54 protein-coding genes and 1 pseudogene (1 of these 55 cut by a window edge) are annotated in these 56626 nt (G+C 72.5%); 13 read left to right on the top strand and 42 right to left on the bottom strand.

Features of this window, described 5'->3' with window-relative positions; translation table 11 throughout:
- The 3 genes from ACLQ24_RS06285 to ACLQ24_RS06275 all read left to right on the top strand — a co-directional run.
- Positions 1–723, top strand: the 3' portion of a protein-coding gene (locus ACLQ24_RS06285) for an ABC transporter ATP-binding protein (RefSeq protein ID WP_425889542.1). Its footprint begins 18 nt before the window's first position; the window shows 723 of its 741 coding nt (coding positions 19–741); the start codon falls outside the window, past its left edge; the stop codon is at positions 721–723.
- A gap of 58 nt (positions 724–781) precedes the next feature.
- Positions 782–1537: an ABC transporter permease gene (locus ACLQ24_RS06280; RefSeq protein ID WP_425889540.1), complete on the top strand. Its 756-nt coding sequence runs from the start codon at positions 782–784 to the stop codon at positions 1535–1537.
- Between the two features lie 81 nt (positions 1538–1618).
- Positions 1619–2215 (top strand): TetR family transcriptional regulator, encoded by a 597-nt coding sequence (locus ACLQ24_RS06275; RefSeq protein ID WP_425889539.1) that lies wholly within the window; start codon positions 1619–1621, stop codon positions 2213–2215.
- A 63-nt stretch (positions 2216–2278) separates the two neighbouring features.
- Here ACLQ24_RS06275 and ACLQ24_RS06270 read toward each other — a convergent pair whose 3' ends face one another.
- From ACLQ24_RS06270 to ACLQ24_RS06255, 4 genes and pseudogenes are all read right to left on the bottom strand, one after another.
- On the bottom strand, positions 2279–2434 hold the full coding sequence (locus tag ACLQ24_RS06270; protein WP_425889576.1) for a hypothetical protein: 156 nt from the start codon (positions 2432–2434) through the stop codon (positions 2279–2281).
- Positions 2407–2675 (bottom strand): annotated as a pseudogene (locus tag ACLQ24_RS06265) (DUF2470 domain-containing protein); the annotation flags it as partial. The gene ACLQ24_RS06270 and the pseudogene ACLQ24_RS06265, both read right to left, overlap by 28 nt.
- 95 nt (positions 2676–2770) lie before the next feature.
- Complete coding sequence (locus tag ACLQ24_RS06260) at positions 2771–4561, bottom strand: ABC transporter ATP-binding protein (protein WP_425889537.1); 1791 nt, start codon at positions 4559–4561, stop codon at positions 2771–2773.
- Between the two features lie 169 nt (positions 4562–4730).
- Positions 4731–6614 (bottom strand): ABC transporter ATP-binding protein, encoded by a 1884-nt coding sequence (locus ACLQ24_RS06255; protein ID WP_425889535.1) that lies wholly within the window; start codon positions 6612–6614, stop codon positions 4731–4733.
- Between the two features lie 171 nt (positions 6615–6785).
- On the opposite strand from ACLQ24_RS06255, the gene ACLQ24_RS06250 reads away from it, so the two are divergent.
- The 3 genes from ACLQ24_RS06250 (at position 6786) to ACLQ24_RS06240 (ending at position 10456) form a co-directional block, all read left to right on the top strand.
- Positions 6786–7415: a TIGR03085 family metal-binding protein gene (locus tag ACLQ24_RS06250; protein ID WP_425889533.1), complete on the top strand. Its 630-nt coding sequence runs from the start codon at positions 6786–6788 to the stop codon at positions 7413–7415.
- 129 nt (positions 7416–7544) lie between these two features.
- The gene (locus tag ACLQ24_RS06245) at positions 7545–8492 is read left to right on the top strand and encodes a terpene synthase family protein (RefSeq protein WP_425889531.1); all 948 of its coding nucleotides are present in this window, start codon (positions 7545–7547) and stop codon (positions 8490–8492) included.
- Between the two features lie 137 nt (positions 8493–8629).
- Entirely contained in the window at positions 8630–10456 is a 1827-nt protein-coding gene (locus ACLQ24_RS06240; RefSeq protein ID WP_425889529.1) for an AMP-dependent synthetase/ligase, read from the top strand.
- Positions 10457–10530: 74 nt separating this feature from the next.
- Here the strand turns inward: ACLQ24_RS06240 and ACLQ24_RS06235 are convergent, their stop codons facing one another.
- Entirely contained in the window at positions 10531–11988 is a 1458-nt protein-coding gene (locus ACLQ24_RS06235; RefSeq protein ID WP_425889528.1) for a PLP-dependent aminotransferase family protein, read from the bottom strand.
- A 59-nt stretch (positions 11989–12047) separates the two neighbouring features.
- Here ACLQ24_RS06235 and ACLQ24_RS06230 point away from each other — a divergent pair, with 59 nt between their 5' ends.
- Both ACLQ24_RS06230 and ACLQ24_RS06225 read left to right on the top strand, forming a co-directional pair.
- On the top strand, positions 12048–12755 hold the full coding sequence (locus tag ACLQ24_RS06230; protein ID WP_425889526.1) for a YczE/YyaS/YitT family protein: 708 nt from the start codon (positions 12048–12050) through the stop codon (positions 12753–12755).
- Positions 12756–12857: 102 nt separating this feature from the next.
- Positions 12858–13319 carry a hypothetical protein gene (locus ACLQ24_RS06225; RefSeq protein WP_425889524.1) on the top strand — a complete coding sequence of 154 codons (462 nt, stop codon included), beginning with the start codon at positions 12858–12860 and terminating at the stop codon, positions 13317–13319.
- A 366-nt stretch (positions 13320–13685) separates the two neighbouring features.
- On the opposite strand, the gene ACLQ24_RS06220 is transcribed toward ACLQ24_RS06225, so the two are convergent.
- The 12 genes from ACLQ24_RS06220 to hisD all read right to left on the bottom strand — a co-directional run bounded on the left by ACLQ24_RS06220 (position 13686) and on the right by hisD (position 25420).
- Entirely contained in the window at positions 13686–17390 is a 3705-nt protein-coding gene (locus tag ACLQ24_RS06220; protein ID WP_425889523.1) for a hypothetical protein, read from the bottom strand.
- A gap of 105 nt (positions 17391–17495) precedes the next feature.
- Positions 17496–18263, bottom strand: coding sequence for an imidazole glycerol phosphate synthase subunit HisF (gene hisF / locus ACLQ24_RS06215; RefSeq protein ID WP_425889521.1), 768 nt, complete (start codon positions 18261–18263; stop codon positions 17496–17498).
- A gap of 72 nt (positions 18264–18335) precedes the next feature.
- Positions 18336–19334: an NADP-dependent oxidoreductase gene (locus ACLQ24_RS06210; protein WP_425889519.1), complete on the bottom strand. Its 999-nt coding sequence runs from the start codon at positions 19332–19334 to the stop codon at positions 18336–18338.
- 46 nt (positions 19335–19380) lie between these two features.
- A complete protein-coding gene (locus tag ACLQ24_RS06205; protein WP_425889517.1) occupies positions 19381–19812 on the bottom strand; it encodes an organic hydroperoxide resistance protein in 432 nt (143 codons plus the stop codon).
- A gap of 5 nt (positions 19813–19817) precedes the next feature.
- Complete coding sequence (locus ACLQ24_RS06200) at positions 19818–20264, bottom strand: MarR family winged helix-turn-helix transcriptional regulator (protein WP_425889516.1); 447 nt, start codon at positions 20262–20264, stop codon at positions 19818–19820.
- A 188-nt stretch (positions 20265–20452) separates the two neighbouring features.
- Positions 20453–21178, bottom strand: a complete 726-nt coding sequence (gene priA / locus ACLQ24_RS06195; RefSeq protein ID WP_425889514.1) for a bifunctional 1-(5-phosphoribosyl)-5-((5-phosphoribosylamino)methylideneamino)imidazole-4-carboxamide isomerase/phosphoribosylanthranilate isomerase PriA — start codon at positions 21176–21178, stop codon at positions 20453–20455.
- A gap of 14 nt (positions 21179–21192) precedes the next feature.
- Complete coding sequence (locus ACLQ24_RS06190) at positions 21193–21516, bottom strand: hypothetical protein (RefSeq protein WP_425889573.1); 324 nt, start codon at positions 21514–21516, stop codon at positions 21193–21195.
- 39 nt (positions 21517–21555) lie between these two features.
- Entirely contained in the window at positions 21556–22191 is a 636-nt protein-coding gene (hisH, locus tag ACLQ24_RS06185) for an imidazole glycerol phosphate synthase subunit HisH (RefSeq protein ID WP_425889512.1), read from the bottom strand.
- A complete protein-coding gene (locus ACLQ24_RS06180; protein ID WP_425889510.1) occupies positions 22188–22361 on the bottom strand; it encodes a hypothetical protein in 174 nt (57 codons plus the stop codon). The genes hisH and ACLQ24_RS06180 overlap by 4 nt, the downstream gene beginning before the upstream one ends.
- 58 nt (positions 22362–22419) lie before the next feature.
- Positions 22420–23031: an imidazoleglycerol-phosphate dehydratase HisB gene (hisB, locus tag ACLQ24_RS06175; RefSeq protein ID WP_425889508.1), complete on the bottom strand. Its 612-nt coding sequence runs from the start codon at positions 23029–23031 to the stop codon at positions 22420–22422.
- The gene (locus ACLQ24_RS06170) at positions 23028–24101 is read right to left on the bottom strand and encodes a histidinol-phosphate transaminase (protein WP_425889506.1); all 1074 of its coding nucleotides are present in this window, start codon (positions 24099–24101) and stop codon (positions 23028–23030) included. Before ACLQ24_RS06170 ends, hisB begins: the two co-directional genes overlap by 4 nt.
- Positions 24098–25420, bottom strand: coding sequence for a histidinol dehydrogenase (hisD, locus tag ACLQ24_RS06165; protein WP_425889503.1), 1323 nt, complete (start codon positions 25418–25420; stop codon positions 24098–24100). The genes ACLQ24_RS06170 and hisD overlap by 4 nt, the downstream gene beginning before the upstream one ends.
- A gap of 106 nt (positions 25421–25526) precedes the next feature.
- Here hisD and ACLQ24_RS06160 point away from each other — a divergent pair, with 106 nt between their 5' ends.
- Positions 25527–26231 (top strand): LON peptidase substrate-binding domain-containing protein, encoded by a 705-nt coding sequence (locus tag ACLQ24_RS06160; protein ID WP_425889502.1) that lies wholly within the window; start codon positions 25527–25529, stop codon positions 26229–26231.
- On the opposite strand, the gene ACLQ24_RS06155 is transcribed toward ACLQ24_RS06160, so the two are convergent.
- Entirely contained in the window at positions 26146–26940 is a 795-nt protein-coding gene (locus ACLQ24_RS06155; RefSeq protein ID WP_425889501.1) for a DUF2567 domain-containing protein, read from the bottom strand. The two genes, ACLQ24_RS06160 and ACLQ24_RS06155, sit on opposite strands and share 86 nt — an antisense overlap.
- On the opposite strand from ACLQ24_RS06155, the gene ACLQ24_RS06150 reads away from it, so the two are divergent.
- Positions 26930–27295 (top strand): hypothetical protein, encoded by a 366-nt coding sequence (locus tag ACLQ24_RS06150; protein WP_425889500.1) that lies wholly within the window; start codon positions 26930–26932, stop codon positions 27293–27295. The two genes, ACLQ24_RS06155 and ACLQ24_RS06150, sit on opposite strands and share 11 nt — an antisense overlap.
- A 49-nt stretch (positions 27296–27344) precedes the next feature.
- Here ACLQ24_RS06150 and ACLQ24_RS06145 read toward each other — a convergent pair whose 3' ends face one another.
- The 24 genes from ACLQ24_RS06145 to mraZ form a co-directional block, all read right to left on the bottom strand.
- Positions 27345–29141, bottom strand: a complete 1797-nt coding sequence (locus ACLQ24_RS06145) for an AAA family ATPase (RefSeq protein WP_425889499.1) — start codon at positions 29139–29141, stop codon at positions 27345–27347.
- Between the two features lie 74 nt (positions 29142–29215).
- Positions 29216–30244, bottom strand: coding sequence for a hypothetical protein (locus tag ACLQ24_RS06140; RefSeq protein ID WP_425889498.1), 1029 nt, complete (start codon positions 30242–30244; stop codon positions 29216–29218).
- 42 nt (positions 30245–30286) lie between these two features.
- Positions 30287–31231, bottom strand: a complete 945-nt coding sequence (locus tag ACLQ24_RS06135; RefSeq protein WP_425889496.1) for an RluA family pseudouridine synthase — start codon at positions 31229–31231, stop codon at positions 30287–30289.
- Entirely contained in the window at positions 31228–31842 is a 615-nt protein-coding gene (gene lspA / locus ACLQ24_RS06130; RefSeq protein WP_425889494.1) for a signal peptidase II, read from the bottom strand. The genes ACLQ24_RS06135 and lspA overlap by 4 nt, the downstream gene beginning before the upstream one ends.
- Positions 31843–31907: 65 nt before the next feature.
- The gene (locus ACLQ24_RS06125; protein WP_007463005.1) at positions 31908–32327 is read right to left on the bottom strand and encodes a TraR/DksA family transcriptional regulator; all 420 of its coding nucleotides are present in this window, start codon (positions 32325–32327) and stop codon (positions 31908–31910) included.
- A gap of 224 nt (positions 32328–32551) precedes the next feature.
- The gene (locus tag ACLQ24_RS06120) at positions 32552–34051 is read right to left on the bottom strand and encodes a potassium/proton antiporter (RefSeq protein ID WP_425889492.1); all 1500 of its coding nucleotides are present in this window, start codon (positions 34049–34051) and stop codon (positions 32552–32554) included.
- A 22-nt stretch (positions 34052–34073) separates the two neighbouring features.
- Positions 34074–34385 (bottom strand): DUF167 domain-containing protein, encoded by a 312-nt coding sequence (locus ACLQ24_RS06115; RefSeq protein WP_425889571.1) that lies wholly within the window; start codon positions 34383–34385, stop codon positions 34074–34076.
- A gap of 1 nt (position 34386) precedes the next feature.
- A complete protein-coding gene (locus ACLQ24_RS06110; protein ID WP_425889490.1) occupies positions 34387–35154 on the bottom strand; it encodes a hypothetical protein in 768 nt (255 codons plus the stop codon).
- Positions 35155–35234: 80 nt separating this feature from the next.
- Positions 35235–36038 (bottom strand): DivIVA domain-containing protein, encoded by an 804-nt coding sequence (locus ACLQ24_RS06105; protein WP_425889488.1) that lies wholly within the window; start codon positions 36036–36038, stop codon positions 35235–35237.
- A 44-nt stretch (positions 36039–36082) separates the two neighbouring features.
- Positions 36083–36388 (bottom strand): YggT family protein, encoded by a 306-nt coding sequence (locus tag ACLQ24_RS06100; protein ID WP_425889486.1) that lies wholly within the window; start codon positions 36386–36388, stop codon positions 36083–36085.
- 30 nt (positions 36389–36418) lie between these two features.
- A complete protein-coding gene (locus tag ACLQ24_RS06095; RefSeq protein WP_425889485.1) occupies positions 36419–37114 on the bottom strand; it encodes a cell division protein SepF in 696 nt (231 codons plus the stop codon).
- Positions 37115–37302: 188 nt separating this feature from the next.
- Positions 37303–38046, bottom strand: a complete 744-nt coding sequence (locus ACLQ24_RS06090; protein WP_425889484.1) for a YggS family pyridoxal phosphate-dependent enzyme — start codon at positions 38044–38046, stop codon at positions 37303–37305.
- A 9-nt stretch (positions 38047–38055) separates the two neighbouring features.
- Complete coding sequence (gene ftsZ / locus ACLQ24_RS06085; RefSeq protein ID WP_425889483.1) at positions 38056–39171, bottom strand: cell division protein FtsZ; 1116 nt, start codon at positions 39169–39171, stop codon at positions 38056–38058.
- 247 nt (positions 39172–39418) lie between these two features.
- Positions 39419–40237 (bottom strand): cell division protein FtsQ/DivIB, encoded by an 819-nt coding sequence (locus tag ACLQ24_RS06080; RefSeq protein WP_425889482.1) that lies wholly within the window; start codon positions 40235–40237, stop codon positions 39419–39421.
- Positions 40234–41799 carry a UDP-N-acetylmuramate--L-alanine ligase gene (gene murC / locus ACLQ24_RS06075; protein WP_425889481.1) on the bottom strand — a complete coding sequence of 522 codons (1566 nt, stop codon included), beginning with the start codon at positions 41797–41799 and terminating at the stop codon, positions 40234–40236. The genes ACLQ24_RS06080 and murC overlap by 4 nt, the downstream gene beginning before the upstream one ends.
- On the bottom strand, positions 41796–42902 hold the full coding sequence (gene murG, locus ACLQ24_RS06070) for an undecaprenyldiphospho-muramoylpentapeptide beta-N-acetylglucosaminyltransferase (RefSeq protein WP_425889480.1): 1107 nt from the start codon (positions 42900–42902) through the stop codon (positions 41796–41798). The genes murC and murG overlap by 4 nt, the downstream gene beginning before the upstream one ends.
- Positions 42902–44314: an FtsW/RodA/SpoVE family cell cycle protein gene (locus ACLQ24_RS06065; protein ID WP_425889569.1), complete on the bottom strand. Its 1413-nt coding sequence runs from the start codon at positions 44312–44314 to the stop codon at positions 42902–42904. The genes murG and ACLQ24_RS06065 overlap by 1 nt, the downstream gene beginning before the upstream one ends.
- Positions 44315–44781: 467 nt before the next feature.
- On the bottom strand, positions 44782–45906 hold the full coding sequence (gene mraY / locus ACLQ24_RS06060; protein ID WP_425889478.1) for a phospho-N-acetylmuramoyl-pentapeptide-transferase: 1125 nt from the start codon (positions 45904–45906) through the stop codon (positions 44782–44784).
- A complete protein-coding gene (locus tag ACLQ24_RS06055; protein WP_425889477.1) occupies positions 45903–47300 on the bottom strand; it encodes a UDP-N-acetylmuramoyl-tripeptide--D-alanyl-D-alanine ligase in 1398 nt (465 codons plus the stop codon). Before ACLQ24_RS06055 ends, mraY begins: the two co-directional genes overlap by 4 nt.
- Complete coding sequence (locus ACLQ24_RS06050; protein WP_425889475.1) at positions 47297–48859, bottom strand: UDP-N-acetylmuramoyl-L-alanyl-D-glutamate--2,6-diaminopimelate ligase; 1563 nt, start codon at positions 48857–48859, stop codon at positions 47297–47299. Before ACLQ24_RS06050 ends, ACLQ24_RS06055 begins: the two co-directional genes overlap by 4 nt.
- A gap of 52 nt (positions 48860–48911) precedes the next feature.
- Positions 48912–51107 (bottom strand): peptidoglycan D,D-transpeptidase FtsI family protein, encoded by a 2196-nt coding sequence (locus ACLQ24_RS06045; RefSeq protein ID WP_425889473.1) that lies wholly within the window; start codon positions 51105–51107, stop codon positions 48912–48914.
- A gap of 3 nt (positions 51108–51110) precedes the next feature.
- Positions 51111–51716, bottom strand: a complete 606-nt coding sequence (locus ACLQ24_RS06040; RefSeq protein ID WP_425889471.1) for a hypothetical protein — start codon at positions 51714–51716, stop codon at positions 51111–51113.
- Positions 51713–52819, bottom strand: coding sequence for a 16S rRNA (cytosine(1402)-N(4))-methyltransferase RsmH (gene rsmH, locus ACLQ24_RS06035; RefSeq protein WP_425889567.1), 1107 nt, complete (start codon positions 52817–52819; stop codon positions 51713–51715). Before rsmH ends, ACLQ24_RS06040 begins: the two co-directional genes overlap by 4 nt.
- 205 nt (positions 52820–53024) lie before the next feature.
- Positions 53025–53456 carry a division/cell wall cluster transcriptional repressor MraZ gene (gene mraZ, locus ACLQ24_RS06030; RefSeq protein ID WP_425889469.1) on the bottom strand — a complete coding sequence of 144 codons (432 nt, stop codon included), beginning with the start codon at positions 53454–53456 and terminating at the stop codon, positions 53025–53027.
- Positions 53457–53811: 355 nt separating this feature from the next.
- Between mraZ and ACLQ24_RS06025 the strand changes: the two genes are divergently transcribed.
- Genes ACLQ24_RS06025 through ACLQ24_RS06015 form a run of 3 tightly spaced genes read left to right on the top strand, consistent with a single transcriptional unit; the run spans position 53812 to position 56448 of the window.
- Complete coding sequence (locus tag ACLQ24_RS06025) at positions 53812–55059, top strand: MurT ligase domain-containing protein (protein WP_425889566.1); 1248 nt, start codon at positions 53812–53814, stop codon at positions 55057–55059.
- Positions 55049–55768: a type 1 glutamine amidotransferase gene (locus tag ACLQ24_RS06020; RefSeq protein WP_425889467.1), complete on the top strand. Its 720-nt coding sequence runs from the start codon at positions 55049–55051 to the stop codon at positions 55766–55768. Before ACLQ24_RS06025 ends, ACLQ24_RS06020 begins: the two co-directional genes overlap by 11 nt.
- The gene (locus tag ACLQ24_RS06015) at positions 55765–56448 is read left to right on the top strand and encodes a TVP38/TMEM64 family protein (protein ID WP_425889465.1); all 684 of its coding nucleotides are present in this window, start codon (positions 55765–55767) and stop codon (positions 56446–56448) included. The genes ACLQ24_RS06020 and ACLQ24_RS06015 overlap by 4 nt, the downstream gene beginning before the upstream one ends.
- The last annotated feature ends 178 nt before the right edge of the window (positions 56449–56626 follow it).

Below are 56626 nucleotides of genomic sequence, written 5' to 3'. Positions count from 1 at the left end.
GTCCGCGACCTGGTGGTCGATCGGGGCGGACGGCGGGTGCTGGACGGCATCAGCTGCGCCGTTCCGCGCGGCGCCGTCACCGGTCTGCTGGGGCCCAGCGGCAGCGGCAAGACCACGTTCATGCGCGCGGTGGTGGGCGTGCAGGTGGTGACCTCGGGGACGGTCACGGTGCTGGGCCAGCCGGCGGGCAGCCCGGCGCTGCGGCACCGGCTGGGCTACCTCACCCAGGCGCCGAGCGTCTACGCCGACCTGACCGTACGGGAGAACGCCCGCTACTTCGCGGCCCTGTACGGGCGGGGTCGGGCCGAGGCCGACGAGGCGGTCGCCGCCGTCGGGCTGGCCCAGGCGGCCGGTCAGCTGGTCGCCACCCTCTCCGGTGGCCAGCGCAGTCGGGCCTCGCTGGCCTGCGCCCTGGTCGGCGACCCGGAGCTGGTCATCCTCGACGAGCCGACCGTCGGTCAGGACCCGGTGCTGCGGGCCGACCTGTGGGCCCGGTTCCACGCCATGGCCGCGGCCGGCACCACCCTGCTGGTGTCCAGCCACGTGATGGACGAGGCGGCCCGCTGCGACCGGCTGCTGCTGATCCGGGAGGGTCGCCTGATCGCCGACGACAGCCCGGCCGCGATCCGCGCCGCCGCCGGCGTGGACGACCTCGACGAGGCGTTCCTGCGGCTGATCCGGGCGGGCGAAGCGGAAGCGTCGACGGGACGGGAGGCACCGTGAGCGCGAGGAGTGAGCCGGGCCTGCGAGCCCCGCAGTCGCGAACCAAGGAGGCGATGGCATGAACATGCGGATCCTGGCGGCCACCATCGGCCGCGTCCTGCGCCAGCTCCGGCACGACCGGCGGACGATCGCGCTGCTCGTGGTGGTGCCGACCGTCCTGCTCACCCTGGTCTACTACATGTACGCCGACCAGCCGACACCACCGGGCCAGCCGTCCGTGTTCGACCGGGTCGCGCTGGTGATGCTGGGAACCTTCCCCTTCGTGATCATGTTCCTCGTCACCAGCATCGCGATGCTGCGGGAACGCACGTCCGGCACCCTGGAACGGCTGCTCACCACCCCGCTGGGCAAGCTCGACCTGCTCTTCGGGTACGGCATCGCGTTCGGGTTGGCCGCCGCCGTGCAGGCCACGTTGGCAGCCGGCCTGGCGTACTGGGCCTTCGACCTACGGACCCTCGGGAGCAGCGGTCTGGTGATCGGCATCGCGGTGCTCGACGCGGTGCTCGGGGTCGCCCTCGGCCTGCTGTGCAGCGCCTTCGCCCGCACCGAGTTCCAGGCAGTACAGTTCCTCCCGGTCGTGGTGATCCCCCAGCTCCTGCTCTGTGGGCTGTTCGTGGCCCGTGACGAGATGGCCGGCTGGCTCCAGGGGCTCAGTGACGCGCTCCCCCTGACGTACGCCATCGAGGCGTTGCAGGAGGTCGGCGCCCACGCCGAGCCGACCGCGACCATGTGGCGGGATGTGGGCGTGGTGTTCGGCGCGGTGGTGCTGGCGCTGGTGCTCGCGGCGGCGACCCTGCGCCGGCGCACCGGCTGACCGGTCGGCGGCCCGCACGGCGCGGGCCGCCACCCACCGCCGGGGCGACCGACGGTGTCAGCGGACGAACGAGGGGCGGCGATGGTGCGGCGTACGGGCCGGCGACCTGGCAACCCGGACACCCGGGAGGCGATCCTCGACGCGGCGCGGGCAGCGTTCGCCGAGCGGGGCTTTGACGCCGCCCCGATCCGTGCCATCGCCGCGACCGCCGGGGTGGATCCGGCGCTGGTACACCACTACTTCGGCACCAAGGACCAGCTCTTCCGCGCCGCGATGAACTTCCCCGTGGACCCGGCCGAGCTGCTCCCGGCCGTGCTGGCCGGTGACCAGGACGGGGTCGGCGAACGACTGGTTCGCACCTTCATCGGCATCTGGGACTCCCCGGCCGGCAGCGCCGGCGTGGCGCTGTTGCGCTCGGTGGTGAGCAGCGAGTGGACCGCGCGCCTGTTGCGGGAGTTCGTCACCACGCAGGTGCTCCGTCGGGTGCTCGACCAACTCGACGTCGAGGAGGCCCAGCTTCCGCTGCGCGGCTCGTTGGTCGCCACCCAGCTGATCGGCCTGGCCATGATCCGGCACGTGGTGCGGCTGGAGCCGGTGGCGTCGGCCGATCCGGAGACCCTGGTCGCCGCCATCGGTCCCACCGTCCAGCGGTACCTGACCGGGCCGCTGCCGGCCTAGCCGACCGGCGCGACGACGATCGCTGTCGCGCCGGTCCGCGCGGCACGGCCGTGCGGGGCGCGGTCAGCGGGGCGGCTGGGTGTCGGCGGGGCGGCGTAGCGGCGGGAGCAGCCGGCCCACCTCGTCCGGGCCGGTCAGCGGGCACGGGAACGCCAGCCGGACGCGCCGTCGTGCGCCGGGGCGACCGAGGGCGACCACCACCCCCTTGGCGGTCGACACGCGCCGGCCGCGGGCGGCACAGGTCGAGGACGTCCAGGACCACCGCGACGTCGGCGCCCCCGGCGACGGGCTGCAGCGCGGCGCCCAGGTGGCTGGCCATCGGCACCAGCAGCAGCACGCGGCCGTCGGGGTCGGTCACGTGCCGGGCGTGGTGCGGGCCCGGGCGGCGAGCCAGGTGGACGAGGCCGGGCAGGCGACCGGCGACGAGGGTACGGACGATCTCGGCGGGGCTGGGCCGAATGGCGCAACCTCCTTAAAAGGTTAGCCTTACCTAACCGGAGGGTAGAGCACCAGGACCACAGCGTCCACCAGCCGACGCCCGCGGACACCGACCCGTTACCGGGTCTGCTCCAGCCAGGAGGCGTACAGCAGTCCGTAGACCGAGTCGGCGTCCCGGACCAACTCGTCGTGCGGGCCGCGCTGCACGATGCGCCCGCGGTCCACCACGATGACCTCGTCGGCGGCCTGGGCGGTGGAGAGCCGGTGCGCGATGGCGAGCGTCGTACGCCCGCGCGTGACGGCGTCCAGCGTGCGCTGCAACCGCACCTCGGTCGCCGGATCCACCGCGCTGGTCGCCTCGTCCAGCACGAGCAGGTCCGGATCGGCCACGTACGCCCGGGCCAGTGCGAGGAGCTGGCGCTCCCCGACGCTCAGCGCCTCGCCACGCTCCCCGACCGGGGTGTCCAGGCCGGCGGGCAGACCGTCCAACCAGTCCGCCAGGCCCAACTCCGTGAAGGCGGCCCCCAACTCTTGGTCGGTCAACTCCGGCCGGGCGAACCGCACGTTGTCCCCCACCGTCGCGTCGAAGAGGAACCCGTCCTGCGGCACCATCACCACCCGCGAGCGCAGCGAGTCGAAGCGCACCTGCGCCAGCGGCACGCCGGACAGCAGCACCGCCCCCGCCGACGGGTCCATCAGTCGGGTGAGCAGCTTCGCGAAGGTCGTCTTGCCGCTGCCCGTCTCGCCGACCACCGCCACCCGGCTCTTCGCCGGGATCTCCAGGTCGATGTCGTGCAGCACCGGCGGCCCACCCGGGTAGGCGAACCGCACACCCGAGAACCGGATGTCCAACGGACCGACCGGCAGGTCCCGCCCCTGCTCCCCGGGGTCCGCGACGTCCGGAGCGACGTCCAGCACGTCCAGCACCCGCCGCCAGCCCGCGATCGCGTTCTGCGCCTCGTTGAGCACCTCGGTGGCGATCTGCACCGGCTGGATGAACAGCGTCACCAGGAAGAGGAACGCGGTCAGCTGGCCGATCGACAGCGTGCCGTCCACGCCCAGCGTCACACCGAGCACCACCACGCCGGCCAGCGCCAACCCGGCGGCCAACTCACCGACCGAGCTGCCCACGATGCTGATCCGGATGGCCCGCTGCTGCGCGACGCGCTGCGCGTCGATGGCCTCGTCCAGCCGCCGCTCGGTACGACCGGCGATGCCGTACGCCCGGATCACCGGCGCGCCCACCACGCTCTCGCCGATCGCGCCCAGCAACGCGCCGGTGCGCTGGCGCACCGTCGCGTAGGCCGCGCCGAGGCGGCGCTGCAACTGGCGGATGACGAGCACCGCCGGCAGGAACGCCGCGAGCACCACCAGGGTCAACTGCCAGGAGTACGCCAGCATGACGGCCGTCGTCACCACCAACTGACCCAGGTTGACCAGCAGGATCACTCCGCCCCACTGGAGGAACTGGGTGATCTGGTCGACATCGCTGGTCACCCGCGAGACCAGCGAGCCGCGCCGCTCCGACTGCTGGTGCAGTATCGACAGGTCGTGCACGTGCCGGAACGCCCGCGTCCGCACGTTCGCCAACGCCGTCTCGCTGACCGTGAACAGCCGGCGCATCATCAGGTAGCCGCAGGCCGTGGTGACCACGAGGATCGCCGCGGTGACCACCACCACCGACCAGACGACGTCCAGCTTCAGACCGTCGACGATGCCCCGGTCGATGCCCTGCTGCACCGCCACCGGGACGGCCACCCGACCCACCATGTAGACCAGGGCCAGGGCCACGGTCGCGGCCAGGCCGGTCCGCAGCTCAGGTGAGAGGGCCAGTCCCCGCCGCAGCGTCTGCCAGGTCGTCTCCGTCCGCGCGTCGCGCTCATCGGTCGTCACCGTCGTGCTCACCATGCTCGCCTTTCGTTCGCGACTGCGGGGCTCCGCTGCGCTGCACTCCTCGCGCTCACCGTGCTCGCCTGTCGTTCGCGACTGCGGGGCTCCGCTGCGCTGCACTCCTCGCGCTCACCGGGCTAACCTTTCGTTCGCGACTGCGGGCTCCGCTGCGCTGCACTCCTCGCGCTCACCGGTCCACCTCGATCTTTAGGCCCGACGGCAGCGGCGCCACCTCGTCGTCGTACGCGCGTTCCTGCGCGCGGTCGACCTCCGCCTGCTCGTAGGCGGTGACCAGGTCCACGTACCCGGGCACGGTGGCCAGTAGCTCGGTGTGCGTGCCCCGCGCGACCACCCGCCCCTGCTCCACGTAGATGACCTCGTCGGCGAGGGCGATGGTGGCCCGGCGGTACGCCACGACGAGGATCGACGCGGCGGGCACCCCCGGCTCACCGGCCGACGCGCGCAGACCGGCGAGGATGGCCGCCTCCACGCGGGGGTCCACGGCACTCGTCGCGTCGTCGAGCACCAGCAGGCGTGGCCGCCCGGCTAGCGCGCGGGCCAGCGTGAGCCGCTGCCGCTGCCCGCCGGAGAGCGAGGTGCCCCGCTCACCGACCATCGTGTCCAGCCCGTCGGGCAGCGCCGCGACGAACCCGTCCGCCTCGGCCAGGCGCAGCGCCGCCCACACGTCCTCGTCGTCGATACCCGCCCGGTCCAGGGCGATGTTGGCCCGCACGGTGTCGTCGAAGACGAACGGCACCTGCGCCACGAGCGCGACCGTGCCGGCCAGCGACGCGGCGGTCAGGTCGCGCGTGTCCACGCCGTCCAGCGCGACGGTGCCCGAATCCGGGTCGACCAGGCGTACGGCCAGCGAGGCGATCGTGGACTTCCCGGCGCCGGTCGGCCCGACCAGAGCGACCGTGCGGCCAGCCGGGACGGTGAAGCCGACCTCGCCGAGCACCTGCGCGCCGGGCTGGTGTGCCTCGGCCGGCGGGTAGGAGAAGTGCACGTCGGTGAGCGTGAGGGTGGCCGGGCCGGGGGTGGCCGGGTCGAGCACCCGCTGCCCGTACGGCATCTCGCCGGTGGCGTCGAGGACCCGGCGCACCCGGTCCCAGCCGGCGACGCTGCGCGGCAGTTCGGCCAGCACCCAGCCGATGGCCCGCACCGGGAAGGCCAGCACGGTGAAGAGGAAGGCGACGCTGACCAGTTCGGTGACGCTGATCGCGCCCTGGCGCAGCCGGAACGCCCCGACCACGAGCACGGCCAGGGTGCCGAGGCTGGGCAGCGTCTCCAGCAGCGGGTCGAAGACGCCCCGCAGCCGGCCGACCGCGATCAGGGCGTCGCGCAGCTCACCGGCGCGGCCGGCGAACCGGGCGGTCTCCTGCGCCTCGCGGCCCATCGTCTTGACCACCAGCGCGCCGTCGAAGCTCTCGTGGGCGATACCGCTGACCTCGGCGCGTAACCGCTGCGCGCGGGCCTGGCGGGGCGCCATCCGGCGGGAGTAAACCACGTTGAGCGCGAACAGCGCGGGGAACACCGCGAGACCGACCAGGGCGAGGGCCCAGTCGGTGGCGAACAGCGAGACCATCGCGCCGACCAGCATCACCAGCGTGCCCACCGCGAAGGGCAGCGGCGCGATGGGGTACCAGGCCGCCTCCACGTCGGAGTTGGCGTTGGACAGCAGCGTGCCGGTGGCGTTGCGGTGGTGCCAGGACAGCGGCAGGTCCAGGTAGCGGCGGGTGACCCGGCGACGGTAGGCGGCCTGGAGCCGGTACTGCATGTAACCGGCCCCGAGGCGGCGGCCGAAGATGCCGACCACCCGCAGCACGCTGATCCCGAACAGGGCGACCGCCGCCAGCACGAGGGCGCCGACACCCACCTCGCCGCGCGCGATCGCCGGCACGACCACGTCGCCGACCACCGCGCCCACCACGTACGCGCTGACGATCACCATCGAGCCGAACAGCACGCTGCCGACCACGGCAACCGTGAAGATCCGTGGCTGCTCCCGGATCGCCTGCCGCAGAACCCCCAGCCCTCTACCGAGCACGTCCCGGCTTGTCCTGCTCGCCACGCTCTCCCCCGCCGTAAGCCACAATTATCTACCTCATCCTTACCGTTGCGGGCCGGCACCGCCGACCCGGACGGGATATGTCGACCATCACGTACCGGACGCCCGGGCGCCACGGAACGACCCGGCCGCGCTCGGCGCGCGGCCCCAAAGGTCCAGGCCTACGATCGGCGCATGTCGCGGTACGCCCGAGCCGAGCGCGAGGCGCTGGCCGATCTCCTCCTGGCCCTCGGGCCCGACGCACCGACGATCAACGAGGGCTGGGCGACCCGCGACCTCGCCGCGCACCTGGTGCTGCGCGAGCGCCGTCTGGACGCGGCCGGCGGGATCCTGCTGGCGCCGCTGCGGGGGTACGCCGAGCGGGTCCGCCGCCGGCTCGCCGCCGGTCCCTACGCGGAGCTGGTGGCGCAGGTACGCCGGCCGCCGCTGTGGAGCCCGATCAGCAACCCGTTGACCGACGAGCTGGTCAACACGATGGAGTTCTTCATCCACCACGAGGACGTGCGGCGGGCCGTGCCGGGGTGGCAGCCGCGCGAGCTGCCCCGCGGCCTGCAGGCCACGCTGTGGAAGCGGGCCGCCCCGATGGCCCGGCTGACGCTGCGACGATTCCCGGCGGACCTCTACGTCCAGGCGCCCGGGTACGGCGAGGTCTCCGTCGGCCGTGGCGGCGAACGGCTGCGGATGGTGGGCGCCCCGGCCGAGTTGACCCTGTTCCTCTCCGGACGCCAGCGGGTGGCCCGGGTCCAGTTGGACGGCTCGGCAACGTCAGCGCGACAGTTGCGCAACGCCAGCCTGGGCATGTGACTTTCTGCGCTTAATCGGTCACAGCGACGGCGGACGAGCGCCCCAGGCCCAGCGATGCGCGCCGATACCTCCTCCCGTACGCTTCAGCGCGCCGTTCCGCGCCGGGGCGGCACAATGTGGGGGCACACAATGCGAAGTTTCGCAATCTCGGCGCTACGGGAACCCTCCTTCACGGCGGGGCGCCACAAGTCCACGGATCGGGTAGCCAGCGAGAGCGTCGAGTGGGCGTGCGCTTTCGGGCTGGTCAACTCCGGTCAAATCCATCGACTGCAGCGGGCGGACGCCGCCGGTCTGGCGGGCCGAGCCTGCCCGGACGGGCCGGTGCGGGGCCTTCGGCTCCTCACCGACCTGATCTCCTGGCTCTTCGTCATGGACGACGCCTGCGACGAGGACGGTCTCGGGGCCGACCCGAGCCGGCTCGCGCCGGTCATCGCCGCCCTGCTCGACGTGCTGGACCGCGCGGGCGACCCGGGCATCCCGCTGCCGCCGGGAGCCGGCCCGCTGGGCGCCGCGCTGCACGACCTGTGCCGCCGGACCCGGGCCGAGGGCCAAGCGCCGATGCTGCTGCGGTTCGTCAGCCAGGTACGCCAGTACCTGCTCGCGCTGCTCTGGGAGGCCACCAACCGGGAGCGCCGCCGGGTGCCGGGGATGACGGAGTACGTCCAACTGCGTCGACACATCGGCGGCGTACACCCCTGTCTCACCCTGACCGACCTCGCGTCGGAGCAGCCGCTCGGGCCGTCCCGGCGGACCGATCCGGCGCTGACCGCCCTGGACCTGCTGGCCGTGGACCTGGTCTGCTGGTGCAACGACCTCTTCTCGTACGGCAAGGAGAGCCGGTCCGACCCGGACGCGCACAACCTGGTGACGGTCATCGCCCAGGAGGGCGGCCTCGACGAGGCGGACGCGCTGCGGGCGGCGGCGGACCGTTTCAACCGGGGGTTGGCGGCGTACCAGGCGGCGGAGGAGGACCTGCTGGCCAGCGGTGTCGAGGCGTTGCGCTCGCCGTTGGCCGCGCGGCGCAACTGGGTCCGGGCCACCTACGACTGGTCGGTCGTGGCCGCCCGCTATGCCTGATCCGTCGCGCCGGTCGGCGCGGCGGGGCCGCCGGACGATCACCGGCCCTAGCCGATGCCCGGTATCAGGCAATACTCTTCGGTAACCACCATGACGTGACGACCGTCACGCCACCACCCCCGAAGGCGGCTACAGCGATGACTCTCGATGTACCGTACCGTTCCATCCCGGACATGTTCCTCAAGCGCGTGGCGGCCACCCCGGACCGGCACGCGTTCGCGTCCCCTATCCGTGACGACTCGGGGCCTGACTGGCTGACCTGGGAGCAGGTCGGCCAGCGCGCCAAGACCGTCGCCGCCGGCCTGCACGCGCTCGGCGTCGGCCAGGAGAACCCGGTCGCGATCCTCGCCAACACCCGGCTGGACTGGGTTGTCGCCGACCTCGGCATCATGTGCGCCGGCGGGGCGACCACCACCGTCTACCCGACCACCGAGCCGGCGGACGCGACGTACATCATCGCTGATTCCGCCTCGCGGGTCCTCTTCGCGGAGAACCCGGCGCAGGCGGCCAAGATCGCCGGTGCGGACCTGCCGGCGCTGACCCACGTGGTGCTCTTCGACGGCGCCCCCGACCCGAACGCCGCGATCCCCCAGCTCACCCTCACCGAGCTGGAAGAGCGGGGCACCCGGGCGCTGGCCGCCGAGCCCGACCTGATCGACATGCTCGTCGCGGGCATCGGCCCCGACCACCTGGCAACCCTGATCTACACCTCCGGCACCACGGGCCAGCCCAAGGGTGTCGAGCTGCTGCACGGTGGCTGGTGCTGGGAGGCGGTGGCGCAGGCCGAGGTCGGGTTGCTGCGCGACGACGACCTGCAGTACCTGTGGTTACCGCTGGCGCACTCGTTCGGCAAGACGCTGCTCTGCGGCGCGATCCACGTCGGCCTGCCGACCTACGTCGACGGACGGGTGGAGAAGCTGGTCGACCTGCTCGCGGTGATCCGACCGACGCTGATGTGCGGCGCTCCCCGGGTCTTCGAGAAGGTCTACAACCGGGCGGTGACCACCGCGCAGGGCGCTGGCGGCGCGAAGGCGAAGATCTTCGCCTGGAGTGTCCAGGTCGGCAAGGAGAAGGTCGCGCTGGAGCAGGCCGGCAAGCCGGTGCCGGCCGGACTGAAGCTGCGCTACGGGCTGGCCGAGAAGCTGGTGTTCAGCAAGCTCCAGGCCCGCCTGGGTGGCCGGATACGGGTGCTGGTCTCCGGTGCCGCGCCGCTCAGCCCGGAGATCGCCACCTTCTTCGCCGCCGCCAACCTGCCCATCTCGGAGGGCTACGGCCTCACCGAGACCAGCGCCGGCAACTTCGTCAACCCGCCCGCCGGTCTGCGGATCGGCACCGTCGGGCAGGCGATGGGCGACCTGGAATGCCGGATCGACACCGACGGCGAGATCCTGGTCCGCGGTCGGCCGGTGATGCGCGGCTACCACAACCTGCCCGAGGAGACCGCCGCCGCCTTCACCGAGGACGGCTTCTTCCGCACCGGCGACATCGGCACGCTCGACGAGCAGGGCTACCTGCGGATAACCGACCGCAAGAAGGACCTGGTCAAGACCTCGGGCGGCAAGTACATCGCGCCGTCGCACATCGAAGGGATGTTCAAGGCCATCTGCCCGTACACCTCGCAGGCGGTCGTGGTCGGGCAGGCCCGCAACTTCTGCACGATGCTCGTCACGCTCGACCCGGACGCCATCCGGGGCTGGGTGGCCGGGGGTCCGCTGGAGGGCCGCGACTACACCGAGATCGTCGCCTCGCCGGAGGCGCAGGCGATGGTCGAGGAGTACGTGGCCCAGCTCAACGCCAAGCTGAACCGCTGGGAGACGATCAAGAAGGTGGCGATCCTGCCGCGCGACCTGACCATCGAGGACGGCGAGATCACTCCCTCGCTGAAGATCAAGCGGCGGGGCGTGGAGAGCAACTTCGCCGCCGAGATCGACAAGATGTACGCCGGCACTCTCGCCGAGCTGTAGCACCGGACCGCCGGTGGCCCCGCACCCGCTCGGGTGTGGGGCCACCGGCGTCTCGACCGGCTACCCGCCGACGTTCAGGCGATGACCGACGGCTCCGGCCACCGCTGCCGGCCGCTGCGGTCCAGGTCGTAACGGACCGTGGCGATGCGCTCCACGGCCTCCACCAGCTCGGCGGCCGGCAGCGTGAACGGCAGCCGCAGGAAACGTTCCAGGGTGCCGTCCAGACCGAACCGGGGGCCGGGCGCGAGCCGGACGCCGACCTCCTCGGCGGCCCGGGCGAGCGCGCTGGAGACCGGACCGTCCAGCTCGGCCCAGAGGGTCACGCCGCCGCGTGGCACGGTCACCCGCCAGTCCGGAAGTCGGAGCGCCAGCGCGTCGAGCAACGCGTCGCGCTGGGCGGCGAGCTGAGCCCGGCGGTCGGCGACGATGGCTGCCGCGTCGGCGAGCAGGCGCACCGCGACCAACTGGTCGAGCACCGGGCTGGACATGTCCACGCCGACCCGGACGGCGGCCAGCCGCTGCACCTGCGGCGCGGAGGCGCGTACCCAGCCGATCCGCAGGCCACCCCAGTACGGCTTGCTCATCCCCCCGATGCTGACCACCCGGGAGTGCCGGTCGAACGTGGCGGTGGGTGGGGGCAACTCGGCCCCGTCCAGCGGAAGGTCCACGAAGGACTCGTCGACGATCAGGTCGGTGCCCACGGCGTGGGCGGCGGCGACCACCCGCTCGCGCAACGCGGCGGGCATCAGGTGTCCGGTCGGGTTCTGGAACTCCGGAATCAGGTACGCCAACTTGGGCCGTGTCTGCCGCAGGCTGCCCAGCAGCAGGTCGGGCTCCCAGCCACCGGCGTCGGCGGACAGCCCGTGTGTGGTGATCCGGGCCCGCCGCCCGGCCAGCGCGGCGAGCGCGTTGGGGTAGGTAGGTGACTCGACCAGCACGCTCCCGCCGGGGGCCAGGGCGAGACGCAGCACCAGGTCCAGGGCGTGCTGTGTGCCGCTGGTGACCATGATCTGGTCGGCCGAGGTGGGCAGTCCCCGCGCGGTGTAGCCGTCGGCCACCGCCTCGCGCAGCTCGGCGATGCCCGTCGGGTGGTAACCGGCGCCGCCCAGGTAGCGGGGCAGGTCCTCGACCGCGGCCCGGGCGGCCCCGAGCAGCTGGGGTGGGGCGGCCAACGCGGCGACGCCGAGGTCGATCATGTCCCGGTCGTCGAGCGGGGTCCACAGGCCGGTGCTGGCGACCCGGTGGTTGGCGGGCAGCATCGTCCAACTGCCGGCGCCCCGGCGGCTGGCCAGGTGACCGGTCTCGCGCAGTTCCCGGTACGCGGCGGTGACCGTGGTACGACTGATCCGCAGCGCCTCGGCCAGCTCACGCTCCGCCGGCAGGCGGACGCCCAGGGGCAGCCGGGCGTCGGCGAGCAGCCCGCGTACCGCACCGGCGAGGGCGGCGTAGTCGGGGCTACGGCGACGACCCGGCAGAGCGTGCCACTGCCCCAGCAGGCGCGCCAATTGGACCCCTCGAACCTGACCGGTCATGGCCACTCCTCGGATATTGGCTTCTTCCTCCGGGAGGATTGGCCCCTAGAGTGGCATGCATGGCACTGATTGGCAATCTGCGGGAGCGGCCGGTACGACGGCTCAGCCAGCTCTACGCCGGGCTCGTCCTCTACGGGGTGAGCATGGCTCTGATGGTCCGCTCCGGCCTGGGCCTCGACCCGTGGGACGTCTTCCACCAGGGGTTGTCCGAGCTGACCGGGCTCTCCTTCGGCACGGTCACCATCGGCGTCGGCGCCCTGGTGCTGCTGCTGTGGATCCCGCTGCGGCAGCGGCCCGGCCTCGGCACCGTCAGCAACGTGCTGGTGGTCGGCCTGGTGGTGGACGCCACCCTGGCCCTGCTGTCCACCGGTGGTCCCCTCGGCATCCGTATCGTCCTGTTGATCACGGGGATCGTCGCCAACGGCGCCGCCACCGCGCTCTACCTCGGCGCCCGGTTGGGTCCCGGTCCGCGCGACGGGCTGATGACCGGCTTCGTCGCCCGCCGACCGCGCTTCTCGGTGCGGCTGGTGCGGACCGTCATCGAGGTCACCGTGCTCGCACTGGGTTGGCTGCTCGGCGGCACGGTCGGCGTGGGCACCATCGCGTACGCGCTGGCCATCGGCCCGCTGGCGCAGTTCTTCATCCCGCTCGTCGCGGTGTCCCCGGGCACGGTCGGCGCGGACGACGAGCCGGGCCCCACCGCGGGTGACCCGCCGGCGGCCACCGCGGGTGATCCGCCGCGAAGCACCGCCGCCCCGGCCGCCTGAGTTCTCACCGACCGTTCACGGACCGGCACGCCCCGCTGGTACAGGCGGGCTCGTTGGAGGGTGGGTGTTCCCTTCCGCGCCGCTCGCCGTCATCATCTCTGCATGGGGGAGAACGGTTGGCGCTGGAGCGACGCATGGATCTTCGTGTCGTTGGTGATCGCGAGCGGGGCCGGGCGACACCGACGCTCCGCGACCAGCCGCCGGCCGGAGGGCGTACGTCTGACCGATGTGCTGTCCACCGCAGACCACCTCAAACACGCGATTCCCGAACGGCACGAGGTGGAGGCCGCGGTCCAGCGGCTGGTCGGGGCGGGCCTGGTCACCGTCGCCGACGGCTGGTTCCGCATCACCGCCGAGGGTGAGCAGCTCTGGCGCAGCCGCCCCCGGGCCGGCGTCGCCACGATGGTGGACACCGTGCAGGGGGTGCTGAGCCGCCGGCACGCGCCGGGTAACGCCGACTGGATCCTGGACGAGGCCGACCACGCGGCGGCCGTGCAGGAGTACGCCGTGCGCTCGATCCCCACGCCCCGCCGGTCCCCCGAGGGCCGCTCCGGCGGCCAATGAGGCCCTGTCGTCGCATGCTCGACCTGACGGACGCGCTCAGGGCTCAGGCCTCAGCAATGCCGGGGCCATGATCGCGAACGTGCGGGCGGCGAGGAGATCGGCGGCGCCTGCGGCACCTCGCACGCAGCCCTGCGTTCCGCATCGCGTCGACATAGACCGCGAATCTGCGGCTTGAGCTGGGCAAACACGGGTTGGCCCGGCGACAGGGCGTGCCACTAGGGCTGTGGCGTTCGTGCTGGTGAGGCGGTTGCGGATGTCGCGTTGATGATGCCGGGGCCGTTCAATGATCTTCAGCTTGGCGAACATGGCCTTCTGGCGCGGGGACAGTTCGGTTCGCAGGCCTACCGAAGGCGCGGTCACCGATGTTCAGCATTCCAGGACGCGTGCGGCGAGTTGGCGGAGCTCGGTTTGTTTGTGTGTGTCATGGCCTTGTGCGAGGTGGACGATGGCGTCGACCCAGCGTTGTCGTGAGGTGGCGGGCAGGTTGGTGGAGTGTTGTGTGACGTACTTCAGGGCAGCGGGTAGTCCGTCAGTGAATGTCAGGTCGATCGCGTACATGACGGTGACGGCGCCGGCGGTGGAGTGCCCGGATTCATCGATGAGGTGTATGCGCAGGTCGACGTCGATACCGCGGCCTGGGGCGTCGATGAGGAGGTGGTCGCGTTCGACGGGGTTGTGGGCTTCTTGGTAGTCGAGGACGAAGGTGGCTTTGTCTGGCGCGCCGAGCTCGCCCAGCAGTGGTGCGGTTTTGCGGAACCAGGTGTCGCTGCCGGTGTGGTGGACGATGGTGGCGAGGTCGTCGCGGGCGCGTTGGCTGGTGAGTTCCTCGTGGTGGGTGGTGAGCAGTTCCAGTTTCGTGGCTCGGTCCGGTGCGAGCAGAAGCTTGGCCAGCGCGCGACTGGTCGTGGTGGTGGCGCGCTTGGCGTGGGCAGCCGCGCTGGTCAGCAGCGGTGACGTGAATGTGGCGCCCATGTCCTCGGTGGTGCCGTCGCCGCCGGTGACACGCCACACAGGGTCCAGTGCCGCGGTCGGCGGACCGCCGGAAGCGGTGGCCTTTGGCTTGGCGACGGGATGCACGATGCTGATGCCATAGGTGGCCGCCATGCGGTGCAGCGGTTCCGGGTTGTCCCGGGTGACCAACACGGGCTGCTGCTGTTTGAGCGCGAACTGCTGTACCAGGCGCCGCACGTCACGCACGTTGTTGGCGTCCCTGGCACCGCCGAGGAAGATGACCGGGCCGCCGAAGCCCACAGCGGCCTTGCGGATCTCGCCGCTTAGCAGCTGAGACGGTGCGCTGCCAACCCAGTAAAGACGCGACTCCGGCGCGTCCACCCGGTTACCCGGCGGAAGAATCACATCCTCCGTCAGCGGCTCGTCCTGGTCCGACTGGTGGTTAGGGAGTCGGGCGTTCCCTGGCACGGGAGCCACCACGCCGGCGTCAGCGGTGCCGAAGGCACTGCCTGAACCGATATCGGTCCGGTCCACCTGTGAATCCATTTGATCGCCCACACGACGGACGAGGGACCTGAATTCTTCCTCCAGTTCGGCAAGGGTTGGACGCGATGCGTGGTGCCGACGCAACTCGACGACGACAAGGGGCGAGCTTTCAAGTTTCTCGTGGCCGTCGTCGAGGGTGGTCATGTGGGTGCGGATCTCTAGAGCCTGATTTTGGTCGATGAGTGGAGCATCAGCGGCGAAGATGCTGCTGAGGTAATCGCTGACGCGAAAGACGCCGGAGCGATCGGGTTTTTCCACTGTCCGAGCGAGGTGACGTTTAGCTCTCCTGGAACAACCTTCGGGAGAAGAATGCATCATGGAATCGTAATATTCCACAAGATCAGTTGCAAGGTTGTCCGCGTTCGCTTCGAGCCAACCGCGAATGCCCGACGGAAGAGCCGCCCGCACGGCGGATAGTGCGGTGCGGCTGGCGATCATCGTGAAATTCTTGGGCAGGCTGCCAGAATCCATAGAGCCAGAAATCACTGCTGCGACCTGAGTGTATGCGAGCGCAAGGAAACCCGCCATTGCACGGGTGCCCGGGTTCCGGTCTCGTGTAATCCCCATAACTGCCTCGTATCCTTCGAGGCGTGGGACCCCGCCGTACGAGCAAACCACCTTCGCGGCATACATTAACGATTGAGCATGATGAGACTCCGCGTGGGCGCGCGCCGAGGAAGTCGTCGAGTTGGATCTCCGTTCAAATTCAGCCACCATGAATTGATAGAGATACGCCAACGGAACCCCCACTGTGTAATGGGTGGATAGGGTCGCCGTATCCAAAGGCTTAGTTGTCCCGAGAACAGTGATCCCCGCCCCCGCTGCGGTGACCTCGAAGTTCGAGCCGCGCAACGCCTCCTGCAGAGACTTTCCTGCACCGTTGGCGAGCGCGTTCAACGCCGCCCGCACGTCGGCGATGGCGGCATCGATCGTGATGCGACCGACTGTTTCCTGCGCCGACACCTGGGCAGGATGGGTGACGATCTCGAAAATCCATTTTTGGCGGTACCGGTCGATGACGATCTTCGCGTGCGGGCTTTGAGCAAGGGGACCGAGTTCCCAGATCTGGTCCCACGTCAGGCCTGCGGGCGGGTCAAGGCGTGTACGCGTCTCCACCTCGATGCCTGCCGCACCCGCGTGCGCGGCCCCTACATCCGCAGCTGCGACGCTGGGAAGGCCGATCCTGATGCCGTCGCTCAACGGGAGAAACCACACCGTGGTGTTATCCGCGATCGTGACAGCGCGACGGGTCTGCCCGTCGATTAGCGCAGGACCGTCGTGCAGTCGCACCGCGTTCACGACGTGTCGCAAGCCACCGGGCGCTCCTGACACTGCTACGATCCCTCGTTCCCACACCGGGGAAGCGTCCAACGCCCGGCGTACCTCGCCGATCGTTGTCTGAACAAAACCGAACCCACCCTCGGGCCTGCGAACCCCGCGTTCGGTGTCGTTTGCGTAGTTCTCCAGATAGGTCAGCGACAGCGGCTCCGATGGTGGCACCTGAACGCGGAGCGAACCTCGCGCCTGCAGGACCATGTCAACGCCAATTGCCGCCAACACACAGTTGGTGACGAAGTCTCCACCGATACCCAGCCATGGATTGATCCCAGCCAACCATTCTAGAACCACACTCCGCACCGGCAGCGGCCCGAGTGCAGTCGCCGTGGTCAGCTCCTCGGCAGTCAGCGCCGCTCTGACACCGTGGTGGACGCTGTCTCTCGCGGCGCCGGTGAACTCGATCGTCGACGATGGCACGCTCACCGGGACAACGCTGAGCTCGCTCGGACGGTCGGGCAGCGTCGCGGCACGGACCCCCGCAGGTGTGTCGTGCACCAGAGCTATCCCATCCGGCAAACGGATCGCCACCGGGCTCTCGATGCCCCCTCCCGCGCCGTCGCGCGCAGACACCAGCATCGCTTGACCGGGTGTCAGGCCGGCCAGTTCACGCCACAGCCCTATCACTCCGCCGCTGATCTGCCGGATCTGACCAGGCCGCGCGGCGCGTATCGCAGCGCCACCGAGGTGACCAAAACGGGCGTTGACGATCGGCTGCGGCAAACCAACCTCGGCCCGGCCATCGAGCCACCGAACCGCACCCGGCATCACCGGTCCGGCCACCAGCTGGGCGCCGAGCGGCACCCCCGGATGCTTTGCGAGCACATGCTCTTTCGGCAACACCAATACGTAAGCTGCGTCGAAATGGCCGGCCGGAAGTCCCAAGGCACCTATCGGCAGCACCCGAAAATGATCAAAGGTGGTCAGAACGCCGCGGGGCAGATACACCGGCATGTGAAACTCGTCAGCCCGAGCCTTCGCCCCCTCCAGGTCAAGGTCCGCAACGACCGACGCCGGCGGAACATTCACCGACCGCGCCGCCACACTTACCGACTGCGCCGCCACAGCCCCCACCGCTTCGGGCGCGGCCAGCCCCGCATCAACATGGACGAGGTGTAGTCCCCGAACCGGCGGGGCCGCGGCTACCTCAGCGGGCACCGACGCCCGCCCCAGATAGACGCCAGATGGCACCCACGTTGTCAGATCCTCAGTACAACCCACACCGTCGACGTAAGACATCCGCTGCTTTCTACCCGCCCTTCGCCTGAGGTTCCTTCGGCTTACCGCGTGATCCACGAAGAGGGGAAGCTCAGAGTCCCAGTGCGGCGGCAGCCCTCGCCCCGGCTAGCGCACCGGGTGGCCGTTGCGGCGCAGAGCGTCCTTGACCTCGCCGACGGTCAGCTCGCCGAAGTGGAAGACGCTGGCCGCGAGGACCGCGTCGGCCCCGGCCCCGATCGCGGGCGGGAAGTGCGCCACCTCACCGGCCCCGCCGCTGGCTACGACCGGCACGTCTACCACGGCCCGCACCGCGCCGATCAGTTCCAGGTCGAAGCCCGCCTTGGTGCCGTCGGCGTCCATCGAGTTGAGCAGGATCTCCCCCGCGCCCAGCTCGGCCACCTGCCGGGCCCAGCCCACCGCGTCGATGCCGGTGCCGCGTCGGCCGCCGTGGGTGGTGACCTCGAACCCACTGGGCGTGCCGCCGGCTGGCGCGCGGCGTACGTCGAGGGAGAGCACGAGCACCTGCCGGCCGAACCGGTCGGCGATCTCGGCGATCAGCTCCGGCCGCGCGATGGCGGCGGTGTTCACGCCGACCTTGTCGGCCCCGGCGCGCAGCAGCGTGTCGACGTCGCCGACCTGCCGGACCCCGCCCCCGACGGTGAGCGGGATGAAGACCGACTCGGCGGTGCGGCGCACCACGTCGAGCATGGTGCCCCGGTCGCTGGACGACGCGGTGACATCGAGGAAGGTCAGCTCGTCGGCGCCGGCCCGGTCGTACGCGGCGGCCAGCTCGACCGGGTCGCCGGCGTCGCGCAGGTCGAGGAAGTTGATTCCCTTGACCACCCGCCCGGCGTCCACGTCGAGACAGGGGATCACCCGTACCGCCACCGTCATGCCGTCAGCCTATCCTCCACGTGCGGCGCGGCGGCCGACCCGAGGGGTCGACCGCCGCGCAGGACGTCCACGTCACACCCGGACAAGCATCTTGCCCAGGTTCTCGCCGCGCAGCAGGCCGAGGAAGGCCTTCGGGGCGTTCTCGATGCCGTCGACGACCGTCTCGTCGTAGGAGAGTTTGCCCTCGCGCAGCCAGCCGGCGACGTCCCGGACGAACGTCGCGCGCACGTCGTTGTGGTCGTTGACCAAAAACCCGCGCAGGGTGAGCCGCTTGCCGATGACCAGCGCCAGGTTGCGCGGCGCGGCGGGCGGCTCGGTGGCGTTGTACTGCGCGATCATGCCGCAGATCGCGACCCGGCCGTGCAGGTTCATGGCCGAGATCGCCGCCTCCAGGTGGTCGCCACCGACGTTGTCGAAGTAGACGTCGACGCCGTCCGGGGCAGCCGCGCGCAACGAGTCGCGGACCGGCCCGTCGTGGTAGTCGAACGCGGCGTCGAAGCCGAGCGCCCGGAGCCGCTCGACCTTGGCCGCCGAGCCGGCGCTGCCGATGACCCGGCCCGCGCCCTTGAGCTTGGCGATCTGGCCCACCAGGCTGCCGACCGAGCCGGCCGCGGCGGAGACGAAGACCGTCTCGCCGGGCTGCAGGGCGGCGACCTCCAGCAGGCCGGCGTACGCGGTCAGTCCGGGCATGCCGAGTATGCCCAGGTACGCGCTGGCCGGGGCGAGGGTCGCGTCGACCTTGCGCGCACGGCTGGCGTCGAGCAGCGCGTACTCCCGCCAGCCGAGCCCGTGCAGCACGGTGTCGCCGACGGCGAGGTCGGCCGACTCGCTGGCCACCACCTCGCCGACGGCGGCCCCGTCCAGCGGGGCGTCGAGCGCGAACGGCGGCACGTACGACTTGACGTCGTTCATCCGTCCCCGCATGTACGGGTCAACGGAGACGTACTGGTTGCGGACCACGATCTGGCCCGGTCCGGGCGTCGGGACGTCGGTCTCGACGAGTCGGAAGGTGTCCTCGGTGGGCCAGCCCTCGGGGCGGCGGGCCAGGTGGATCTCGCGGTTGCTGGTCATCGGGGGTCGCCCTCTCGTACGCGGGTGGGGTCCGGGGCCGCGACGGTCAGGCGGCCAGGGTCTCGCGGACGGTCAGCACGACGTCGATGTTGCCGCGGGTGGCGTTCGAGTACGGGCAGACCTGGTGGGCCTGCTCGACGAGCTGCTCGGCGGTCTCGCGGGGAACTGCCGGCAGGTCGACGACGAGCTGCGCGGTGAGCCCGAAGCCACCGCTGCCGTCTCCGCCGATGCCGACCTCGGCGGAGACGACGGAACCGGTCACGTCGGCCTTGGCACGGCGGCCGACGATGCGCAGAGCGCTGTGGAAGCAGGCGGCGTAGCCGGCGGCGAAGAGCTGCTCGGGGTTGGTGCCGCCACCCTCGCCACCCAACTCCTTCGGCGACGCCAGGTCCAGTGCGAAGGTGCCGTCAGAGGTCTCGACGTGGCCGTCCCGGCCGTCACCGGTGGCGGTCGCGGACGCGGTGTAGAGAACCTTCATGGTGGTCACTGCTCCTTCTGTCGGTGGATGGTCTCGGTGACCCGGATGAGGGTGTCGCGCATCGCGACAAGCTCGTCGATGCCCAGCCCGGTGGCCTGCGCGATCCGCAGCGGGACGCCGCAGAGCCGTGCCCGCAGCGCCCGACCCTGCTCGGTGAGGCTCACCTCGACCCGCCGTTCGTCGCGCGCCGAACGCCGGCGCGCCACCAGGCCGGCGCTCTCCAGCCGCTTGAGCAGCGGGGAGAGCGTGCCGGAGTCGAGCCGCAGCTCGGCGCCCAGCTCGGACACCGTGGGCGGGTCGTCGGGGCGTTCCCAGAGGACCAGCAGCACCAGGTACTGCGGGTAGGTCAGCCCGACCTCGTCGAGGATCGGCCGGTACACGTCGGTGAGGGCGCGCGACGCGGCGTAGAGCGCGAAGCACACCTGCCGGCGCAGCACCAGGTCATCGGTCACCGGTGAACCGTAGCCCGCAATTAAGTTGTGCACAACCAGTCGGGCAAAGTGCCGCCGTGACGACCGCCACCGACGCGGTCAGCGGTCGCCGACGTAGCCCGCCGTGAGGGCAAGATCGCCGGCCCGGACCACCCGGGAGTAGCCGTAGCTCTGCTCCCACGGCCCTCCCGACCCCAGCCGGGTGACCGTCACGCCTCGGCCAGGGTGCGCAGCGCCTCGGCCACCGTGAACGCGCCCGCGTACAGCGCCTTGCCGGCGATCACGCCCTCCACGCCCAGCGGCTCCAGCGTGGCCAGCGCCCGCAGGTCGTCCAGCGTGGACACACCGCCGGAGGCGATCACCGGCCGGTCGGTCCGCGCGCACACGTTACGCAGCAGGTCCAGGTTCGGCCCGCGCATGGTGCCGTCCTTGGTGATGTCGGTGACCACGTACCGCGTGGCGCCCGCCTTGTCCAGGCGCTCCAGCACCTCGTACAGGTCACCGCCGTCGCGGGTCCACCCCCGCGCGGACAGCGTCTGACCCCGGACGTCCAGCCCGATGGCGACCCGGTCGCCGTACTCCCCGACCACCCGGTCGCACCACTCCGGGTCTTCCAGGGCGGCGGTGCCGATGTTCACCCGGGTCGCCCCGGTGCCCAGCGCGGCGCGCAGCGACTCATCGTCGCGAATGCCACCGGAGAGCTCGACCTGCACGTCCATCTGGCGCACCACCTCGGCGAGCAGGTGCGCGTTGCTGCCCCGACCGAACGCCGCGTCCAGGTCGACCAGGTGGATCCACTCGGCGCCGTCGCGCTGCCATGCCAGCGCCGCGTCCAGCGGGTCGCCGTAGACGCTCTCGCTGCCGGCGGCGCCCTGCACGAGCCGGACGGCCCGGCCGTCGGCGACGTCCACGGCGGGCAAAAGGGTGAGGCTCAACGTCTTCTCCTCGATCAGGTACGGCGGTCCAGGACGATCACCACGATCGCCGGCAGTACGAGCAGCAACAGCACGATCAACGCGACACGGAGCGCCAGGTCGTCGACGAACGTCCAGATCAGGATCATCGCCGCGCCGGTGAGCAGCACGATCGCCGCGCGCTCACCCCGAGTGTGCCGGGCCAGCCGGCCCGCACGGCCCCGCCGGACCTGCGGCGTCAACCGGCGCAGAACCGCGCGGCGGCGCTGGCGCCGTGCCACCCAGCGCTGCCGGACCGCCCGCTCCCGCGCCAGCTCCGCCGCACGTTCCGCCCGCCGGCGCGCCCGCTCGCGACTCACCGCGACGCCCACCGGTCGGACGGCGAGGGGCGTCGACGCTCAGCCACCGGCGGGCAGGGTGGCGAGCCAGTTACGCAGCAACACGGCACCGGTGTCTGCGGACTTCTCCGGGTGGAACTGCGCCGCCGACAGCGGCCCGCGCTCCACCGCCGCCACGAAGTCCGTGTCGTGGTGGGCCGTGGTCACCAGCGCGCCCGCGCCCGCCAGCGCCGCCGGGTCACCCATCGCGTACGAGTGCACGAAGTAGAACCGGCTCTCGGCCGGCAACCCGGCGAACAGCACCGACCCTCGGGGCGCGCGGACCGTGTTCCAGCCCATGTGCGGCAGGCGGTGCGCGGCCAACCGGGTCACCCCGCCGGGCAGCAGCCCGAGGCCCTTCGTCACCACCCCGTGCTCCTCGCCGTGCTCGAACAGCACCTGCATGCCCACACAGATGCCGAGCACCGGCCGACCCGCGGCCACCCGCTCCGCGATGACCGGACCCGCGCCCAGCGCGTCGATACCCGCCATGCAGGCGGCGTACGCGCCCACGCCCGGCACCACCAGACCATCGGCGGCGGCCGCCACGGCCAGGTCGTCGGTCACCCGGACGGTCGCGCCGGCCGCGGCCATCGCCCGCTCCGCCGAGCGCAAGTTGCCCGAGCCGTAGTCGAGCACCACCACGTCGGCGGTCACGACCCCGACCCCGGAATCAGCCGGAGCACCCCGGCCGCCGTGGCGAGCAGCGCCAGCAGCCCGGTGACCACGACGGCGCCACGCGGAGCGCCCTGTCGGTGCAGCGACCACGCCCCACCCACCAGCACCCCGGCCAGGATCAGCAGCAACGTCGGCAACGCGGCGCTCATCAGAGCCACCTTCCATTCGCGACTGCGGGGCTCCGCTGCGCTACACTCCTCGCGCTCATCAGAGCGCGCCCTTCGTGCTCGGAATCGCGCCCGCCGCCCGCGGGTCGATCGCGGTGGCCTCGCGCAGGGCCCGCGAAACCGCCTTGAACTGGGCCTCCACCACGTGGTGCGCGTCCGGGTTCCCACCGGGGCGCGCCGCCCGCAGCACGTCGACGTGCAGCGTGACCCGGGCCGCCTGGCCGAACGACTCCCAGATGTGCCGAGTCATGCTGGTCGGGTAGACCGGCCCGATGTACGGCGCGAGGACCGGCTCGTCGTGCACCACGTACGGCCGGCCGGACAGGTCCACCGCGGCCCGGACCAGCACCTCGTCCATCGGGACGGTCGCCGACCCGTACCGCCGGATGCCGGCCTTGTCGCCCAGCGCCTGGTCGAACGCAGCGCCCAGCGCGAGGGCCGTGTCCTCCATCGTGTGGTGCGCGTCGATCTCCAGGTCGCCCACCGTGCGTACGGTCAGGTCGTAGCCGCCGTGCCGGGCGATCTGGTTCAGCATGTGGTCGTAGAAGCCCACGCCGGTGCTGATCTCGGCCGTGCCGGTGCCGTCGAGGTCGATCTCGACGAGGACCTTGGTCTCCTTGGTGATCCGCTCCACCCGGGCGGTCCGGCTCATCGCAGGGTCTCCATTGCAGCTAGGAAGGCGTCGGTCTCGGCGGGCGTGCCGGCGGTCACCCGTAGCCAGCCGGGTAGGCCGACGTCACGGACCAGTACCCCCTGCTCCAGCAGGGCACGCCAGACGGCGGCCTGGTCGCCGCCTACCTCGAACAGCACGAAGTTGGCGTCACTGTCGGCCACCCGCAGACCGCGACCGCGCAGCGTCGCCACGATCCGGTCCCGCTGCGCCATGACCGCGGCCACCGTACCGAGCAGGGCGTCGCGGTGGGCCAGCGCCGCGCGGGCGGCGGCCTGGGTCAGCGCGGACAGGTGGTAGGGCAGCCGGACGAGCTGCACCGCCCGCACCACCGCCGCGTCGGCGGCCAGGTAGCCGAGCCGGCCGCCGGCGAAGCCGAACGCCTTGCTCATCGTGCGGGTCACCACGAGCCGCGGGTGGCCGGGCAGCACCGCGAGGGCGCTGACCGTGCCGGACCGGGCGAACTCGGCGTACGCCTCGTCGACGACCACCATGCCGGGCGCGACGTCGAGCACGGCGGCGACGACCGCCGGATCCAGAGCGGTGCCGGTCGGGTTGTTCGGTGAGCAGAGGAAGACCACGTCGGGCTGGTGCTCGCGGACCTGGGCGACCGCCTCGTCGGCCGTCAGCCCGAAGTCGACGCCGCGCCGCGCCGGCACCCACCGGGTGCCGGTGCCGAGGGACAGCAGCGGATGCATCGAGTACGCCGGAACGAAGCCCAGCGCGCTGCGCCCCGGCCCCCCGAACGCCTGGAGAAGCTGCTGCTGGATCTCGTTGGAGCCGTTCGCCGCCCACACCTGCTCGACGGTGAGGCCGTGCCCGAGATAGCCGGCCAGGTCGGCGCGCAGCGCCACCGCGTCCCGGTCCGGGTAGCGGTTCAGGTCGCGCAACTCGGCCGCGAGCGCCTTGCCGATCGCCTCGACGACCGGCTCCGGCACCGGGTAGGAGTTCTCGTTGGTGTTGAGTCGCACGGCCACGTCGAGCTGCGGCGCCCCGTACGGCGTCAGCCCCCGCAGGTCGTCGCGGATCGGCAGGTCGTCAAGATCGCTCACGCCGATCCTCCCGGGAAGCGGGCCTGCACGGCCTGTCCGTGCGCCGGCAGGTCCTCCACGTTCGCCAGGGTGACGACGTGCGGCGCCACGTCACGCAGCGCGGCCTCGGTGTACTCGATGAGGTGCACCCCGCGCAGGAACGACTGCACCGACAGCCCGGACGAGTGCCGGGCGCAGCCGCCGGTGGGCAGCACGTGGTTGGAGCCGGCGCAGTAGTCACCGAGCGACACCGGGGACCAGGCCCCCACGAAGATCGCCCCGGCGTTGCGCACCCGCAGCGCCCACTGGCGGGCGTCGACCGTCTGGATCTCCAGGTGCTCGGCCGCGTACGCGTCGACGACCCGCAGCCCCGCCTCCAGGTCGTCGACCAGGACCACGCCGCTCTGCTCGCCGGTCAGCGCCGTCGTCACCCGCTCGGCGTGCTTGGTGGCCGGCACCTGCCAGGCCAGCTCCGCCTCGACCGCCTCGACGAGCGCCACCGACGGGGTGACCAGCACGCTCGCCGCGAGCGGATCGTGCTCGGCCTGACTGATCAGGTCGGCGGCGACGTGCGCCGGGTCGGCGCTGTCGTCGGCCAGGATGGCGATCTCCGTCGGGCCGGCCTCGGCGTCGATGCCGACCACACCGCGCAGCAGCCGCTTGGCGGCCGTCACCCAGATGTTGCCCGGGCCGGTGACCAGGTCGACGGGCTCGCAGCGCAGCTCACCACCCGGGTCGACGGCAGACCCGTACGCCAGCATCGCGACCGCCTGCGCACCGCCGACCGCGTACACCTCGTCGACGCCGAGCAGCGCGCACGCCGCGAGTACGCGGGGGTCGGGCAGGCCGCCGTTGTCCTTCTGCGGCGGGCTGACCACCACCAGCGAGCGCACACCGGCCGCCTGGGCCGGCACCACGTTCATCACCACCGTCGACGGGTACATGGCCAGGCCGCCGGGGACGTAGAGGCCGACCCGGTCGACGGGCAGCCACCGCTCGGTGACCGTGCCGCCGGGCACCACCTGGGTGACGTGGTCGGTGCGCCGCTGGTCGGCGTGCACCTTGCGGGCCCGGCTGATCGACTCCAGCAGCGCCGCACGCACCGCCGGGTCGAGCACCCCCTCGGCCTCGGTGATCGCCTCGACGGGCACCCGCAGCACCTCCGGCGAGATGCCGTCGAACCGTTCACTTGCCTCCCGGATCGCCGGGTACCCATGCTCACGGACCGCCTCGACGAGCGGCTTGATCCGCTCGACGGCCACCGACACGTCGAGCTGGGCACGGGGCAGCAGACGGCGCGGGTCGCCGAGACCGTCGCGCAGGTCGATCCGATTCAGCACTCTTGCGAGTCTAGGCGGCCCGCCCGTCGCCCACCCCAGCCGCCCGCACGGCGGGACGGTGAGCCGGGCCACGCCGTCGCGGACGCGATTGGTTAGGCTCGACGGCGTGACCGCACGGCTGCCGGTGTTCCCGCTCGCAACGGTGCTCTTTCCCGGGTTGGTGCTGCCACTGCACGTCTTCGAGGAGCGTTACCGCGCCCTGGTGCGCCACCTGGTCGACCTGCCCGAGGGCGCGCCGCGCGAGTTCGGCGTGGTGGCCATCCAGGCCGGCTGGGAGGTCGCTCCCAGCGGGCCCGGCGCCCGCGCGGGCAACGGTGTCGGTGACGTCACCCTGCACGAGGTGGGCTGCACCGCCGAGCTGCGCCAGGTCACCGAGCTGGCCGACGGCGGCTTCGACATCGTCACGGTGGGCCGGCGCCGATTCCGGATCGCCGACGTCGACGACGCCTCCACGCCCTACCTGACGGCCGCGGTGGAATGGCTGCCCGAGGCCACCGGGCCGGACGAGGTGGCCGACCTGCTGGCCGCCCGGGTGATCGCCGTGTTCCGGCAGTACCTGGGGCTGATCCGCCCGGACCCGGAGGAGATCTCCGAGCAGCTTCCGGAGGACCCGACGGTGCTGTCGCACCTGGTGGCGGCCACCGCCGCCCTGACCGTCGACGACCGGCAGCGGCTCCTCGCGATCGACGACACCGCCGCCCGGCTACGCGCCGAGCTGCGACTGCTCAACCGCGAGGCGGCTCTGCTGCGCCAGGTGCGGGCGGTTCCGGTGCCGTTGTCGGAGCTGGCGTCCCCGCCGACACCCAACTGAATGCCGCCGGGTCGGGCTCCGGACGCAGCGACGGCCAGCGCGACCAGCCGGCCAGCAGGGTGTACGTGACGGCGGCGCCGAACGCCGGCAGCAGCAGGTTGCCGTGCGGCACGGGCAGCACGTGGAGCAGCCAGTCGACTCCGCCGGCCCGCAGGTCGGCGGGTTTGGTGAAGGCCTGCCCCGCTGGGGCGGTGTCCAAGAGCCGATCGAAGGTCGCCAGCCCGACCCGACGTCCCACCTGCCAGGCCACCGGGGCGGCGGCCAGCGTGCCCAGCACCGCGCCGAGCAGCCCGACGGGACCGCGCTGCCGGCGCAGCACGAACCACAGGACCAGCGCCGCGAGCACGCCGAACGCCAGCCCGAGCAGGCTGAACCAACCGTCCGCGGCGATCGGCTGCTCCGGCTGGGGCTCGGCGTAGATTGCGCCCTCGGCGACCTTGAGCACCGGGGTGTCCGGCGCGAGCGCCGCCCAAAGCAGCCCGAGCGGCGCGCCCAGCACGGCCAGGGCGAGCGCGACGCCGAGCACCGTCGACACCGTGCGCAGCGGCCGTCGCGGCTCTTCGAAGGTCAGCTCCACCCCACTCGGGTACGCCGCCGCGGCGTGACTTCCGTCGGGGTCGGACCCGAGCGGCGGCCCGGCCGGTGCGCTCGACACGGGCGACACGGCGGACTCGGAGTGCCCGGCCGACCAGCTCGGCGTGGGCGGCATCACCGACTCGTCCGGAGCCGGCGGCATCGCCGACCCACTCGGCGCCGGCGGCATCGCCGACCCGCCGGGAGCCGGCGGCATCGCCGACCCACTCGGCGTCGGCGGCATGGCCGACTCGCCGGGAGCCGGCGGCATCGCCGACCCGCTCGGCGTCGGCGGCATGGCCGACTCGCCGGGAGCCGGCGGCATCGCCGACTCGCTCGGCGTCGGCGGCATGGCCGACTCGCCGGGAGCCGGCGGCATCGCCGACTCGCTCGGCGTCGGCGGCGCGGCCGACGCCCGGGATGGCGCGGGCCGGTCGTCGAGGGTGTCGGCGTGCCGCTCAGGGTCGGGGTTGTCCGGGCTCACCCGATGATCCTCTCAGGCCCCGCGACCGACCGGGGCGCCGGTGGCGGCGAACCAGCTCACCGGGCGAACGGCTCCGCCATGGCCGCGGCGGCGCGCAGCCACGCCTGGCGGGTCTCCGGCTGAAGCTGGTGGTACTCGATCGACGAGCCGGTCTCCAACGCCGGGTCGTACGGCACCACGGCCACCGCGCGGGTCCGCGTGGCGAAGTGCCGTTCCAGGTCGTCCTGCAGGGGCGAGCGGCCGGGGGTCGGGCAGGAGATGAGGGTGACCGCGTTGTCGGCCAGCTCGCCCATCCCCTCCTCGTGCAGCAGGTCGAGCATCCAGTCGGCGCTGAACGCCGCGTCCTCGCGGGGGACGGTGGTCACCACCAGTTGGTCGGCGGCGTGCATCACGGTGCGCCAGTTGGCGCTCTCCACGTTGTTGCCGGTGTCCACGCAGATCATGTCGTGGGTACGCCGCAGCAGTTCGAGCACCCGCTTGACGGTGAACTGGTCGAGCCGCTGGGCGAAGCGCGGGCTCTCCTCGCCGGCCAGCACGTCGTACGAGCCGTCGGAGGCGTGCCGCAGGTAGTCGTCCAGCCGCTCCAGCAGGGTCGCGCCCTCCAGGATCTCGATCTGGGCGAGATCGCTGATCAGGTGCCGGATGGTGCGGGCATGCCGGGCGCTGCCGGCGCGCAGCCCGAGGGTGCCACGCAGCTCGTTGTCGTCCCAGGCCAGTACGCCCCGCCCCCGCACGCTGCCGATGGTGGCAGCGGCGAGCACTGTGGCGGTGGTCTTGTGCACCCCGCCCTTGGGGTTGGCGAACGCGAACACCCGAGGTGTGCCCAGGTCGCGGCGGAGCACGCCGGTGGCACGCTCCAACTCCTGGTCGACGCCCTGTGGACGCCACTCGATCCGGGCCGGGTAGCCGCGCTCGGCGAGGGCCGAGCCCGGGGACGTGGTGACCGGCGGGGCAGGTGGCGGCACGACCGCCGTCGGCACGACCGGTGGCGGCACGACCGGCGGTGGCACGACCGGCGGTGGCGCGACCGGTGGCGCGACCGGTGGCGCGACCGGTGGCGGCGCGACCGCGGGGGCCCGCGATGTCACCGGCGGCGCGGAGGCCGGATAGCCGGTCTTCGGCTGGTAACCGGTCTCCAGCAGCGCGTACCGGGACTCCCCGGCGGGGTTGCCGTGCCGGTAGCTGTTGTCCAGGATGGCGTACCGCGACTCCGGCTCGGCGCGGTGCGGCGGCTCGGGCTCGGCCGGGTAACCCGGGTCGGCGCGGTAGGTGGGCTCGGCACGGTAACCGGGCTCGGCGCGGTACGTCGGCTCGGCGCGGTAGTCCGGCTCGGGCTGGTACGCCGGCTCCGAGCGGTACACGGGCTCGGCACGGTAGTCCGGCTCGGGCTGGTACGCCGGCTCCGAGCGGTACGCGGGCTCGGACCGGTACACGGGCTCGGCGCGGTAGTCCGGCTCGGACCGGTACGCCGGCTCGGCGCGGTAGTCCGGCTCCGAGCGGTACGCCGGCTCGGCGCGATAGTCCGGCTCAGCGCGGTACGCCGGCTCGGCACGGTAGACGGGGTCGACCCGGTACGTCCCCTCGGCCCGGTAGCCGAGCTCCTGGCCGTACGACAGATCGGCCGGATGCCCGATGGCCGACGCGCGCCCCGCGTAGCCGTTGGGGGCCGCGCGTCGCGGCAGTGGGTCCGGGGACGCCTCGTCGGCCCGGCGCTCGGGCTCGGGTTCGGGCTGCTCCGCTGCCCGACCGCCCAGCCGGGCACGGTCGAGCAACGCCCGCCACCTCGGCGCTGGTTCGGCCGGCCGGCCCCAGCCGGTCTCGCTGCCCTCCACGGCCCGCCCTCCCAGCGCCATCGATCTCTGCCTGACAGGCTACGAACCAAACCCTATTCGGACCACACCTGGGGACGCACGCCACCCGGCGTAGATCACGACGGGGAGGGTGCCACCAGGCCGGCTTCGGGCGCGTCCGGGGAGGTGGCGACAGTTGGCGGGGCAGGCGCGGTGGTCTCCGCCGGAGGCGGCCCGGGTGACGCAATCGTCACGAGCGGTGCGGGTTCCGACGATTCGCCCATCTGCACCGGCGGCCTCGGTGTGCTCGACGTCGACCCTCCGCTCGCGCGCGGCGTCGGCGTCGGACTCGGCCCGGTGTCGGCCGGCGGGCGGACCACGTCGCTCTGCTCGGGCAGTGGCGGCGTGAAGACCGTACGGTCGAGTCGGTACACCTCGGGCGCCGGATCGACGGCCCGCACGTCCGGACGGGAGGCCACCCGTCGCAACACCTCCGGCGCCGCGCGCACCACCGCCGCGTAGACACAGGCGCACCCGGCGCGGTACGCCTGTGCCTCGGCGCTCGCCACGTCGGCGTCGACGACGTACCGCTCACGTAGCTCGCGCTCGGCGACGCCGTCGCCGCGCACCGCGGCGGCCCGCGCCCGGTAGTCGGCGGCCTCGCCGTCCTTGCGCGCAGCCACCCGCTCCATCTGCGCGACCACGTCGTCGGGCACCCGCAGGGCGGGCATCCGGACGATCTCGGTCTGCCGACCGGGCAGCGGCACCCGCCCGAAGACCGTCGAGACCGGGACGTCGCCGAGCACCATCGCCAGTCGCTGCGGCGGCAGGTACGCGTCGAGCGTCACCAGCGCGTACGTCCCGTCCCCGGTGACCGGCACGGTCGGGCCCAGTGCGGCCAGGTCAGCCGCCGCGGAGCTCAGGTAGCCCGGGACGGAGTCGCCGTCGGCCACCCCCACGCGGGTCACCTCGCCCACCGTCGGGTCGCCCACCGGAGCGTCGTCGACAGTCCAGAAGGCCGTGCCCAGCACCGCCGCCGCGGAGAGCACGGCGACCCAGGTGAGCACCCCGGACCGCGTCGGACGATCACCGAGACGGGCCACCGCCCGGGTCAGCGGCGGCAACAGCCGTTGGTCCAGCTGCCGCAGCAGGTTGCCGGCGCGCACGGGCGGGATCCCCTCGTCGGATCGATGTCGGGTGGTCGCCGCTCAGTCACGCAGGATCTCAAGCGCACGTTCCAGATCGTCAGGGTAGTCGCTGACGAACCGGACCTCGTCCCCCGAACGGGGATGCAAAAAGCTCAGTTCGCGGGCGTGCAGCCACTGACGGGACAGTCCGAGACGGGCCGAGAGGGTGGGGTCGGCACCGTACGTGAGGTCGCCCACGCAGGGGTGCCGCAAGGTGGAGAAGTGCACCCGGATCTGGTGGGTCCGGCCGGTCTCCAACCGGACGTCGACCAGGCTGGCAGCCGGGAACGCCTCAAGGGTGTCGTAGTGGGTGATGCTCGGCTTGCCGCCGGACACCACGGCCCAGCGGTAGTCGTGGGTGGGGTGCCGGTCGATCGGCGCGTCGACGGTGCCCCGCAGCGGGTCCAGGTGGCCCTGCACCACGGCGTGGTAGCCCTTGTCGACCTCGCGGTACTTGAAGGCCCGCTTCAACGCCGTGTACGCCTGCTCGCTCTTGGCCACCACCATGATTCCCGTGGTGCCCACGTCGAGGCGGTGCACCACGCCCTGGCGCTCGGCTGCGCCGCTGGTGGAGATGCGGTGGCCGATCGCGGCGAGCGCACCGATCACCGTAGGGCCGGTCCATCCCGGGCTGGGATGCGCGGCGACACCGACCGGCTTGTCCACCACGACGATGTCGTCGTCGGCGTACACGACGCGCAGGCCCGGCACCGCCTGCGGCACGACGGTCGGCGGCGCGACCGGGGCGGGCAGCGTGACCTCCAGCCAGGAGCCGGCCTTGACCTTGTGCGAGTTGGGTCGGGCAGCGCCGTCGACGAGGGCGTCGCCCGCGTCGACGAGGGCGGCCGCGGCGGTCCGGGAGAGACCGAACAGCCGGGACACCGCCTGGTCCAGGCGCATGCCGTCGAGACCGTCGGGTACGGGCAGGGAACGGTGGTCGCCGCCAGCGGCGAACGCGGAGGTCATGCCCGCTCCCGCTGCTCGGCGTCGGCGGTGGCGTCCGCGTCGGCGGTGACGCCGTCACCGCCGGCCCGACGGCCGTCGCGTTGACGACCGGTCAGCTCCAGCAGCACGGCCAGCACCACGCCGCAGACGAGCGAGCTGTCGGCGAGGTTGAACACCGGGAAGTACTCGCCGTACGGCCCGAAGACGCTGATCATGTCGACCACGTGGCCGTGGAAGGGGCCGGGCGCCCGGAAGATCCGGTCCGTGAGGTTGCCCAGCGCGCCGCCGAGCACCAGACCGAGCGAGATCGCCCACGGCAGCGAGCGCAGCCGCAGCGCCATCCAGACGATCCAGCCGACCACACCGATGGTGATCAGCGGGAACACCCAGGTGTAGTCGGCCCCGATGCTCCACGCGGCGCCGCTGTTGCGGGTCAGGCTCAGGTAGATCAGCCCGCCGAGTATCCGGACCGGCTCGCGGTCGGTGAGGCCGGCCAGCGCGAGGTGCTTGGTCACCAGGTCGGCCAGCAGGGCCACTAGGGCCACTCCGGCGAGGATCGCGACAGCCCGGGGACGGGCCTTGCCGCCGTCCGGGTCGGTGCGGCCGGGTTCGGCGGGCGGTGCTGCGGTCATGCGCTCCCCATCGAGGTGTCTCGGCGGTGATCGCTCACCGTCTCATCGCAGACGGGGACCGGGCTTCAGCGCCGCTCCTCCAACTGCTTGCACGTCACACACAGGGTGGCCGACGGGAAGGCGGCGAGGCGCTCGACCGGGATCGGGTTGCCGCACCGCTCGCACCAGCCGTAACCACCCTCGTCGAGGCGCTCCAGGGCGCGCTCGACCTGCGTGATCCGTTCCAGGATGCTGTTGGCGAGAGAGATCTCCTGCTCCCGCTCGAACGTCTTGGTGCCGGTGTCGGCCTGGTCGTCCCCGGCCGAGTCCGTCAACCGATCGCGCTGCAGCTCGGTGATCTCGCTCAGCGTCTGATCGTACTCGGCGCGAAGCTCGTCCCGCCGCGCCGCCAGCGCCGCCCGGATCTTCTCGGTCTCCGCCGCGCTGCGGGTGGCCTTGGCCACCGGCTTGCGGCCGGCGGTCCTGGTGTCGGCTGGCTTCGCCATGGGTCGCTCCCTCGGCCGGGGAGCCGCGCGGTCGCGGCACCTGGTCAGGGGGCACCGACCAAGGCGTCCCCTGAGTACGAAAAGGGGCGCACGGCGACAATGGCCGCGCACTCCGGAGGTTGGCAAGAATACGGAACGTACAGGCGTCCCACAACGTGGCGCACCGTCGCACCGCTCAACCGCCCCTAGCTCTGCCTAACTGGGGCAAAGGGAACGCTAGCAGATCAACCGACCGCTTCATCTCCGTACTCGCCAAACCATCGGGCCAGCCGACCCCGTCGGCTGACCGCCCGCAGCCGCCGTTCGGCGGCGTCGCGCACCCCACCGGTGGCAACGATCAGCAGGCTGTCGCCGGTCTTCAGCCGGGTGTCCGGGCCGGGCACGAAACCCACCCCGTCGCGCAGCACCAGGGTCACCGAGGCGCCCAGCGGCAACCGCAACTCGTCGACGTGTACGCCGGCCAGCCGGGAGCCCGGAGGCACCTCGAGTTGCAGCAGGTCGGCGCGCATCCGCTCGAGCGGGGCGGTCTCCACGTGGATCTCGGTGGCCTCGGCCGGCGCGGTGGTCCCCAGCCGACGGGCCAGCGGACCGAGCGTGCCGGTCTGCACCAGCGTGAAGATCACCACCAGCACGAACACCGCGTCGAAGAGGCGTTCCGCGCCCGGCACCCGTTCCGAGAGCGGGATGGTGGCCAGCACGATCGGCACCGCCCCCCGCAGCCCGGCCCAGGACAGGAACGCCTGCTCCCGCAGGCCGACCCGGAACGGCAACGCCGAGACGGCGACCGACAGCGGTCGGGCCAGCAGCACCAGCGCCAGACCGGCGACCACCGCCGGCAACACCGCCGCGTCCAACCGACCCGGCGAGACCAGCAACCCGAGCAGGACGAACAGCCCGATCTGCGCGAGCCACGCCAGCCCGTCGGCGAAGCCGAGGATCGCCTGCCGGTGCGGCAGACGGGCGTTGCCCAGCAGCACCCCGGCCACGTAGACGGCGAGGAAGCCCGAGGCGTGCAGCACGGCGCCGGCGGCGTACGCCAGGACGGTGATCCCCACCGACGCGATCGGGTACAGCCCGGCCGACGGCAGCGCGGCCCGGCGTAGCGCCCAGGTGCCGGCGAGGCCCGCACCCACGCCCACCGCCGCGCCGACGCCCAGCTCGTAACAGACCAGCGCGACCTCGTACCACCACGGATGCGACAGGCTCGGGTGCGACAGCAGCACCACCAGCAGCACGACCGGGGCGTCGTTCATGCCCGACTCGGCCTCGAGTGTGGCCACCAGCCGGGGCGGCAACCGCAGCCGCCGCAGGGTGGCGAACACCGCCGCCGCGTCGGTGGAGGAGAGCACCGCGCCGTAGAGCAGCGCCAACCGCCAGTCCAGACCCAGCAACAGGTGTACGGCGACGCCGACCACGACGATGCTGACGACCACACCGATCGTGGAGAGCGCGGACGCCAGCCCGAGCACCGGACGCAGCGTGCTCCACCGGGCGGTGAGGCCACCCTCGGCGATGATCACGATCAGCGCGCAGAAGCCGAGGGTCCGGGTCAGCTCGACGTCGTCGAAGCGGATGCCCAGCCCGGCCTCGCCGATGGCCACGCCGAGCGCCAGGTAGACCAGCAGGCTGGGCACCCCGAGGCGGCTCGAGAGCCGGACCGCACCGACTGCCACCAACAGCACTGCCGCGCTGAGCAGCAGCGCGATGTCCAGCCCGGGCGTCACGGTTGCCGGACCCGGGCGGTCCTCACCCCGCGGCTCCGTCGCGCAGTCGGCGCAGCACGGCGGACAGCTCGGGGGCGGGCCGGTCGACGAGGAAGAGCTTGTCCCGGTTGGCCGCGCCGGTGCGCAGCGACACCGTCGCCGGTCGGACGCCCAGCGCGGCGGCGAGGGCGCGACGGGCCGCCTCGGTCGCCTGACCGTCGACCGCCCGCGCGTGGACGGCGATCACCAGGGCGGGACCGTGCGGGCCGTCGAAGCGACCGCCGACGGCATCCCGGGAGGCGCCCGGCTTCACCCGTACGGCCACGGTGAGGGCGTCCTGCGGGGGCACCGGCAGCTCAGATCGGCCGGGCGTCGGTGAGCAGGGCGGTGGCCGGCGCGCACGTCGCGCAGGGCGTGAAGCCGAGCTCGACGGCCTCGGCGACCGGAAGCGTCTCGGGAATCCGGCCGATCAGGTGCGCGCACGCGGCCAGGTGGTATCGGGGTCGCCCGTCCACCACCTCGACGGGGTCGGGCAGCCGGGCGACACGGGCCGCCTCGGCGGGGGTGATCGGTTGTTCCGCGGGCTCGTCGGCCGACGGGTCGGCGGCAGCGGCGTCGGCCCGGTACGCCTCGTCGGCACGGGCCACGAACGGCCACGCCGGACTGACCGGCGAGGAGCCTGATCGGCCGTCTGCCGGGGTCACGATCGGCGCGTCGGGCTCGTACGGCGAGGCCGCGTCGTACGGCGGGGTCACCTCGTGGAGCGAGGCGGGGTCGGGGTCGAACGGCGGCTCGGGTGGTTGCCGCCACCCGGTGCCGCCGTTACCGACCGTCGAAGGTACGTGCTGGACCGGCACATCCGGCTCGGCCAGCGGTGGACCGTACGCGGCACCCGGCTCGGCCTGGCTGGCCGTGCGGAATGTCGCGCGCTCTCGTGGGCCGACCCGATCGGGGTCCGCCGCAGCGCGGTTGGCGGCTGCCTGGCGGGCGCCCACCACCAACGCCACGGCGGCCAGCAGACTGGCCGCGATGGAGATGGTCAACAGAATGCTGGAACCGCCGGCAAGACCGAACACCAGCAGCACCACAGCGACGAGGATGAGCAGGAGACTCGCGACTATCACGGCTCACCCCCGCCGCGTCGTACCGTCCAGGCGGGGCCGGCGACCGTCACCATCTGCGGAGAACGATCGCCGGCCGGTGCTCAGCGTCCGGCTTCGAGGGCGCCGGAGCGCCCGCCGCCGTACGAGCCGGCGAGGCCCGCCGCGGCCAACCCGTTGCCGCCGGCGACCCGGCCTGCCTCGGATCGGGTCATCTCGGCTTCGAGGCCCTGGCCACGACCGTCGAGGTCCCGCAGCTGGCTCTCCAGGTACGCCTTGAGCCGGGTGCGGTACTCGCGCTCGAACTGCTTGAGCTCCTCGATGTGCTTCTGCAGGGCCGTGCGCTTGGCGTCCAGGCCGCCCATGGCCTCCTGGTGCCGCTGGCGGGCGTCCCGCTCCAGGGCGTCGGCCTTCGCGCGCGCCTCACGGGTCACCTCCTCGGCCTTGCTCCGCGCCTCGGACAGCAGGCTGTCGGCCTCGCGGCGCGCGTCGGACACGTGGTCGTCGGCGGTGCGCTGGGCCATCATCAGCACCCGCAGCGCCTGCTGCTCACCGTCACCGGTGACGCCGGCCGGGCCGCCGGCCGCGCGGACCTGCTCCAGCTCGGCCTGCATGGCGCGGGCGGCCTGCTCGGCAGCGGACTTGTCGCGCTGGACCCGGTCGAGCTGGGCCTTGACGTCGTTGAGCTCCGCCGCCAGTCGGGCGTCGCCGCCGGGGCCGGCGGGGGCACCGCCACGGCCGCCGCGCTCCACCTGGGCACGCAGTTCGTTGTTCTCCTCGATGAGACGGGCGAGCTCGCGCTCGACCTCGTCCAGGAAGGCGTCGACCTCCTCCTCGTCATACCCCCGCTTGCCGATCGGCGGCTTTTTGAAGGCGACGTTGTGAACGTCGGCCGGGGTCAGCGGCATCGAAACTCCTCGGGTCAGTTGCGGCCGCGAAAGCGCGTCGGTCATCAGGCTGTTGCCACGATCGACGGCTCTAACACGAACTCCATCAGCACGAACAGGATAACCAGGAGCACAAGGGAGGCCAGGTCGATGCTCACGGTACCAATTCGCAGCGGAGGGATCACACGCCTCAACGCGTTGAGAGGGGGATCAGTGACGCTCCACACGGATTCCAGTCCTGCCGCCGCTCCGCGCCCCGGCTGCCACCGGCGGCCGTACTGCAGGACGGCGCTCAACACGAACCGGGACAGAAGAAGAAGCAGGAAGACATAAAGGATCAGGTACCACACTTGCAGTAAGATCGACAACACGGTCAGCGACGTCCCTCGGGTCGGGCGGGGTCAACTCAGACTGAAAAAACCGCCCTCAGCGATCTTGGCCTTGTCCTCAGCGGTGACCTGGACATTGGCCGGTGAGAGCAGGAACACCCGATTGGTCACGCGCTCGATCGTACCGCGCAGCCCGAACGCCAGACCGGCCGCGAAGTCAACCAGACGTCGGGCGTCGGCCTCGTCCATCTCGGTGAGGTTGATGATCACCGGCACACCGTCGCGGAAGTGCTCCCCGATGGTGCGCGCCTCCCGATATGTGGTCGGGTGCAGCGTGGTGATCTGGTAGCGCTGCTCCTCCTCGGGCACGACCACACGCTCCCGCGTCACGGCCTGCGGCGCGAGGGCCAGGTTGTCCCGCGTGTGGTAGGTCAGCGCGCCCGACGTCTCGCTGGCCGAGGACCGCGTGATCGACCGTACGCTCGACCGCTCGGCCCGCTCCGGACGCTCGGTGTCACCACGGTCGGACTCGGTGGCCCGACCGGTCGACCGCTCGGAGAGTCGGCCCCGCTCACTCGCGCGCGCCCGGGGAGCCGGCGGCTCCTCGGTGTCGTCGTCGTCCTCGTCGGCGAACTCCTCGGCGTACCGGCTCTGCCGGTAGCGCGAGTCACGGTAACCACCCTTGTCGTAGTCACCGTCGTCGTAGGCCCGCTCGTCGTCTTCCTCGACGAGACCGAGCCAGACCCCCGCCTTGCGCAGTGCACCCATCCCGCGCCCTCCCGTCCGCCGTGCGGCACTCGCCCCCGTGCCGTGTCGCCCGTCGCGAGTGGACAACCTGCCCATCGGACCGGAACCGCAATCCCCTGACACGCGATTCGCGTCGCGTGTCACGACCCCCACAAGGATCCGCCGCCCCTGAAACAACACTGATGTAATTTGCCTGTCTCGCGGTCAGGCTACCGCAGCGTGGGACGCATTCCGAGCAACGCGCTACCGACGCGGACATGTGTCGCGCCGTAGCGGATCGCGATTTCCAGGTCGCCGCTCATGCCCGCCGACAGCGCTGTCGCTCCCGGATGGACCGACCGAAACGCCTCCGCGATCTCGGCCAGCCGGGCGAAGGCCCGCTCCGGTGGCCAGCCCAGCGGCGCGACCGCCATGAGGCCCGCCAGCCGCAGCGTCGTGGCCTCGGCGACCGCCGCGGCGACCGCGTCCAGGCCAGACTCCGGATCGACGGACCCGGGCAGGGCGCCGCCCCGCGCCGGATCGCCGTCGATGCTCACCTGCACCAGGGCGTCCAGCGACCGCTCCCGCTGCGCCGCCGCGCCGTCCAGGGCCCGGGCCAGCCGTACGCTGTCCACCGAGTGCACGACGTCGGCGTAGCGGACCACCGACCGGGCCTTGTTGCGCTGCAACTGCCCGATGAAGTGCCACCGTGGACGCACCCCGGCGGCGGCCACCTCGGCCGACTTGCCGGCGGCCTCCTGGTCGCGGTTCTCCCCCATGTCGGTCACTCCGAGCCCGGCCAACGCCACCACGTCGCCGGCCGGGTACGTCTTGGTCACCGCGATCATCGTGACGTCGCCGGGGTCCCGGCCCGACTGGGCGCAGGCGTCGGCGATCCGGGCCCGTACCGTCGCCAGACCGGCCGCGAGTTCGGCGCGCCGGTCCGGTCGTACCGGGGCTGAGCTGTCGGTCATCGGCGGCGCTCAGGAGCCGTTCTTGAGAAAGTCGGGCACGTCCACGTCGTCGAAGAGCACCCGACGCGGCGACTGCGCCGGGGCCGGCAGGGTGGCCGGCGGCGGCGCCGGGGTGGTCTGCGGCGCCGGCTGGTTGGTGTTGGTCTTGCGGGTCGGCTCGGCCGCCTTGTAGGCGGGCGTGCCGCCGTCGAAGCCCGCCGCGATGACCGTCACCCGCACCTCGTCACCGAGCGCGTCGTCGATGACCGCGCCGAAGATGATGTTGGCGTCCGGGTGGGCCGCGTCGGTGACCAACTGCGCCGCGTCGTTGATCTCGAACAGGCCCAGGTCGGAGCCACCGGCGATGGAGAGCAGCACGCCGCGCGCGCCGTCCATGCTCTGCTCCAGCAGTGGGCTGGAGATGGCCGCCTCGGCCGCCTCGACCGCGCGGTTCTCGCCGCGGGCGCTGCCGATACCCATCAACGCGCTGCCCGCGCCACTCATCACGCTCTTGACGTCGGCGAAGTCCAGGTTGATCAGACCCGGGGTCGTGATCAGGTCGGTGATGCCCTGCACACCGGAGAGCAGCACCTGGTCGGCGGTGCGGAACGCGTCCATCATGCTGATGTTGCGGTCGCCGAGCGCCAGCAGCCGGTCGTTCGGGATGACGATCAGGGTGTCGCACTGGTTGCGCAGTTCGTCTATCCCGGACTCGGCCTGCACCTGGCGGCGCTTGCCCTCGAAGGAGAACGGCCGGGTCACCACGCCGATGGTCAGCGCGCCGAGCTTGCGGGCGATGTTCGCCACGACGGGCGCGCCGCCGGTGCCGGTGCCGCCGCCCTCGCCGCAGGTCACGAAGACCATGTCGGCGCCCTTGAGCACCTCCTCGATCTCGTCGCGGTGGTCCTCGGCGGCGTTCTTGCCCACATCGGGGTTGGCGCCCGCGCCCAGCCCGCGGGTCAGCTCGCGGCCGACGTCGAGCTTGACGTCGGCGTCACTCATCAGCAGCGCCTGGGCATCGGTGTTGATCGCGATGAACTCGACGCCCTTGAGCCCAACCTCGATCATCCGGTTGACGGCGTTGACGCCGCCGCCCCCGATGCCGACGACCTTGATGACCGCCAGGTAGTTGTGCGGAGGTGTCATCTCCGGTCCTTTCCCTTCGAGATTGGCTTCGACCGACCGGGTACGGCGTGGCCAGCCCAGCGGCCGACAACAGCTGCCACCAGCGAGGATCAGAGGTGAACCCTCACCCTCTACTAGAGGCTTACAGTTATGTCAACCACTGATCCTCTTCGGGGCAACGTAAGCGCCGCCGCGCCAGGAGCCAAGGACCCGACCGGCGTGTCGCCGGCCGGAGCGCGACTCGTCACGTCCGCAGGCCGCTCACCGGTCAGCGGAAGGTCACCACGTCCGGCGCGCTCACGTCGATCCGCTCGCTGTCCTCGCCGAGCAGCGCGGTGGCCACCCGGGCCTTGTCCGTACCCCGCGTGGCGTCGCCCCAGACCACCGTGCGGTTCCCCCGCAGCTTCAGGCTGATGCGGGCCAGACCCTCCACGCTCACGTCCACCAGCTCGGCGCGCAACTGTGGGGTCAGCGCGCCGAGCACCTCCAGCGCGGCCCGCGTGTCCGGGTCGTCGGCGGCGGGCCGGACCACCCGCACCAGCGGCAGCCCGGCCGGGCGGCGGGCCACCGTCTGGAACGCCAGGCCGCTGCGGTCGATCAGGGCGAACGCGTCCGCCTGCGGCACCACCGCCACCGCCGTCCGCTCGGTCACCCGGACCACCAGCGTGCCCGGCCAGTCCCGCGACACCGTGGCCCGCTCCACCGGCGCCAACCCACCGACCCGACGCGCGGCGGCGGCCAGGTCGACCCGCGCCAGCGGTACCCCGTCGGCCACCCCCACCGCGTCGCGTACCTGCACGTCGGTGACCAGCCTGGCACCCTCCACACGGACCGCGCGGACCCCGAACAGCCCGGTGCCGAGCACCGTCCAGGCGATCAGCCCGAGCAGCGCGAGCACCCCGGCGGCCACCGCCCACGGCAACGCCGCCCGCATCCGGCGCTGCCGGGCACGGGCCATGAACCGGCGGGTCGACGCCGGCACCGCGTCGCTGCCGGCGCGGACCAACTGCCAACGCCGGCCCGGACCACGCCGCGGTCCGCCGCCGTCGGAGGCGTTGGTCCGCCCGCGGGCGGGGCCGGGGCTCATCCGGCCGTGGGCGCCGCGCCGTCCGGTGCGGCGGCGCCGCCGAGGGCCGCCCCGTCGCCACCGGCCGTGGATCCGCCGGGCACCGGCTGGCCGATCGCCGGCGTCGTCGCCACCGGGTCGACGGTCGCGGTCGGCGCGGCGTCGGCGGTACCCGCCCCCAGGGCGGCCAGCAGTTCGTCGCCCATCAGCGAGATCGGCGGCGCTCCCATGGTCACCACGACGTCGCCCGAGCGGGCCCGACGGACCACCTCGCCCGGCGCGGCCTCCCAGGAGTCGACGAACACCTTACGGTCGGCGGGCAGGTCCACCGCCGCGATCAGCGCCGCCGAGCCCTCGCCGGGCTGACGCAGCTCGCCCGGCCCGAAGACCTCCAGCAGCACCACCTCGTCGGCGATGGCCAGCGCCTCGGCGATCTCCGCCTGGTTGTCGCGGGTGCGGTACAGCCGGTACGGCTGGAAGACGACGATCAGCCGGCCGTCCCCGGCCACCTCGCGCAGCGTCTGCAACGCCAGCATGATCGAGGTCGGGTGGTAGGCGTACTCGTCGTAGACCAGCACACCGTCTGCGACGCCCTTGCGCTCGAAGCGCCGCCGCACGCCGGGGAAGACCGCCAGCGCGGCCTCCGCCGCCTCCAGCGGCAGCTTGAGCAGGTACGCGGTCAGCACCGCCGCCGCGCTGTTGAGCCCCATGTGCCGACCCGGCACCGGAAGCCGGAACTCGCCCAGCGACCGCCCGTCGATCTCGGCCAGGTAGCGCACGCCGCGCGCGGAGGAGACGATCTCGGTCAGCCGCAGGTCGGCGTCGTCCGCCGCGCCGTAGGTGAACACCCGCCGCCCCTCGGCGCGCAGGGTCTCGGCCAGCCGACGACCGCCCGGGTCGTCGGCGCAGGTGATGATGAACCCGTTCGGGTCGGTGAGCCGCGCGAACTCCGCGAACGCCGCCTCCAGCGTCGCGAGGTCGCCGTAGGTGTTCAGGTGGTCCGGCTCGACGTTCGTGATGACCGAGACGTACGGGCGGTAGATGAGGAACGAGCGGTCGCTCTCGTCGGCCTCGACCACGAAGTGCTCGCCGGTGCCGTGGTGCGCGCCCGAGCCGACCTCGGAGATCTCCCCGCCGATCACGAAGGACGGGTCCACACCTGCCTGCTGCAGGACCATCGTCACCATCGACGTGGTGGTGGTCTTGCCGTGCGTGCCGGCGACAGCTATCGCCCGGCGGCCGGTCATGGCCGCCGCGAGAGCCTCCGAGCGGTGCAGCACCCGCAGGCCGCGTCGCCGGGCCTCGACCAGTTCCAGGTGGTCGCTCGGGATGGCCGAGGAGTAGACCACGGTGTCCACCCCGTCGAGGTTCGTCGCCTCGTGGCTGAGGTAGATGGTGCCGCCGAGCGCCCGTAGCCCCGCCAGCGAGGGCCACTCGCGCAGGTCGCTGCCGGAGACCCGGATGCCCCGGGTGAGCAGCAGTCGGGCCACGCCGAGCATGCCCACCCCGCCCACGCCGATCAGGTGGACGGCGCCCAGGTCCTCGGCGGTGAGCGTGCCGGCCGGGGTGAACTGCGCGGTCACCGGGCCACCGCCTCGAGGACGAACGAGCGCAGCGCCTCGTCGCCGTCACGCCGCCCGTACGCGGACGCGGCGGCCCCCATCGCGTACAGCCGCTGCGGATCGCGGATCAGCGGGATGACCGCGCGCTCCAGCCAGTCCGGGGTCAGCTCCGCGTCGTCGACGAGCAGACCGCCGCCAGCCTCCACCACGGGCAGGGCGTTGCGCTTCTGCTCCTGGTTGCTGTGCGGGTACGGCACGTAGATCGTCGGCAGGCCGATCGCGGCCACCTCGGCGACGGTCATCGCCCCGCCCCGGGCCAGCATCAGGTCGGCGGCGGCGTAGCCCAGCTCCATCTCGGACAGGTACGGCAGCGTCACGTACGGGACCGGCAGGTCGGTGGGGATCGGCACCGGCTCGTTGCGGGCGCCCATCACGTGCAGCACCTGCACACCGTTGCGGGCCAGCTCCTTGGCCGCGCCGGAGACCGCCAGGTTGATCGAGCGGGCGCCGGACGAGCCACCCGCGACGAAGAGCACCGGCAGGTCCGGACGGAGGCCGAACCGGGCGCGCGCGGCGTTGCGCTGCGCGTACCGGTCCAGCGCGGCGATGCTGCGGCGCAGCGGCACCCCGACCACCGTGGCGTCGCGCAGCGACTCGGCCTGGCTCGGCTGATGCGGGAAGCCGACCGCGATGTTCTTGGTGAACTTCATGCCGAGGCGGTTGGCGACGCCCGGCGGCACGTTCACCTCGTGGATCACCATGGGCAGCTCGCGCCGCCACGCGGCCAGGTAGGCCGGCACCGAGACGTACCCGCCGAAGCCGACGACCACGTCGGCGCGCACCTCGTCGATCACCTTGCCCGCCGCGCGGGCCGCCGTCCACATCCGGCCCGGGGTACGGACCAGGTTCATGTTCACCGACCGGGGCAGCTGGTACGCCGGGATCTGCCGCAGGTCGTAGCCGTGCGGCGGAATCAGCTCGTTCTCCATGCCCTTGGGTGTGCCGAGGCAGGTGATCCGGACGCCCGGGTCGTGTCGGCGCAGGCAGTCGGCGAAGGCGAGCAGCGGGTAGATGTGCCCCCCGGTGCCACCTCCCGCGAGCACCACCGAACGCAGCGGACCCATCAGCGTCTCCTCTCGCTCGCCGTACCCTGGCGGCTCCGGCCCTGCCGGACACCGCGCGGTGCGGCCTGGTCGTCCTCGCGCCGCCCGCGGGACCGGGGCACGGACCCTCGGCCAGCCGGCGGCGTCGCCGGTCGGCGACGCCGGCCGGGAAGCGGCGGCAACGGGGCCCAGAGTAGTCGGACCCACCGGGCCGGCGGACGGGCATGCAGTGCTCTGGCCGCATCGGGTTCGGCGCGGGCGAAGGACGCCAGCATCCCGATCGCCGCCAACGTCACGACCAGGGCACTTCCGCCGTCGGAGATGAACGGCAGCGGCAGGCCGGTGATCGGCAGCAGCCCGACCACCCCACCGACGTTGATCACCGCCTGGCTCACCAGCCAGGTCGTCACCGCGGCGGCCGCGAGCCGCCGGAACGGGTCGTCGACCCGCCGGGCGATGCGCAGACCGGTGTACGCGAGCACCGCGAACAGGCTCAGCACCACCGCGCAGCCGATCACCCCGAGCTCCTCGGCGATGATCGCGAAGATGAAGTCGTTGTGCGCCTCGGGCAGCCAGTCCCACTTGAGGCTGCTCTTGCCGAGGCCGACGCCGAACCAGCCGCCGTGTTCGATGGCCATCCGGCCCTGGTAGAGCTGGAGGCAGCCGTCGAGCTTGCACTCCTGCGGGTCGGGCGGGTCGATGAACGACGTCAGCCGCGCCAGCCGGTAGTTCTCCGAGCCGCGCTCGCCGGAGCCCGCGCCCAGCGAGGCCACGGCGATGAGCAGGCCAACGCCGAGCAGACCGATCACTGTCAACGCGCCGAAGACACGCGCCCGCACCCCGGCGGCCCAGAGCAGGCCGACGACCAGCGCCAGCAGGCAGAGCATGGTGCCCGTGTCGTTGTAGCCCACCAGGACGAAGAGCAGACCCATGACCGGAAACAGCGGAGTGGCCAGCTCCCGCCACCAGCCCAGCGCGGCCCCCTTGCGGGCGATGACGTGCGAGCCCCACAGCACCAGCGCGAACTTGGCCAACTCGGACGGCTGCACCTGGATCCCGCCGATGAACAGCCAGTTCAGCCGCGCCTCGATCGGCCCGAACGCGACCGACTTCTGATGGGTGAGCCGGCCGTAGGCCACCAGCAGGTTGAGCACCAGCAGCAGCGCTACCGAGGTGATCAGCAGCGGCCGGCCCAGGGCGCGGTACGTGCTGGCGGGCAGACGCTGGCACGCCCAGAACGCCCCGATGCCGATCACCGCGAAGATGGCCTGCTTGGTCACCGAGGCGGACGCGTTGCCGTCCTCGGCGTAGTCCTTCACGCTGGTCGCCGAGAAGACCATCGTCAGCCCGATGAGCAGCAGCAGGCCGGCGCTGGACAGCAGCAGGTAGTAGGAGGCCAGCGGCCGGTCCAGCAGGCCACGCAGCGCGGCCAGTCCACCGGCCGCGTCCAGTCCGCGCAGCGACGGCGACGCCGGCGTTTCCGGTGCCACGTCGCGCCTGGCCACACCCGGCTCCGCACCACGCGTCTCGTCCGACTGCTTGCCAACCTCCGTGGCGCGTCCCGCTTCCGCCGTCGGTGGCCGTCGCGGCCGACCGACTGTCCTGTCTTCGGTGTCTCGTTCCTCCCCCACACGGACATCATCACCGTTCGGCGCGCCCGAGAGGTCCACAACGCCGCACCGGGCGTGTCGGGCGGTGACGCCGTCCGCCGGACCCCGACCGGAGGGGAGGCACCCCTCCCCGCGCCACCGGTACCACCAGAGCCCACGGCCCAGCCGCAGCGCCAGCCCCGGCTACGGCCACCGGCGCCGGCCCGCTGACCAGCGGGCCAGCGGGTCAGCGGGTCAGCGGGTCAGCGGGCCAGCGGGTCAGCGGGCCAGCGGGCCAGCGGGCCAGCGGGTCAGGTCATGTTGGCGAGGAACTCGCTGTAGAACAGGCCCAGGGCGATGGCCACGCCGATGCCGGCGATGATCCAGAACCGGACCACGATGTTGACCTCGCTCCAGCCGGCCAACTCGAAGTGGTGCTGCAACGGGGACATCCGGAACACACGTCTACCGGTGGTCCGGAAGGAGATGATCTGGATCACCACGGACATCGTGATGATCACGAAGAGCCCGCCGATGATCGGCAGCAGCAGGATGGTCCGGGTGGACATCGCCATGCCGGCGATCAGGCCGCCCAGCCCCAGCGCCCCGGTGTCACCCATGAAGATCCGCGCCGGGGACGTGTTCCACCACAGGAAGCCCACACACGCCCCGGCGGCTGCCCCGGCTATCAGCGCGATCTCCAACGGGTCACGGACCTCGTAGCAGTACGGCTGGGTGTAGCTCGGGTCGGCGCACCAGTGGCGGTACTGCCAGAACGCGATCAGCGCGTACGCGGCCAGCACCATCACCGACGCGCCGGTGGCCAGACCGTCGAGGCCGTCGGTGAGGTTGACGCCGTTCGTCGCGGCCATCACCACGAAGATGAAGATGATCACCGCGCCGACCTTGCTGACCTCCAGGAAGTCGATGTCCCGGATGAAGCTCAGCGTGGTGCTGCCCACCGTCTCGGTGTTGGTGGCCTTACCGGTCGAGTCGGTCATCGTGCTCGGGAACCACAGCGCGATCACGCCGAAGACCGCGCCGACCAGGATCTGACCGAGCAGCTTGCCGCGCTTGTTGAGGCCGGCGCTGTTGCGCTTGCGCACCTTGAGGAAGTCGTCGAGGAAGCCCACCGCGCCGGAGAACACCATCAGCCCCAGCAGCACCAGCGCCGTGATGGTCGGCTCCACCTGCGCGATCTGGGCGTCCGGCAGCGTGGTCAGGGCCAGGTGCCCGGCCACGTACGCGATCACCGTGGCCAGGATGAAGACCACACCGCCCATCGTGGGCGTGCCCTTCTTGCCCTGGTGCATGGCCGGGCCGTCGGAGCGGATCGGCTGGCCGGCCTTGAGCCGGGTGAACACCTTGATCGCGATCGGGGTGCAGAAGAGCGAGACGACGAAGGCCACCCCGATGGCGACGATGATCGCCCTCATCGGCTGGCCTCCCCGGCGGCGTCCGCGCGCAGGGCGTCGGCCACCTCCCAGGTCCGGTACCGGGAGCCCTTGACCAGGACGACATCGCCCGGCCGTAGCTCGCCCCGCAGCACCTCGACGGCCGCCGCCTGATCGGTGAGCAGCACCGACTCTCCTCCCCATTTCGCTACCGCTGTCGCGCCTTCGTGGATCGGCGCGGCCGGCTCACCCACCACGAGCAGCCGGTCGACGCCCAGCTCGGCCGCGAGCCGGCCGACCTCGGCGTGGCCGTCGCGCTCGAACGGGCCCAGCTCGGCCATGTAACCGAGCACCGCGACGGTACGCCGTTCCCGACCGAGGCTGGCAAGCGCCCGGAGCGCGACCGCCATCGAGGCCGGGTTGGCGTTGTACGAGTCGTCGATGACCGTCACCCCGTCGGGCCGGTCGAAGACATCCATCCGCCGGGTGGACTTCAGCCCCAGCTCGCCGAGCGCCGTGGCCAGCTCGGCCAGCGGCATGCCCAGTTCCCGGGCGACCGCGGCGGCGGCGAGCGTGTTGCCGACCTGGTGGCGGCCGGTCAGCGCGAGCCGCACCGGCACGCGCCCCTCGGGCGTGACCAGGGTGTACGACGGGTGCCCCCGCTCGTCGAGCGTGACGTCCTCGGCGCGCAGGTCGGCGTCCGGCGCCTCGCCGTAGCGGACCACGCGCGCCCGCGTACGGCTCGCCATGGCGTCCACCCGGGGGTCGTCGGCGTTCAGCACGGCCAGCCCGTCGGCCGGCAGCGCCTCGACCAGCTCGCCCTTGGCCTGGGCGATGGCCTCCTGCGAGCCGAACTCGCCGATGTGCGACGTGCCGACGTTGAGCACCACCGAGATCCGCGGCGGCACCAGCTCGCACAGGTAGCGCACGTGCCCGATGCCCCGCGCGCCCTTCTCCATGACCAGGTAGCGGGTGTCCGCCCCGGCCAGCAGAGCCGTGTACGGGTGACCCAACTCGTTGTTGAACGAGCCGGGCGGCGCGACCGTGGCGCCGAGCCGGGCGGTGAGCTGCCCGATCAGGTCCTTGGTGGTGGTCTTGCCGGACGAACCGGTCACCCCGATCACGGTCAGCTCGGGCAGCCGGGCCACCGCCGCGCGGGCCAGCCGACCCATCGCGGTCAGGGCGTCGTCGACGAGCACCATCGGCACCCCGGGCACCTCGCGGGTGCCGAGCACGGCCACCGCGCCGGCCTCGACCGCCCTCGCCGCGTAGTCGTGCCCGTCGACCTTCTCCCCCGGGAACGCCACGAAGAGCGAACCGGGCCCGACCTTGCGCGAGTCGAACTCGACCGAGCCGGTGACGGTGACGGCCGGGTCGGCGGCGACGAGCCGCCCGTCGACGGCCGTGGCCACCTCGGCCAGGGTCAGGGCGATCACCGCTGACCCGCCCGGTCCGCGAAGCGGGCCCGCAGCGCGTCGGCCAACTCGATGCTGTCGTCGAACGGGAACACCTCGCCCGCCACCTCCTGGCCCCGTTCATGCCCCTTGCCGAGCAGCGCGATCACGTCGCCCGGCTCGGCCAGCCGGACCGCCTCGTCGATCGCGTCCCGGCGGCCGGCCACCTCGATGATCCGCGCGGCCGTGCCGGCCCGGTACGCCCCGGCGAGCACCTCGGCGCGGATCTCGGCCGGATCCTCGGTACGCGGGTTGTCGTCGGTCACCAGCACCACGTCGGCCCCCTCGGCGGCGGCGGCGCCCATCACCGGCCGTTTGCCCCGGTCACGGTCCCCACCAGCGCCGATCACACAGATCAGGCGGCCGGCGCTCAGCTCACGCAGCGCGGCCAACGCCGCCACGATCGCGTCCGCCTTGTGCGCGTAGTCGACGACACCGCGTACCGGCCCGGCGACGTCGACCAGTTGCAGGCGACCGGGGACGCCACCGCAGGCGGCCACCCCGTCGGCGGTGGTCCGCGCGTCCACCCCCGCGCCCACCAGCGCGGCGATGGCCAGCAACGCGTTGGCCACGTTGTGCCGGCCGGGCAGCGCCACCCCGGCGGACACGACCACACCGTCCGGGCCGTGGGCGGTGAACCGCTGGGCGTACCCCTCGCCGTCGACACCGTCGGCCCACCACGTCGCGGTCGGGTCGCCGGCCGCCGAGTAGCTGACCGTCGCCGGCTTGTAGAGCGGCGTGAGCGCAGGGTCGTCCCGGTTGAGCACCTCGACCGCACACCGACCGTCGAAGAGTTGCGCCTTGGCGGCGAAGTAGTCGGCGCTGTCGGCGTGGAAGTCCAGGTGGTCGGAGCCGAAGTTCGTGTAGCCACCCACGGCGAAGCGCACCCCACCGACCCGACCCATGGCCAGGGCGTGACTGGAGACCTCCATGACCACGGCGGTGACCCCACGCTCCCGGGCGGTGGCCAGCATCGCGTGCAGGTCGGTCGCCTCCGGGGTGGTCCGCACGCTGTCGATCACGAGGTCGCCGAGGCGGGTCTCGACGGTGCCGATCAGCCCGGTGGTGTGTCCGGCGGCGCGCAACCCCGACTCGACCAGGTACGCCGTGGACGTCTTCCCGGCCGTGCCGGTGATGCCGATGACGGTCAGGTCGGCGGTCGGGTCGCCGTACACGGCCGAGGCCAGCTCGCCGAGGGCCGCGCGCGGGTCGGGCACCACCAGGGCGGGCAGGCCACTCGCCGCCGCCAGCTCCGCGCCGGCCGGGTCGGTCAGCAGGGCCACCGCGCCCGCCTCGGCCGCGCCGACGGCAAACTCCGCGCCGTGGCGGCGGGCGCCGGGCAGGGCCGCGTACAGGTCGCCGGGGCGGACCTCCTGGCTCGCGTGGGTGGCACCCGTGACGACCACGTCGGCGGCGTCCGCCGGCAGGTCGACGGCGAGCCGGACGGCGAGGTCACCGAGCCGGACGCCGGTCACGGTACGTGGACGTGGATTGCCGGGCACGGCGTCAGACCCTACCCGGTCGTCCGGGTCCGGCCGCACAGCCGCCCCGGTGGTTCGTCGGCACTCACCGATGATGTCGTGCCTCCGCTGGTCAGCGCGGATAGACCACGAACTTCGGTGCCGAACCACTCGGGGACGGCGGCACACGGTAGTGACGCAGCGTGAACTGCATCATGTCCCGGAAGGCCGGGTTGGCGATCGCCGCGCCACCGCCACCGGGGGCGTACACGAAGACCGCGATCACGTACCGGGGCTTCTCGGCGGGGGCCATGCCGATGAAGGAGGACACCTCGCCCGGCTGCTTCTTGCCGTCGACCAGACGCCAGCCGGTGCCGGTCTTGCCGGCGACCCGGTAGCCGGGGACCGCGGCCAGGGTGCCGGTGGCGCCCTCGACCGTGGTGACCGCCTCCAGGATGGTGCGCAGCGCCGCCGCGTTCTGCGGGCTGAGCACGGGGCGGGTGACCGGCGCCGTCGCCGGGGTGTGCTTGCCGTCCGGGCCGATCGTCTCCTTGACCAGGTGCGGCTGCACGTACGTGCCGTCGTTGGCGATCGCGGCGTACGCGGCGGCCATCTGCAGCGGCGTGGCGTCCACGCTGTGCCCGATCGGCACCGACCCGTACGACGAGCCGCTCCACTCGTCGGCCGGCAGCAGCCGGCCGCTGGCCTCGCCGGGCAGGCCCTCGCGGGTGGGCTGTCCCAGCCCGAACCGCTTCTGGTAGTCGATCAGCCGTTCCTTGCCGAGCTTGTCGGCGACGGTGATGGCGCCGACGTTCGACGAGAAGGCCAGCATTCCCGGCAGGCTCATCTTCCGGCCGTTGGCGGGATGCGTGTCGGAGAACCAGGTGTCGCCCATCTTGATGCTGTTCGCGATGGGCAGCGTGGTGTCCGGGGTGATCACCCCCTCCTGGAGCGCCGCGCCGTAGGTGATCGCCTTGTGCACCGAGCCGGGGTCGACCACGAAGCTGGTCGCGGCGTCCTCCCGGGCGACCGGGTCGCTCGGGGTCGGCTTCGCCGCGTCGTAGGTGGGGTGGCTGGCCTGGGCCAGCACCTCGCCGGTGGGCACGTCGATGATGACGGCGGCGGCGGTCGCGCCGCGCTGCCCCGCCATCCCCGCACTGAGGATCTGCTGGCAACGGAACTGGAGGTCCCGGTCGATGGTGAGCGCGATCGAGCTGCCCGGTTTCGCCGGAGTCGTCTTGCTGTAGCCGCCGGGGATCGGCGCGGCGAGGTCACCGAGGCCCGCCTCGTACACCCGTCGGCCGTCCTGCCCGGAGAGCAGGTCGTCGTAGCGGGCCTCCAACCCTTCCAGGCCGTCCATGTCCTCGCTGGTGAAGCCGATCAGGTTGGCCGCCAGGTCGCCGCCGGGCACCTCGCGGCGCTCGTCGCGGTGCACCCCGATGCCGGGCAGGTCCAGCGCCAGCACCTGCTTGGCCCTCGGGATCTCCACCCCCCGGGCCAGGTACTCGAAACGGGACGCGTTGCCGTTCTCCAGCTTGCGCGGCTTCATCAGCTCGGCGAGCTTCGACGCCGGGATGCCGAGCAGCGGGGAGAGCGCCTTCGCGGTGGCTGCCGGATCCTTGATCAGGGTCGGGTCGGCGAACACGTACCGGGCCTCGACGCTGTGGGCCAGCGGCTCGCCGGTGCGGTCGTAGATCGCGCCGCGCGGCGCGGGCAGCTCCACCGTGCGGGTCCGGTCGGCGACGCCACCACCGGCGTACGCCGGGGCGTCGACCGTCTGGAGGAAGATCAACCGCACCCCGATGACGACGAAGAGCGCCAGGGTGAGCACGGTGCCCAGGCGCAGCCGCAGCCGCGGGTCGGCGAGCTTCGGCGGGCGTGGCGGCTTGCGGGAGGGCCGGCGGGCGGCCGGACGGTCGGCGCGGCCGGGCGCGCGCGGCGTGGTGCGGCGGCGCAGCGGCGGCTCGTCGCCGGCCAGGCCGCGCCCAGCGACGGTTCGCACGACGCCGCCCCGGCCCGCCGCCGGGGCGTCCCGCCGGCCGGAGCGGGCGGCGGCCCGACCGCCGTCGAGCACCTGCAACGCCGGTCGGAACGGGTCGCCGGACCGCGTGCTGCCACGAGGGGTACGCCGCTGCTCGGCGTTCGCGCCCCGTGCGGGCGTGCCGCGCTCCTCGCGGACCGTCCGACCCCTCGGGGTGTACGCACGAGCGCCCGAGATGCCACCGATCCCCTGCTCACCCGTGCGCGACTCGGAGCCGGCGGCGTCCCGCGCAGAACCGCGCCGGGACCCCGTGGGGTCCCGGCGCGGCTCGTCCGACCTCGGTGGCACCGGTCAGCCTCCCGCACCCTGGCTGGTGACCGACGGCTCGCCGGTCGCCGGCTTCGGCACGCCGATCGGCTTGCCGTCCGGCATCCGGATGTACGCCGGCTCACCGGCGTCCACCAGGCCCAGTCGACGTGCCTCGGCGGTCAGGTTCCCCGGCGCCTTGGCGTCGGCGATCTCCTTGTCGAGCTGCTGCTTCTCCAGGTCCAGTCGGGCCTGCTGCTGCTGCAGCTTCTCCAACCGGAACGCGTTCTCATTGATCTTGGTGTTGACCGCCAGGATGCCGAACACCCCGCCGACGACCAGCACCACGATCAGCGCCGCGAACGGCGCGCGCGGCACCGACACCGGCGGCGGCGGCGCAACCCGCAGCCGCGGCGAGCGGGCGGTCGCCGTGGCGGCAGCCTTCTCGGCCGGACGCAGCGCGGCGCTGCCCTGGGTGGGGAACTCGCGCGCCCCCCGGGCGCGAGTCTCCCCCTGCCGGTTGACCCGATCGATGCGTGGCGTACCGTTCCCCACGCGCGCGGCTCGCTCCGCTGCGGTCCGGCCCCCCGACCGCGGTGCGCGCTGCCCGCCGCCGGTGACGTCCCGGCGGTCGCGCTTGTCAATGTTCATGTCCCCTCCCCCTCTACATCCGTCCCTCTGCCGTCCGCCGGCGCCGCTGGATCCCCCACGGATCCCGCTGACCCCGTCCCCGGTTGGTGCATCGCCTTCACTCGTCGGCGGGACCGTTCGCGGTCGGTCCGTCCCTGCTCTGTCGCGTTCGGGTCGAGTCGCTCCGCGGCCCGCAGCCGCACCGAGGCGGCGCGCGGGTTCGCGGCGACCTCCGCCTCCCCGGGCAGTTCGGCGCCCCGGCTGAGCAGCCGGAACGTCGGACCGGACCCGGGCAGCTCAACCGGGAGGTCGACCGGGCCCTTACTGCGGACCCGGTCCGCGAGCGCCGCCTTGGCGAGCCGGTCCTCCAGCGAGTGGTAGGACAGGACCACCATGCGACCGCCCACGGTCAGTGCGTCGAGCGCGGATGGCAACGCTGTCTCCAGCGCTGCCAGCTCTCTGTTTACCTCGATCCGCAAAGCCTGAAACGTTCTCTTTGCCGGGTGCCCACCCGTTCGTCGGGCCGGTGCCGGAATCGACTCCCGGACCAGCTCCGCCAACCGCGCGGACGACGTGATCCGGACGCGCTCGCGCTCCCGGATGATCGCCGAGGCGATCCGGCCGGCGAACTTCTCCTCGCCGTACACGCGCAGCACCCGCGCCAGGTCCGGATGGGCGTACGTGTTGACCACCTCTTCGGCGGTCACCCCCCGGGTCTGGTCCATCCGCATGTCCAGCGGCGCGTCCTGCGCGTACGCGAACCCGCGGTCGGGCGCGTCCAGTTGCAGCGACGAGACACCCAGGTCGAACAGGATCCCGTCGATGCCCGGATAACCCAGCCGCTGGAGCACCTCGGGCAGCTCGTCGTAGACGGCGTGCTCCAGGTGCACCCGGTTGGCGAACCGCGCCAACCGCACCCGTGCGTGGGCGAGCGCCTCGGTGTCCCGGTCGAGCCCGATCAGGACCGTGTCCGGATGCGCATCGAGGACCGCCTCCGCGTGCCCGGCCAGGCCGAGCGTCGCGTCGACGTACACCGTCCGGCCGCCTCGACCCAGCGCGGGGGCCAACAGCTCGAGACACCGCTCGAGCAGCACCGGCACGTGCGTGCCGCGCAACTCCCCCATGATGACCCCCACTGGTTGAAACGTCCGTTCTTGTCGCGCGCCTGCCGTGGAGACGGCGCTCCCGTCGTACCGCCAGATCCCCATCCGCTCCCGCCCGACACCGGCTCTCGCCGGATGACTGGATCGTGCGCCTGGCACCGGGGAAGTGATGCCAGGAACTCGAAAGCGGCTGGAGATCTCGCAGTACGTCGGGCGCCGTTCCGCCCTACAGACCGCCGGGCAGCACCCCCTCCTCGATGTCGGCGAAGTCGTCTTCGCTCTCGGCGAGGTAGGTCTCCCAGGCGGCCTTGTCCCAGATCTCCACCCGCGTGCTCGCGCCGATGACCACCAGGTCACGGTCGAGCGCCGCGTACGCACGAAGGTGCGCCGGAATCGTCACGCGGCCCTGCTTGTCCGGCACCTCGTCGTGCGCGCTCGCGAAGAAGACCCGGCTGTAGGCCCGGGCCGCCTTGTGCGTCATCGGCTGCGCGCGCAACTGCTCCGCGATGCGCTGGAACTCGGGTGTCGGAAAGACATAGAGGCAGCGATCCTGCCCTTTGGTGACCACGACACCCCCCGCCAGCTCATCCCGGAACTTGGCCGGAAGGATCAACCGGCCCTTCTCGTCCAGGCGTGGGGTATGGGTGCCGAGGAACATCGGCCCAACCCCCTCGCCCTTGAGCGGCGTTCGCGGCACCGCCGACCCCCCGGGCCGGTGAGCCCTCCCGGCCTCACCATCGGGCCCCACTCTACTCCACTTCCCTCCACCTGCAACCAGATTCGCCCGCGTGGCGCGTCCGATCCGCTCGCAAAACCGCACGTCACAGGGGGTGGAGCGCAGTGGAGGGCCCACGCGCCCGTCCGGCGTGGTCCGCTTTCTGACATAGATCGACTCCGTCCGGTGGAGCGCGAACCGACGTCCCGCACGAACGCCACGGCCGAACGGTTCACGGTCGGCGGCGATCTGGCGAGGCGGGCGGTCCGGTAACCTCGCTCGCGTGACGGACGCGAAAATGCCCCTACGGGCCAAGGTGGCCAGCTCCGTGTCACGGACCGCCGCGGCGCTCTCCCGGGCCGCCGGCCGTGGCGACGGTTCGGTGATCGGCGGGTGGATCGGGCTGAAGATCGACCCGGACCTGCTGGCGCACCTGTCGGCCGGACGCGCCATCGCGCTCGTCTCCGGCACCAACGGCAAGACGACCACCACCCGGTTGACCGCCGCCGCGGTCGGCGTGCTCGGCCGGGTCGCCACCAACTCCTTCGGCGCCAACATGCCCAGCGGGCACACCTCGGCGCTGGCCAAGGCCGGCAGCACCCCGTACGCCGTGCTGGAGGTCGACGAGCACTACCTCGCCCAGGTGCTGGAGTCGACCGAGCCGCACGTGGTCGCGCTGCTCAACCTCTCGCGCGACCAGCTCGACCGCGCCAAGGAGGTCGCCATGATGGCGCAGCTCTGGCGCGCGGCCCTGGTGCGGCACACCAACGTGCGGGTGGTGGCCAACGCCGACGACCCGATGGTGGTCTGGGCCGCCACCCCGCCGGCCGACCCGGCCCGCGGCATCAACCCGCCGCACGTGACCTGGTTCAGCGCCGGCCAGCGCTGGCACGACGACTCCTGGGTCTGCCCCGAGTGCGGCTCCACCATCGCTCGCTCCGGCGACCAGTGGTGGTGCACCGGCTGCGCCCTGCGCCGCCCGGAGCCGCACTGGGTCGTGGAAGACGAGGGCGTGCTCGATCCCACCGGGGCCTGGCACAAGGTCTCTCTCCAACTACCCGGCAAGGTCAACCTGGGCAACGCGGCGACCGCGCTGGCCGTGGCGTCCGAGTTCGGCGTACGCCCCGTCGACGCGGTGTCCCGCCTCGGCATCGTCACCTCGGTGGCCGGCCGGTACGCGCAGGTCGACAGGGACGGTCGCAACATCCGGCTGCTGCTGGCCAAGAACCCGGCCAGCTGGCTGGAGGCGTTCGACATGGCCGACGAGGCGGCGACCCTGCTCTCCATCAACGCGCGCGACCCCGACGGGCTGGACACCTCCTGGCTGTTCGACGTCGACTTCGCCCCGCTGCGCGGCCGGCAGGTGTTGATCACCGGTGACCGGGCATACGACCTGGCGGTTCGGCTGGACGTCAACGACGTGCCCTTCCAGCACGTCCGCACGTTCGACGACGCCGTCCGGTCGGTCCCGCCCGGGCGGCTGGAGGTTATCGCGAACTACACCGCGTTCCAGGACATCCGAGCGGAGTTGGACCGTGTCAACTGAGAGTCTGCGCATCGTCTGGATCTACCCCGACCTGCTGTCCACCTACGGCGACCGGGGCAACGCGCTGATCCTGGCCCGGCGGGCCCGCCAGCGCGGCATGCCGGTCGAGGTACTGGAGGTCCGCTCCGACCAGCAACTGCCCGCGACGGCCGACATCTACCTCGTCGGCGGCGGCGAGGACGGCCCGCAGGCGCTGGGCGCGCAGCGGCTCATCGCCGACGGCGGTCTGCACCGGGCGGTCGCCCAGGGTTCGGTGGTCTTCGGCGTCTGCGCCGGTTACCAGCTGCTCGGGACGTCCTTCTTCGCCAAGGGCGTGCAGTGCCGCGGCCTGGAGCTGCTCGACCTGCGGTCCGACCGGGGCGAGAGCCGGGCGGTCGGCGAGTTGGCCGGTGAGATCGACCCGCGGTTGGGCCTGCCGGCGCTGACCGGTTTCGAGAACCACGGCGGGCGCACCCACCTCGGCCCGGAGGTCTCCCCCCTGGCGCGGGTCACCGCCGGGGTGGGCAACGACGGCGCCACCGAAGGCGCCTGGCGTGGCAAGCTCCTCGGCACCTACTCGCACGGGCCCGCGCTGGCGCGCAATCCGGCCCTGGCCGACCTGCTGCTGCGCTGGGCCACCGGGGCACACCAGCTCCCGCCCCTGGACGACACCTGGCCCGACCGGCTCCGCAACGAGCGCCGTTCAGCGGTGGCCGCCGCCCGGGCATGATCCGCGCCGTCCGGCGGCTGCTCCGGCAGCCGTCGGCCGCCCGGTTCGCCCTGCTGGTCGCACTGATCGGCGGGTGCGGGCTGCTGCTGCTCCTGGTGCCCCGACCGGATCCGGCGCGGCTGCCGGTGCTCGCCGACCGGTTGGGCGGCCTCGCGCCGGTGGCGGCGATCCTCGGCGGCGCGCTGCTGATGGTCGCGCTGGTTCCCCGTACCTTCGTCACGCTCGCCGCAGGCGCGATCTTCGGTCCCCTGGAGGGTGCCGCGTACGCCCTGGGCGCCGCGTTGGTGGCTGCGGCGATCGGGTTCACGATCGGCCGGCGGCTCGGCCGGGAGTTCGTCGCCGAACGGGTACGCGGCCGGCTGGCCCGCCTCGATGGCTGGTTCGCCCGGCAGAGCGTGTTCGGCGTGGTCACCGTCCGCCTGCTGCCGATCGCGGGGTTCGGTCTGGTCAGCTACGGATACGGCACGACCGGCGCCCGGGTGCTGCCGTTCCTCGCCGGCAGCGTGATCGCCTCCGCACCGACCGCGTTCGGCTACGCGGCGATCGGCGCGGCGGTCAGCTCACCCGGCCACGTCAACTGGTACGCCGCCGCGCCTGCCAGCCTCGGCCTGATCGCCAGCGTCGTGCTCGTACACCAGTGGTGGCGCGCCGAGCGCCGACGCCGGTCGATGCCGGCCTGACCGTGTCCCGACCGATTCAGGTCGAGGGAGTACGCCGCTGGCAGGAGTGGCCGCTCACCCACCGCCGCACCGTCGCCGCAGTGCTGACCGCGTGAGTTGCCCTGTGTCAAGCCGCCGCAAGTTGATCTTGTCTGATCAGCTGTTGGAGGGCTCTGTGGTGGTCTGGGTCGTAGGCGGT

It is taken from the genome of Micromonospora sp. DT4 (assembly GCF_049841675.1).
Classification (GTDB): domain Bacteria; phylum Actinomycetota; class Actinomycetes; order Mycobacteriales; family Micromonosporaceae; genus Micromonospora.
The sequence above is the reverse complement of the archived record's forward strand: the minus strand, read 5'-3'. Positions and strand labels throughout refer to the sequence as shown.

Bases quoted from the DNA above. Each gene is read 5' to 3' on its own strand.
- ACLQ24_RS06280 (WP_425889540.1), top strand. From the start codon at position 782: ATGAACATGCGGATCCTGGCGGCCACCATCGGCCGCGTCCTGCGCCAG.
- ACLQ24_RS06125 (WP_007463005.1), bottom strand. From the start codon at position 32,327: ATGGCGAAGCCAGCCGACACCAGGACCGCCGGCCGCAAGCCGGTGGCC.
- ACLQ24_RS06040 (WP_425889471.1), bottom strand. From the start codon at position 51,716: ATGAACATTGACAAGCGCGACCGCCGGGACGTCACCGGCGGCGGGCAG.
- ACLQ24_RS06095 (WP_425889485.1), bottom strand. From the start codon at position 37,114: ATGGGTGCACTGCGCAAGGCGGGGGTCTGGCTCGGTCTCGTCGAGGAA.
- ftsZ (WP_425889483.1), bottom strand. From the start codon at position 39,171: ATGACACCTCCGCACAACTACCTGGCGGTCATCAAGGTCGTCGGCATC.
- ACLQ24_RS06250 (WP_425889533.1), top strand. From the start codon at position 6,786: ATGTCGCGGTACGCCCGAGCCGAGCGCGAGGCGCTGGCCGATCTCCTC.
- ACLQ24_RS06080 (WP_425889482.1), bottom strand. From the start codon at position 40,237: ATGAGCCCCGGCCCCGCCCGCGGGCGGACCAACGCCTCCGACGGCGGC.
- rsmH (WP_425889567.1), bottom strand. From the start codon at position 52,819: ATGGGGGAGTTGCGCGGCACGCACGTGCCGGTGCTGCTCGAGCGGTGT.
- hisB (WP_425889508.1), bottom strand. From the start codon at position 23,031: ATGAGCCGGACCGCCCGGGTGGAGCGGATCACCAAGGAGACCAAGGTC.
- ACLQ24_RS06090 (WP_425889484.1), bottom strand. From the start codon at position 38,046: ATGACCGACAGCTCAGCCCCGGTACGACCGGACCGGCGCGCCGAACTC.
- ACLQ24_RS06260 (WP_425889537.1), bottom strand. From the start codon at position 4,561: ATGGTGAGCACGACGGTGACGACCGATGAGCGCGACGCGCGGACGGAG.
- ACLQ24_RS06135 (WP_425889496.1), bottom strand. From the start codon at position 31,231: ATGACCTCCGCGTTCGCCGCTGGCGGCGACCACCGTTCCCTGCCCGTA.
- ACLQ24_RS06240 (WP_425889529.1), top strand. From the start codon at position 8,630: ATGACTCTCGATGTACCGTACCGTTCCATCCCGGACATGTTCCTCAAG.
- ACLQ24_RS06245 (WP_425889531.1), top strand. From the start codon at position 7,545: ATGCGAAGTTTCGCAATCTCGGCGCTACGGGAACCCTCCTTCACGGCG.
- ACLQ24_RS06205 (WP_425889517.1), bottom strand. From the start codon at position 19,812: ATGAAGGTTCTCTACACCGCGTCCGCGACCGCCACCGGTGACGGCCGG.
- hisF (WP_425889521.1), bottom strand. From the start codon at position 18,263: ATGACGGTGGCGGTACGGGTGATCCCCTGTCTCGACGTGGACGCCGGG.
- lspA (WP_425889494.1), bottom strand. From the start codon at position 31,842: ATGACCGCAGCACCGCCCGCCGAACCCGGCCGCACCGACCCGGACGGC.
- murG (WP_425889480.1), bottom strand. From the start codon at position 42,902: ATGGGTCCGCTGCGTTCGGTGGTGCTCGCGGGAGGTGGCACCGGGGGG.
- ACLQ24_RS06180 (WP_425889510.1), bottom strand. From the start codon at position 22,361: ATGAGCGCCGCGTTGCCGACGTTGCTGCTGATCCTGGCCGGGGTGCTG.
- ACLQ24_RS06275 (WP_425889539.1), top strand. From the start codon at position 1,619: ATGGTGCGGCGTACGGGCCGGCGACCTGGCAACCCGGACACCCGGGAG.
- ACLQ24_RS06105 (WP_425889488.1), bottom strand. From the start codon at position 36,038: ATGCCGCTGACCCCGGCCGACGTTCACAACGTCGCCTTCAAAAAGCCG.
- ACLQ24_RS06015 (WP_425889465.1), top strand. From the start codon at position 55,765: ATGATCCGCGCCGTCCGGCGGCTGCTCCGGCAGCCGTCGGCCGCCCGG.
- ACLQ24_RS06210 (WP_425889519.1), bottom strand. From the start codon at position 19,334: ATGACCAGCAACCGCGAGATCCACCTGGCCCGCCGCCCCGAGGGCTGG.
- mraY (WP_425889478.1), bottom strand. From the start codon at position 45,906: ATGAGGGCGATCATCGTCGCCATCGGGGTGGCCTTCGTCGTCTCGCTC.
- ACLQ24_RS06025 (WP_425889566.1), top strand. From the start codon at position 53,812: ATGCCCCTACGGGCCAAGGTGGCCAGCTCCGTGTCACGGACCGCCGCG.
- ACLQ24_RS06155 (WP_425889501.1), bottom strand. From the start codon at position 26,940: ATGCCGCCCACGCCGAGCTGGTCGGCCGGGCACTCCGAGTCCGCCGTG.
- ACLQ24_RS06220 (WP_425889523.1), bottom strand. From the start codon at position 17,390: ATGTCTTACGTCGACGGTGTGGGTTGTACTGAGGATCTGACAACGTGG.
- ACLQ24_RS06235 (WP_425889528.1), bottom strand. From the start codon at position 11,988: ATGACCGGTCAGGTTCGAGGGGTCCAATTGGCGCGCCTGCTGGGGCAG.
- mraZ (WP_425889469.1), bottom strand. From the start codon at position 53,456: ATGTTCCTCGGCACCCATACCCCACGCCTGGACGAGAAGGGCCGGTTG.
- ACLQ24_RS06225 (WP_425889524.1), top strand. From the start codon at position 12,858: ATGGGGGAGAACGGTTGGCGCTGGAGCGACGCATGGATCTTCGTGTCG.
- ACLQ24_RS06145 (WP_425889499.1), bottom strand. From the start codon at position 29,141: ATGGCGCTGGGAGGGCGGGCCGTGGAGGGCAGCGAGACCGGCTGGGGC.
- ACLQ24_RS06230 (WP_425889526.1), top strand. From the start codon at position 12,048: ATGGCACTGATTGGCAATCTGCGGGAGCGGCCGGTACGACGGCTCAGC.